The sequence below is a fragment of the Pseudothioclava arenosa genome, from assembly GCF_002358085.1.
Classification (GTDB): domain Bacteria; phylum Pseudomonadota; class Alphaproteobacteria; order Rhodobacterales; family Rhodobacteraceae; genus Pseudothioclava; species Pseudothioclava arenosa.
In genome coordinates this window covers 335,548-391,813 of the sequence record NZ_NTJD01000002.1, presented here as the reverse complement: position 1 = coordinate 391,813, position 56,266 = coordinate 335,548, and the positions used below count along the sequence as shown (strand labels likewise).

The window sequence follows — 56,266 nt, the reverse complement described above, 5'->3', positions numbered from 1 at the left end:
TCGGCACCGACTCGGCGCCGCATGCGGACCATCTGAAAGAACATGCCTGCGGCTGCGCGGGTTGCTTCACCGCGACCAACACGATGGCGCTCCTGGCGCATGTCTTCGAGGAAGAGGGCAAGCTCGACACCCTCGCGAATTTCGCCAGCCGGAACGGCCCGGCCTTCTACCGCCTGCCGGTGAATGCCGAAACCATGACCCTGGTGAAATCCGATAGCCCCACGCAATGGCCCGACAAGATCCTCTCGGGCGCGGGGCCCGTGACCGTGTTCAACCCGGGCTTCCCGGTCTATTGGAATGTGAAAGACTGACCCTTCTTCTTGGCGGAAATACGCATGCCCCGCCGACCGCGAGCGACCCGCTTCGGAATTTGCGTATTTGATCCAAGAAGAAACAGCTTAGGACGAGACAGATGATCCCCAGCACCTACCCCACCCGCGAGGAAATCGCCCGCCTGACCGCGCGCATGCTGCTTGAAATCGGCGCGGTGAATTTCAACACCGAGACGCCCTATACGCTGGCCTCGGGCCTGCCGTCGCCGAGCTATATCGACTGCCGCAAGCTGATCAGCTTCCCGCGCATCCGCTCCACGCTGATGGATTTCCTGACCATCACCGTGCTGCGCGACGCAGGCTTCGAGGCCTTCGACAATATCGCCGGCGGCGAGACTGCGGGCATTCCCTTTGCCGCGCTCGTGGCCGAGCGGATGGCGCTGCCGATGACCTATGTGCGTAAGAAGCCGAAGGGCTATGGGCGCAATGCGCGCATCGAGGGCGCGATGTCGGAAGGCCAGCGCGTGCTTCTGGTCGAGGATCTGACCACCGATGGCGGCTCGAAGCTGAGCTTTGTCGACGCGATCCGCGACACCGGCGCGAGCTGCGCGCATACGGCGGTGATCTTCTATTACGACATCTTCCCCGAGACCGAGAAGACGCTCGGCGATCACGGCGTCGCGCTGCATTACCTCTGCACCTGGTGGGATGTGCTGGCCGAGGCCCGCGCGCAGGGCGCCTTCAGCGCCGAGACGCTTGATGAGGTGGAGAATTTCCTCAAGGCGCCGCGCGCCTGGCAAGAGGCCCACAAAAAGGGCTGAGCCCCGGCGAAACCCGCCGTCAGGCCCCCGGAAAATTCCTGTGGATAAGTGCAGGGATGATTTGTGGGCGAATTTCGGCGGGAATCGCGATGCTTCGCGCAGCCTACCAAATGTGGTATGCTGCGCCCGCAGCAACCCGATAAATTCGGCAAACCGCGCCTCGGATGCGCGGTTTTCCACATTTTTATCCCGATAGCTTTCCGTCACTCCGGTCGGTTAGGAAGGCGCCACGGCACACAGGCAGGCATTCGAGGCAGAGATGAACGACGCAACCCTTCCGCAAGGCGCAGAGCCCGCGAATATCGACGCCCTGCCCCATAATATCGAGGCCGAGCAACAGCTCTTGGGCGCGATCCTGACGAATAACGACATCTTCGACCGCATCGCGGCGGTGGTGAAACCAGAGCATTTCTTTGAGCCCGTGCATCAGCGCATCTACGAGGTCGCGATCGCGCGCATCCAGAAGAACGCGCTGGCCTCGCCGGTGACGCTGAAGGCGTTCCTCGAAGAGGATGAGGGGCTGAAGGCGCTGGGTGGCCCGGCCTATCTGGCACGTCTGGCGGGCTCGGCGATCGCGGCCTATGCGGCGCGCGATTATGCGCAGATGATCTACGAGCTCGCGATCCGGCGCGAGCTGATCCGGCTGGGCGGCGATATTTCGGCGCGTGCGCAGACGATGGTGGTCGAGGACGACCCGAAAGAACAGATCACCGCCGCCGAGCAGAAGCTCTACAACCTCGCCGAGCAGGGTCAGGCCGACAAGGGGTTCGTGAGCTTTCTCAAGGCGGTCACCGAGGCGGTCAGCTCGGCAAACGCGGCCTATCAGCGCGACGGCGGGCTTGCGGGTGTCTCGACCGGGCTGCGCGATCTCGACAAGAAACTGGGCGGGCTGCACCCGTCGGATTTGCTGATCCTCGCCGGGCGGCCGTCGATGGGGAAAACCTCGCTCGCGACCAACATTGCCTTCAACATCGCCAAGGCCTACAAGCGCGGCATCCGCCATGACGGCTCCGAGGGCGCGGTCGAGGGTGGCGTCGTGGGGTTCTTTTCGCTCGAGATGTCAGCCGAGCAGCTGGCGGCGCGGGTGCTGTCGGAGGCGTCCGAAGTGCCTTCGGAACAGATCCGTCGCGGCGACATGACCGAGACCGAGTTCCGCCGCTTCGTCGAGGCGGCAAAGGCGCTTGAGACCTGCCCGCTTTACATCGACGACACCCCTGCCCTGCCAATCTCGCAGGTCGCCGCGCGCTGCCGGCGGCTGAAGCGCACGCATGGGCTTGACGTGGTGATGGTCGACTACCTGCAGCTGTTGCGCGGCACCGGCAAGGGCGAGAACCGCGTGCAGGAGATTGCCGAAATCTCGATGGGGCTAAAGGCGATCGCCAAGGAACTGAACATCCCGGTGGTGGCGCTGTCGCAGCTGAGCCGGACCGTGGAAAGCCGCGAAGACAAGCGTCCGCAGCTGTCGGACCTGCGCGAATCGGGCTCGATCGAGCAGGATGCCGACGTGGTGATGTTCGTCTATCGCGACGAATATTACCGCGAGCGCGAGAAGCCCTCGGATCACGAGCTGGACAAGATGGCCGAATGGCAGGCGGTGATGGAAAAGGTCCATGGCAAGGCCGAGGTGATCATCGGCAAGCAACGTCACGGGCCGATCGGCGCGGTCGAGCTGGCGTTTGAGGGTCGCTTCACCCGCTTCTCGGATCTGGCGCAACCCTGGCAGGGCGACGGCTCGGACGGGTTCTGAGTGCAGGAGGGGCGCGGCCCCTCTTTTGCCTTCGGCAAAATTCACCCCGGAGTATTTCGGGCTCGATGAAAGGGGCGGCGCGCCCCTGCCCGCGGCAACAAATCGCCCCCCAGCACGGGCGCGGCACCAATTCCGCTTGACCTTCGCCGGGGAGCACTCAAGAAATCGGCCATGGCTACTGGAACGCTTCATATTGATCTCGACGCAGTGCTCGCCAACTGGCGCGCGCTTGATGCATTGACCGGCCCGGCGACGGAAACCGGCGCTGTGGTGAAGGCCGACAGCTATGGGCTGGGGGCCGGGCGCGTTGCACGCCATCTGGCCCGGGCCGGGTGCCGGAAATTCTTTGTCGCCGCCGCCGAGGAAGGCGCGCAGGTGCGCGAGGCGCTTGGCGAGGGCGTGGCTATCCACGTGTTCTCGGGGCATATGGCGGGGGATACCGATATCATCGGCGATCTCGGGCTGATCCCGATGCTGAACTCGATCGAACAGGTGACGCGCCATTTCGAGGCACTGCCCGGCGCCCCCTTCGGGGTGCAGCTCGATACCGGGATGAACCGGCTCGGCATGGAGGCCGGCGAATGGGAGGCGGTGGCACCCCTGGTTCTGGGCGCGGGCCCGAAGCTGGTGATGAGCCACCTTGCCTGTGCCGACGAGCCCGACCACCCGATGAACCGCCAGCAGCTCGAGGCGTTCCACTATATGACCGACGGTCTGGACCTGCCGCGCTCGCTTTCGGCGACGGGGGGCATCCTGCTCGGGCCGGAGTATCACTTCGACGTCACCCGCCCCGGCATCGGGATGTATGGCGGCATGCCGTTCGAGGCGGCACGCCCGGTGGCGCGGCTGTCGCTGCCGGTGGTGCAGACGCGCGATGTGGCTGCGGGCGAGAGCGTGGGGTACTCGAACACCTGGGTGGCCGAGATCGACAGCGTGATCGCGACCGTCTCGGCGGGCTATGCCGACGGGCTGCATCGCACGCTGTCCAGCAAGGCGACGCTTTGGGCCGATGGCACGCCCTGCCCGGTCGTCGGACGCGTATCGATGGACCTGATCACGGTCGATGTCACCCATCTGACCCAAGTGCCGAAGGCGCTCGACATCCTCTGCCCCGAACAGGGCGTCGATGATCTGGCCGAGGTTGCGGGCACGATCGGCTATGAAATCCTGACCAGCCTCGGCGCGCGCTATACCCGGCGCTATTCGGGGGGCGCCTGATGGGCATCCTAGCCCCGCTGGGCGCGCTCGGGCGCGTGACGCTGGGCGGGTTGGCGGCAATCGGGCGGGTGGCGCTATTCGCCGCCGAGGCGGTGTCGCACCTGTTCCGACCCCCCTTCTACGGACGCGAATTCCTGATCGCCTGCCTGCAGATCGGCTGGCTGAGCCTGCCCGTCGTGGGGCTGACGGCGCTGTTCACCGGCGCGGCGCTGGCGCTTCAGATCTACGCGGGCGGCGCGCGGTTCTCGGCCGAGGCCGTGGTGCCCTCGATCACCGCGATCGGCATGGTGCGCGAGTTGGGGCCGGTGCTGGGCGGGCTGATGGTGGCCGCGCGCGTGGCCAGCTCCATCGCCGCCGAGATCGGCACGATGAAGGTGACCGAGCAGATCGACGCGCTGGTCACCCTGTCGACCAACCCGATGAAATACCTGACCGTGCCGCGGATTCTGGCGGCCACGGCGAGCGTGCCGCTGCTGGTGGGCGTGGGCGATATCATCGGCATCATGGGCGGTTGGATGGTCGGCACCGGGCGGCTCGGGTTCAACTCGGCCACCTACCTGAAAAACACCTGGGATTACCTTGAATTCTGGGATGTCGGCTCGGGCCTCGTGAAAGGCGCGGCCTTCGGCTTCATCGTGGCGATCATGGGCTGCTATTTCGGCATGAATTCGGGCCGTGGCGCGCAGGGCGTGGGGCGGGCGACGAAATCGGCGGTGGTGGCGGCCTCGGTGGCGATCCTCGCGGCGAACTACCTGCTGACGGAGGTCTTCTTCTCGGCATGATCGAACTCGCAGGCGTCACCAAATCCTTCGGCTCGAACCACGTGTTGCGCGGGGTCGATCTGGTCGTGCCCAAGTCCGAGAGCATGGTGATCATCGGCGGCTCGGGCACGGGCAAGTCGGTGCTGCTGAAATGCATCCTCGGCCTCGTCACGCCCGACAGCGGTACGATCACGCTTGACGGGCGCGACGTACGCGAGGGCGACCGCGATGCCTTCCTCGCCCGCTTCGGCATGCTGTTTCAGGGCGGCGCGCTGTTCGACTCCCTCAGCATCTGGCAAAACGTGGCCTTCCGGCTGATGCGCGGGCCGCTGAAACGCCCGAAATCCGAGGCGCGAGAGATCGCCATCGAAAAGCTGCGCCGTGTGGGGCTTGCCCCCGAGGTCGCCGACCTGTTCCCCGCCGAGCTGTCGGGCGGCATGCAAAAACGCGTGGGGCTTGCCCGCGCCATCGCCGCCGAGCCCGAGATCATCTTTTTCGACGAACCCACCACCGGCCTCGATCCGATCATGGCGGGCGTCATCAACGAGCTGATCCGCGAGATCGTGACCGAAATGGGCGCGACCGCGATGACGATCACCCATGACATGTCTTCGGTGCGCGCGATCGCCGACCGGGTTGCGATGATCCATGGCGGCAAGGTGCGCTGGACCGGGCCGATTGCAGAGATGGACGCAACACCAGACCCTTACGTGCAACAATTCATCCATGGCCGCGCCGAAGGCCCGATCGAGGCCGTGCGGTGAAACGCGCGCTGCGATACCTGAACCTCGCGCTTCTGGTGCTGTTCCCGCTGGCCTGGGTGGCGCCGCTTCTTCGCGCAGGGCTCCTGCCGTTTTTCGAGCTTGATGAAATCTCGGTACTCTCGGGGCTGCAGGCGCTTTGGCAAAAGGACGTGTTCCTCGCGCTGGTCGTCACCTTCTTCGCGCTCTTCGCGCCCTATCTGAAGACCATCGGCCTCGCGCTGGTGCAGTTCGGGCTGGCCTCGCGCAAGATCGTGCCGGCGCTGAGCATGCTGGGCAAGCTCGCCATGGCCGACATCTTCCTGATCGCGCTTTACATCGTGCTGGCCAAGGGCGTGGGGCTCGGCCGGATCGAGACCGGCTGGGGGCTTTACCTGTTCACCGGCTGCGTGCTGGCCTCGCTGGCAATCTCGATCCTGGAAAAGCGCCGCTAGGGGCTCCGCCCCCGGCCTGCGGCCTCCCCCGGAGTATTTCAGGCTCGATGAAAGGGCCTTCATTTTGCCGGAAATATCCCGGGGTGAATGGCCCGGAACGGGCCAGAGGGGCAGCGCCCCTTTTTTCTTGATGTTCACCTAAAGTTCTGCTTTCTGTGATCCATGGCCAAAGCACAGACTGCCTTTACCTGTTCCGCCTGCGGCGCCGTCCACAAGAAGTGGAACGGCAAATGCGAGGCGTGCGGCGAATGGAACACGATCGTCGAGGAGGCGCCCTTGTCGGCAGGGCCTGCCGGCAAGAGCCTTGGCGCCGCGAAGGGGCGGGTCATTCCGCTCTCGACACTGGCCGCGCATGAGGCGCCGCCCGCACGCACGGCTTCGGGGCTCGAGGAATTCGACCGGGTTCTGGGCGGCGGGCTGGTGCCGGCTTCGGCGATCCTGGTGGGGGGCGATCCGGGTATCGGCAAATCCACGCTGCTTCTGCAAGCCATCGCAAGTTTCGCCCGCAACGGTCTGAAATGCATCTATATTTCCGGCGAAGAGGCTTCGGCACAGGTGCGCATGCGGGCCGAGCGGCTGGGGCTGGAAAAGGCGCCGGTGCAATTGGCGACGGAAACCAACCTGCGCGACATCCTGACCACGATGGAGTCCGAGCGCCCCGACCTGGTGGTGATCGATTCGATCCAGACGATGTGGGCCGACATGGTCGAGAGCGCGCCGGGATCGGTGGCGCAGGTGCGTGCAGCCGCCCATGAGCTGGTCACCTTTGCCAAGCGGCGCGGCACGGCGGTGGTGATCGTGGGCCACGTCACGAAAGAGGGCCAGATCGCGGGCCCCCGCGTGGTCGAGCATATGGTCGATACGGTGCTCTATTTCGAGGGCGAACGCGGCCATCAGTTCCGCATCCTGCGCGCGGTGAAAAACCGCTTTGGCCCGGCGGGCGAGATCGGCGTTTTCGAGATGACCGGCGCGGGGCTGAGCCAGGTCGCGAACCCCTCGGCGCTGTTTCTGTCGGAACGCGGGCAATCCGCACCGGGCTCGGCGGTGTTCGCGGGGATCGAGGGCACGCGCCCCGTGCTGACCGAGGTGCAGGCGCTGGTCGCGCCCTCGTCGCTGGCCAGCCCGCGGCGCACGGTGGTGGGGCTCGATGCGGGGCGGGTCTCGACGATTCTCGCGGTGCTCGAAAGCCGCTGCGGCATCCCTTTCGCCGGGCTTGATGTGTTCCTGAATGTCGCGGGCGGGATGAAAGTGACCGAACCGGCCGCCGATCTGGCGGTAGCGGCCGCGCTTTTGTCCGCGCGTGAAGATGTCGCCCTGCCCGCCGATCAGGTGATTTTCGGCGAGATCAGCCTGTCCGGGGCGCTGCGCCCGGTGGGTCAGGCCGAAAACAGGTTGAAAGAGGCGCAAAAACTTGGTTTCACAACGGCCATCGCCCCGGAGCATACCAAGGCCGGGGTGAGTGGCGATTTCCGGATGCGCAAACTGCCCGATCTCGTCACCTTTGTCGGAGAAATGTTTGGCGCAGGTTGACGCGCCCACGGAAAACAGGGGGCGCGACCGTCCATGGAAGGCTTCACCATCATCGACGGCGTCGTGGCGGGGGTGATCGTGCTCTCGGCGATTCTGGCCTATTCGCGCGGTTTCGTGCGCGAGGGGCTGGCGATCATCGGCTGGGGCGCGGCGGCTGTCGTGGCCTATATGTTCGCCGAGCCTGCCCGCCCGCTGGTGGCGCAGATCCCGGTGCTCGACAAGTTCATCGGCGACAGCTGCGAGCTGGCGACGATCGCTGGCTTTGCCGGGGTGTTCGCGCTGGCGCTGGTGGTGTTTTCGCTGCTCACGCCGCTGTTTGCCTCGATGGTGCAGCATTCGGCGCTTGGCGGGCTGGATCAGGGGCTTGGGTTCCTCTTCGGCGTGGCACGCGGTGCGATCCTCGTCGCGGTCGCGCTGCTGATCTATCAGGAGATCGGCGTGGCCGGCACCGTGCCCATGGTCGATGAGTCGCGCTCGCTCAAGGTCTTCGGCCAGATGAGCGGCCAGATGAACGACACCATCCCCGACGATGCGCCCGCATGGATCGTGGCGCGCTATAACGACCTCGTGGCGGCCTGCCCGAAGCCCAGCAATTAAGCGAGACGGGGCGCAGATGCGCTTTCGTGACGCCGGAATGACAGATTTGGTCGCGCGAGGGCTTAACACCCCTCGCGTTTCGCTATAAACGGGCGCCAAATCCCCCAACGGAGCCCCACGCCATGACCCAGCCGTGCAAGCCGTTCCTTTCGCATCCGTTCGATGACGACAAGCTCAAGGAAGAATGCGGGGTCTTCGGCGTAATCGGCGTGGCGGATGCCGCGAATTTCGTGGCGCTCGGCCTGCATGCGCTGCAGCACCGCGGTCAGGAAGCGGGCGGCATCATCACCCATGACGGCGAGAAAGGGTTCAATTCGGCCCATCGCTTCGGCTATGTGCGCGACAACTTCACCAAGGCCTCGGTGATGGAAACCCTTCCCGGCGCGCTTGGCATCGGCCATGTGCGCTACTCGACCGCCGGCTCGAAGGCCGCCGCGATCCGCGACGTGCAGCCCTTCTTCGGCGAGTTCTCGATGGGCGGCGCCGCGATTGCCCACAACGGCAACCTGACCAATGCCGAGGCTCTGCGCCGCGAGCTGATCGACCATGGCGCGATCTTCCAGTCCAGCTCGGATTCGGAATGCATCATCCACCTGATGGCGCGCTCGATCCAGAAGACCCATGCCGACCGCATCGCCGATGCGCTGCGCCGCGTCGAGGGCGCGTTCTCGGTCGTCGCGATGACGCGCACCAAGCTGATCGGCGTGCGCGATCCACTGGGCGTGCGCCCGCTGGTGCTGGGCCGGATCGGCGACAACGGTTTCGTGCTCAGCTCCGAAACCTGCGCGCTCGACATCATCGGCGCCGAATTCGTGCGTGAAATCGCGCCCGGCGAGATGGTCGTGATCCAGGACGGCAAGATCGAGAGCACCCGGCCCTTCCAGCCCGCGCCCTCGCGGTTCTGCATCTTCGAGCATGTCTATTTCTCGCGCCCCGACAGCTTCATCGACGGGCGTTCGGTCTATGAAACCCGGCTGCAGATCGGTGTCGAACTGGCACGCGAAGCGCCGGTCGATGCCGACCTCGTCTGCCCGGTGCCGGATTCGGGCACGCCCGCCGCGATCGGCTTCTCGCAGGCCTCGGGCATTCCCTTCGCGCTCGGCATCGTGCGCAACCAGTACATGGGCCGCACCTTCATCGAGCCGACCGAGCACATCCGCAACATGGGCGTGCGCCTCAAGCTCAACGTCAACAAGACGCTGATCAAGGGCAAGCGGGTGATCCTCGTTGACGACTCGGTCGTGCGCGGCACCACCTCGCGCAAGATCAAGGAGATGATCCTTGATGCGGGCGCCGCCGAGGTGCATTTCCGCATCGCCTCCCCGCCGACCGCCTGGCCCTGCTTCTACGGCGTCGATACGCCCGATCGCGAAAAGCTCTTGGCCGCGCGGATGAGCGAGGACGAGATGCGCGACTGGATCGGCGTCGACAGCCTGAAATTCATCTCGCTCGACGGGCTTTACCGCGCGACCGGCGCGCAGGACGGGCGCAACGCCGCCTGCCCGCAATATTGCGACGCCTGTTTCTCGGGCGAATACCCGATCGCGCCCGCCGACCAGCTGGAAAAAGGCTTCAAGGTCAAGGCGCCCTGCGCGGGCTGAGGCCGGCATCAGACACAACAGAACGGGCCCCGCGGGGCCCGTTTTGCGTTTCAGGCTGTGGCAGCGATCAGCCGCGCTCTTCGATCTTGTCGGCCAGGCTTTCGGCACGCGCGGCGAGTTCGGCCAGCGTGTCGGTCACCTCTTGCGGCACCACCGGCACCTCAAGGTGGGGGCGGTTTTCGCGCGCATCGCGCAGCTGCGCCTCCAGCTCCAGGATCCGCGCCTCGGCGGCCCGGATCTGATCCTCGACGCCCGCCGTCTTGTCGGCCAGCATCAGCCCCGCCATCAGGAGCATCCGGCTCTCCGGGATCCGCCCGATCTGCGACAGGAGCGTCTGCGCCTCAGTGTCGAGCATACCGGCGGCGGCATGCAGGAAATGTTCCTCTCCGGCCTGACAGGCCACCGAGAAATTGCGCCCGCCAATGCTGATCGTGATCTCAGGCATCCTTCGTCTCCGTCTTGCTGCGGGCCTCGGCCTCGTCGAGCACCGGCTCAAGCGCCGAGATCAGGTCGGCGAGTTCGGCGGCCTCGGCGCCACGCGCTGCGCGCAGGGATTCCAGCTCGGCCTGCATCGCGCGATTGACCAGCGCCCCTGCCCCTTCGGGACCAGCCGCGACCAGCGACTGATTAGCCGCCGCAAGATCGGCATTCGCACGTTTGAGGCGGCTGGCCTCGGCCTTCAGCGCTTCGAGCGCGCGGGTCGTCGCCGCAAGCCGCTTTTCCAGCGCCGACAGCGTGTTTTCCTGCTTTTCGCGGATCGCACGGACGCGCTCGGAAAGCTGCGCATTGGCCATGCGTTCGGCATCGAGAGCCTCGCGCAACTGCGCCAGTTCAGCCTCTTGCGCGGGATCGGGCGTGGTCACGGGAGCCTCCGCAGGCGCCACTACCGGCGCGGCAGATTGCCCCATCTCTTGGGTTTCCGCCAAGGCAGCCTCGACCTGCGCTGCAGCCGCAGCAAAATCAGCGGCTTCGGCCGCGCGGATCGCCTCGGCACGCGCCATCGCCGCCTCGAACCCGCGCTCGACCCGCTCCAGCGCAAAGCTGATCCGGCGTTCGAATTCGGCTATTTCACTCATGCCCCGCTCCGGTCCCAGATCCGTTGGTCTTCCAATGCTGCAAGAGCGCGGCACGGGAAGCAAATAATTCATGCGGCGCAGCGAATCGCGCGCCAAAGGATGGCTCGATCTTAGCGAATGCCCCCTGCCGATCCCACCCTTTTGCATCAAGCACTTGGGCGTCGCGCTTGATCTTACGTATCAGCCTGCTATCAGGACCAAGTTATCGCCAACAGCCCCGAGTTCGAGAGGATTGCCATGGATATCGCCGCGCTGCGTGAGAAGAACCCCGAGCACTGGAAGCTCGCCACCGCCATTCGCGCGCTCGCGATGGATGCGGTTCAGGCCGCCAATTCGGGGCATCCCGGCATGCCGATGGGCATGGCCGACGTGGCGACCGTGCTGTTCCAAAACCACCTGAAATTCGACGCCTCGGCGCCGAAATGGGCCGACCGTGACCGTTTCGTGCTGTCGGCGGGCCATGGCTCGATGCTGATCTACGCGCTGCTGTACCTCTGCGGCGACAAGCAGGTCACGCTCGAAGAGATCAAGAACTTCCGCCAGATGGGCGCGAAGACCGCCGGTCACCCGGAAAACTTCCTGCTCGACGCGGTAGAAACCACCACCGGCCCGCTGGGTCAGGGCATCTCGACTGCGGTCGGCATGGCGATGGCCGAGCAGTCGCTGCAGGCGCGCTATGGCCAGAAGATCCAGAACCACCGCACCTGGGTGATCGCGGGCGATGGCTGCCTGATGGAAGGCATCTCGCAAGAGGCGATCGGCCTGGCCGGCATGCAGGAACTGTCGAACCTGATCGTGCTGTGGGACAACAATGACATCACCATCGACGGGCGCGTCTCGATCTCGGACAAGACCGACCAGCGCGCGCGTTTCGAGGCCTCGGGCTGGACGGTTCTGGCCTGCGACGGGCACGATCCGGTCGATATCGACCGTGCGCTGACCGCGGCCAAGAAAGCCAAGGGCCCGGTGCTGGTCGATTGCAAGACGATCATCGGGTTTGGCTCGCCGAACAAGGCCGACAGCTACTCGGCCCATGGCGCGCCCTTGGGCGATGCCGAGATCGCCGCGACCAAGGAAATCTACGGCTGGCCCTATGGCCCGTTCGAAATCCCGGCCGAGATCAAGGCGCAATGGGAGGCGATCGGCGCGCGTGGCGCGACCGAGCGCGCCGCCTGGGAAGAGCGTTTCGCCAAGCTTTCGGCGGGCAAGCAGGCCGAGTTCGCCCGGATCATGGACATGGGCGTCTCGCCGAAGCTCGCTGGCGCGATCCGCAAGTTCAAGAAAGAGCAATCCGAGGCCGCACCCAAGGTCGCAACCCGGAAGGCGTCGGAAATGGTGCTGGGCGCGATCAACCCGGCCGTGGCCGAAACCATCGGCGGCTCGGCCGACCTGACCGGCTCGAACCTCACCAAATCCAAGGAAATGACCGTCTTCAACGCGCAGAACCGCGCGGGCCGCTACGTGCATTACGGCATCCGTGAGCACGCGATGGCGGCGGCGATGAACGGCATGGCGCTGCATGGCGGCGTGCGCCCCTATGGCGGCACGTTCTTCTGCTTCACCGATTACGCGCGCGGCGCGATGCGGCTCTCGGCGCTGATGCGCCAGCCGGTGGTCTATGTCATGACCCATGACTCGATCGGCCTTGGCGAAGACGGCCCGACCCACCAGCCGGTCGAGCATCTGGCGATCTGCCGCGCCACGCCCAACACGCTGACCTTCCGCCCGGCGGATGTGATCGAGACCGCCGAGGCTTGGGAAATCGCGATGAGCCAGACCGGCACCCCTTCGGTGCTCGCGCTCTCGCGTCAGAACCTGCCGACGCTGCGCACCGAGCACAAGACGCAGAACCTCACCCAGCGCGGCGCCTATGTGATCCGCGAGGCCGAGGGCAAGCGTCAGGCGATCCTCATGGCGACCGGCTCCGAAGTGGAAATCGCGCTGAAGGCGCGCGACATCCTGCAGGCGCAGGCGATCGGTACGCGCGTGGTCTCCGTCCCCTGCATGGAGCTTTTCGCCCAGCAGGACGAAAACTATCGCCGCAAGATCCTGCCCGCGGGCGCGGTGCGCGTGGCCGTCGAGGCCGCCGTGCGCCAGCCCTGGGACCGCTGGCTCCTGGGCGAGCGTGGGCGTGACGGCAAGGCGGGCTTTGTCGGCATGGACCGCTTCGGCGCCTCGGCCCCCGCCGACGAGCTTTACGCGAAATTCGGCATCACCCCCGAGAACGTGGCCGAAACCGTCAAGTCGCTGCTGTGAGCAAGGCGGACGATCTGAAACCGGAAGGGGGGGCCATCGTGCCCCCACTTTTTACTCGGTTCCTTCCGGGGTCCGGGTTCGGCCGGGGCATTGCGCTTCTGGCAGCGGCGCTTTTGATCTTCACGCTGATGGACGCTTTCGCCAAGGAGTTGACCCAGCGCTATCACCCCGGCCAGATCGTCTGGGCGCGGTTTGCCGTGAATTTCGTGGTGATCGTCGCGATTTTTCGCGCGCGTGCGCCGCGCGTGTTCCGCTCGCGCCGACCGGGGCTGCAATTCCTGCGCGCGCTGACGCAGATCGCCACGGTGACCCTTTATTTCCTCGCGATCCAGCAGATCGGGCTGGCCGAGGCGGCGGCGCTCTTCGACATCAACCCGATGCTGATCACGCTCGGCGCGGCGCTGTTCCTGGGCGAGAGCCTCGGGCCACGGCGTCTGGTCGGGATCGCCATCGCCTTTGTCGGCGCGCTGATCATCCTGCGCCCCGGGATGGGCGCCTTCGAACCGGCGGGGCTTTACGCGATCTGCGGGGCTTTTGTCTATGCGGCTGGGGCGCTGCTGACGCGGGCCGTGCGCACCGAGTCGACGGGCACCTCGATGCTCTGGTCGGCGGTGGTGGGGCTGACGATCACCTCGCTCGCCGTGCCGCTGTTCTGGGCGCCGGTCGCGACAGGCGATCTGTGGCTTTTCGCGCTGGTGGGCGTGCTGGGGGCGGCTGGTCAGGCGTTCCTGATCATGGCCTTCGCCGAGACCGAAGCCGGGCTGCTCGCGCCCTTCGGCTATCTCGGGCTGGTGTTCTCGGCCTTCTGGGGGGCGCTGTTCTTCGGACAATGGCCGGATGGCTACACCATCCTTGGCGCGGCGATCATCACAGCGGCGGGCGTCTATGTCTGGTGGCGCGAACGGCAGGCGACGCGACGCGCGGCCTGATCAGCGATCCAGCCGGGCCGCCGCAAGGATCGGGCCCGGCAGCGGCGCCTTGCGCCCGGGCAGCGCGCTTTGCACGATCACCACGGCAGGCTCCTCGCCTTCGAGCGTCGCGGTCAGCCGCGTCGGCGCCTTGCCATCCCATTGCGCCACCGCATGCCAGCTGGTGACGACATTGGCATAATCCATCTCGATCCCGGCATTCTCTCCACGCAGGATCTTGACCCGCGCCTCGGGGGCATAGCGGACGATCTGCACGACGGTGGGCTGGTCGAGCGGGTTATCCGACCAGATCTCGATCTCGTACTTCCCCGCCGCGCCCGAAACCGCGATGCCGACCGGGTCGGCCGCGTCCTTGCCCTTGCGAATCAAGGCCTCCAGCGTGTCGGCCTGCGGACCGACCAGCGCCTCGCCACCCTCGACGATCATCTGCGGCGTGTAGATCGTGCGCTCTCCGGCGGCATAGGCATAGGCCTTCTGGCGCGCGGTGAAGGACGGCTGGGCAAAGGGGTCCTCCCAGCCGAGGTAATCCCAATAGTCGACATGCAGCGCCAGCGGGATCACGTCGTCACGTTGCGCGAGCTCGGCCAGCAGCGCATCGGCGGGCGGGCAGGACGAGCAACCCTGCGAGGTAAAAAGTTCGATGACGACAGGGCTTTGCGTGATCGGGCGCAGCGAGAGCGCGCTTTTGCCAAGCGCGGCGGCCACGTCTTCGACCAGGCCACGCGTCTGCGCCTCGTCGGAGGCGGCAGGCGACGGCGCAGATTGCATCGCGGCGGCAGCCCCCGGGGCCGCGCCGACCGCCGCAGGCAGGTCATCGGCCCGCGCCGGCCCCAGCGAGGCCAGAACCGCAAATCCGAGTCCCGCGGCCATTCCGAAAGTCGCACGTGTTATGAAAGCCAGTCCTGTCATGGCTTCACTCCTAAGCCGAGGGGGGGGGCTTTGCCAATCAAGGTTTTGCGATTTCCCGCGAGTCGTGAGCGATCACAGCCCCGAAAAACGCCCATTTCGGGCCGCTGCCGCGCAGCAATCCAGCGCCGCACCGCCGCATCCTTCGGCCGCCGGGGTGAATTGGGTGGAAATTCTGTATGCAATGGTATACATTTTATCCATGCCCTCTTGAACGACTCTATGCGATGGGGCAAACACACGCTAGCAATAGCCATATATTCAACGGGAGGCCTTCTCATGACCGTCGTCACCGGCAAGGATACCGCCAAGACCCGCCGCCAACTCAGCGTCGGCGACAAGACCTATGCCTATTACTCGATCCCGGCCGCGCAAGCCGCGGGGCTCGGCGATTTCTCGAAGCTGCCCGCTTCGCTGAAAGTCGTTCTCGAAAACCTGCTGCGGTTTGAGGACGGCGGCTTCTCGGTGTCGGTTGACGACATCAAGGCCTTCGGCGAATGGGCCGAAAAAGGCGGCAAGAACCCGCGTGAAATCGCCTATCGTCCGGCCCGCGTGCTGATGCAGGACTTCACCGGCGTCCCGGCCGTTGTCGACCTTGCGGCGATGCGCGACGGCATCAAGGCACTCGGCGGCGACGCGAAAAAGATTAACCCGCTGGTGCCCGTCGACCTCGTGATCGACCACTCGGTGATGATCGACGAATTCGGCAACCCGCGCGCTTTCCAGCGCAACGTCGACCTGGAATACGAGCGCAACATGGAGCGCTACCAGTTCCTGAAATGGGGCCAGAGCGCATTTGAGAATTTCCGCGTGGTGCCGCCCGGCACCGGCATCTGCCACCAGGTGAACCTGGAATACCTCGCGCAGACCGTCTGGACCGACACCGACCAGAACGGCGATCTGCTCGCCTACCCCGACACGCTGGTCGGCACCGACAGCCACACCACCATGGTGAACGGCGCGGCGGTTCTGGGCTGGGGCGTTGGCGGGATCGAGGCCGAGGCCGCGATGCTCGGCCAGCCGGTCTCGATGCTGATCCCGGAAGTGGTCGGCTTCAAGCTGACCGGCGAGATGGTCGAAGGCACCACCGGCACCGACCTCGTGCTCAAGGTCGTCCAGATGCTGCGCAAACACGGCGTGGTCGGCAAATTCGTCGAATTCTACGGCCCCGGCCTCGACAACCTGCCGCTGGCGCAACGCGCCACCATCGCCAACATGGCCCCCGAATACGGCGCGACCTGTGGCTTCTTCCCGATCGACGCGGAAACCCTGCGCTACCTCGCGCAGACCGGCCGCGACGAGGACCGCATCGCGCTGGTCGAAGCCTATGCCAAGGAAAACGGTTTCTGGCGCGGCGACGATTACGCCCCGATCTACTCCTCGACGCTGGAACTCGACATGGGCACCATCGTGCCGGCGATCTCGGGCCCGAAACGCCCGCAGGACTACCTGCCGCTGACCGACTCCAAGCGCAGCTTCCAGAAGGTCGTCGCCGACTACCGCGGCATCGACATCTCGGCCGCGGCCTCGGACATGGCCGAGGAAGGGAACCTCACCACGAAGTCGGTCGAAACCTGCAAGACTGTCCCGGTCGACGGCAAGGACTACACCATCGGCGACGGCTCGGTGGTGATCGCCTCGATCACGTCGTGCACCAACACCTCGAACCCCTACGTGCTGATCGGCGCCGGTCTCGTCGCCCGCAAGGCACGTGAGCTGGGCCTGAGCGCGAAGCCCTGGGTGAAAACCTCGCTCGCGCCCGGCTCGCAGGTCGTGCAGGAATACCTTGAGGCGGCTGGCCTGCAGGACGATCTTGATGCGCTCGGCTTCAACATCGTCGGCTTCGGCTGCACCACCTGCATCGGCAACTCGGGGCCGCTGGGCGATCCGGCGATCTCGAAGGCGATCAACGACAATGACCTCGTGGCCGCGGCCGTGCTCTCGGGCAACCGCAACTTCGAAGGCCGGATCTCGCCGGATGTCCGCGCGAACTTCCTCGCCTCGCCGCCGCTCGTCGTGGCCTATGCGATCGCGGGCGACATGAACATCGACCTGTCGTCGGAGCCGATCGGCACCTCGAAAGACGGCCAGCCGGTCTACCTCAAGGACATCTGGCCGTCGGATGCCGAAATCGCGGAACTGGTCGAAAAGACCGTGACCCGCGAGGCCTTCATTCGCAAATATGCCGACGTGTTCAAAGGCGATGCGAAATGGCAGGCGGTCGAGACCACCGAGGGCGAAACCTATGACTGGCCGGCCTCGTCGACCTACATCCAGAACCCGCCCTATTTCCGCGACATGTCGCCGGAGCCGGGGGTCATCTCGAACATCCGCTCGGCCCGCGTGCTGGCCGTGCTGGGCGACATGATCACCACCGACCACATCTCACCCGCGGGTTCGTTCAAGCCGACCACTCCGGCGGGCAAATACCTGACCGAGCGCCAGGTTCAGCCGAAGGACTTCAACAGCTACGGCTCGCGCCGCGGCAACCACGAAGTCATGATGCGCGGCACCTTCGCCAATATCCGCATCAAAAACGAGATGCTGGACGGCGTCGAGGGCGGCTATACCAAGGGCCCGAACGGCGAGCAGACGACGATCTTCGACGCCTCCATGGAATATCAGGACGCCGGCACCCCGCTGGTGATCTTCGGCGGCATCGAATACGGCGCGGGCTCGTCGCGCGACTGGGCGGCCAAGGGCACCAACCTGCTAGGCGTCAAGGGCGTGATCGCCGAGAGCTTCGAGCGGATCCACCGCTCGAACCTGATCGGCATGGGCGTGATCCCGTTCGAGTTCACCGGCGGCGACACCCGCAAGACGCTGGGGCTGACTGGCGACGAGGTGGTGACGATCGAAGGGCTTGAGGGCGACATCAAGCCGCTCAGCCTCGTGCCCTGCACCATCGCGTACAAGGACGGCTCGACGAAGACGATCCAGCTCAAATCGCGCATCGATACCGAGGTGGAGATCGAGTACCTCAAGAACGGCGGCGTGCTGCATTACGTGCTGCGCAACCTGTCGAAGTCGTAAAGCCTTCTGATACCGGAAAGGGCCCTGCTTCGGCGGGGCCTTTTTCGTGGCGGGCCGGGCCGATCCGGCTGTTTCAAGTGCGGTGACCCGATGTCTGCGCCCCCTGCCCCCTCATCTCGCCTTGCCGGGCTTGATCTGCTGAAGCTCTGCCTGGCGCTGCTGGTGGTGACGATCCACGCCAACCCGTTCAAGGGGGTCTCGGTCGAGGCGACCTGGCTCTTGGGCAACGGGCTTGCGCGGGTGGCGGTGCCGGGGTTCTTCGTGGTGGCGGGGTTCCTGTTTCGCCCCGAACTGCCCGGGCGCAGCGGGCGGATGGTCTGGCGCTATCTCAAGCTGCATCTGATCTGGCTGACGCTTTACACGCCGCTGTGGTGGAAGCTCTTGCTGGTCGACAACCCGCTCTGGGCCTATGCCAAGCTCTGGATCTATGGCTGGTGGCATCTGTGGTTCCTGACCGGGCTGGCGATGGCGATCGCGGCGGCGAGCCTGGTCTGGCGCTGGCGCAACGGGCCTTTGCTGGCGTTGGCGCTGGCGTTGTTTGCCTTGGGCTACGGGCTGCAATCGGGGCATCTGTTGCAACTGATCCCGAAGGGGATCTGGCCGGCCGAAGTGCGCAACGGGCTGCTGGTGGGGCTGCCGTTCTTCCTGTTCGGGCATCTGTTGCGGCGCAGCGGGCTGTCCGCACGGATGGGCTTTGGCCCGGCGCTGGGGCTGGGGCTGGCCGGGCTGGTGCTGGCGGTCGGCGAAAGCTGGGGGCTGCGACTGCTGGCCCATCCCGATCACCCGCTCGCCCCCGAGACTCTGATCGCCGCCGTGCTCGCCTGCCCCGCGCTGGTCGCGGCTGCGGCCTCCGCACCCGCCCTGCCCGGCTGGCTTGCGCGCCTGCCGCTGGGGACGGCGGCGACGGGGATCTATTTCCTCCATGTCGCCTTTGTCATCGTGCTGAGCCGCACCTTCACCCTGCCCCGCGCCGAGGTCTACCTGATCTCGGTTCTGGGCGCACTGGCGGTCACTGCCCTGCTGATCCGCACCCGGCTCGACAAGCGCCTGTTCTGAGGGCCCGCCCTTGAACGCGGGCCGATCCTCCCCATATCAAGCGCATGTTAAGGAGGCTCACATGACCGACGCTCGTGCCCTTTATATCGAACAGCGGGTCGCCAACGAGGCGCCCTCGCCGCTTGCCGCCTATCTGCTGTGGTTCTTCCTCGGCATGCTCGGTGCGCATCGCTTCTACCTCGGGCGCTGGGGCTCGGGGCTTTTGATGCTGATGCTCTTCGGCATCGGCTCGGCGCTGTCGATCATCCTGATCGGCTACCTGCCGCTGGCGGTGGTGGGGCTGTGGTGGCTGATTGATGCGCTGCTGATCCCCGGCATGATCGCCGAGGACCGCGCGATCCTGCGCTGGCAGTTCTCGCGGCAGACGGCTTAAACCGTCACCGGGATCATCGTACCCTGCAGGGCGGCGACCAGCTTGCGCGCGCCGCTCTCATCGACGCCCCAGACATCGGCGGCGACCACGACCAGACGACGGCCGGGCTTGAGCACCCGGCCCTCGGCCACCAGCCGGCCGAGCCCCGGCGAAAGCAGGTTGATCTTGAGCTCGACCGAAAGCACCTCGGAGCCCGGCGGCATCACGCTCAGCGCCGCATAGCCCGCCGCATTGTCGCCCAGCGTGAAGATCAGACCGGCATGGGCAAAGCCCTGTTGCTGACGCAACCCTTCGCGGATCGGGGCCTCGATCACGATGCGACCGGGCGCGATCTCGACGATCTCACCGCCGACAGTTTCCATCATCGGCTGTTTCGCAAAGCTTTCGCGGATGCGGGCCTCGATCTCGGGGGCGAGTTGGTCGGTCATGCGTGTCTCCCTTTGCGCCGATGTTCTGCGCTGCGGCAGGCGCGGTCAACTGCAGCCATGGCCGGGCGGCCCGCAACGCATAGTTACGCTGCGTCATCCCGGCGATAGTCGGTAATCATGACGTAATCCTTGCGTGGCCCGCTCACCTCCCACTCGGCGCGCCAGAGCGGCCAGCGCGTGAAATCATAGCGCACGCGGTAATCATCGGGGTCGCACCAATGCGCGGCCCTTGGCCGGGCCGGGTCAAACTCGTGAAACGGGCGGCCATCGGCGTAATCGACCACGATCCCCGCCCCGCCTTCGCGCCACAGATAGCTGCGCTCGGCCCGGATCGGCGGCTGGCCGGGCAGGATCAACTCGCCCTCCTCGTGGTAAAGCAGCCCCGCACCCTCGGGGCGGAACCGCGCCCGCCCTTCGAGCCGCGCCTCGGGCGCACCGCGTGGCACGATCACCCGCGAAATCCGCCAATCGCCCTTAAAATCCGCCAATCCCGGAACCATTGCCCCTGCCTTTGCCTTGCCCCGCCGCCCTACGCAGTCTAGAAGCCCGGCAAAACCCATACAATCGAAAGGCCGCTGCCGATGATCCCGCGTTATGCCCGCAAAGAGATGGTCGATATCTGGGAACCCGCGACCAAGTTCAAGATCTGGTATGAGATCGAAGCCCATGCCTGCGACGCGCAGGCGGCGCTGGGGGTGATCCCGAAGGAAAACGCCGAGGCCGTCTGGAAGGCCAAGGACGTGGAATTCGACGTCGATCGCATCGACGAGATCGAAGCGGTGACCAAGCATGACGTGATCGCCTTCCTGACCCATCTGGCCGAGCATGTCGGCTCGGAAGAGGCGCGCTTCGTGCATCAGGGCATGACCTCGTCGGATGTGCTTGATACCTGCCTGAACGTGCAGCTGGTGCGCGCCGCCGACATCCTCCTGGCCGATATGGACAAGGTCCTGGCCGCGCTGAAGAAACGCGCCTACGAGCATAAAAACACCGTCCGCGTCGGCCGCTCGCACGGCATCCACGCCGAGCCCACCACCATGGGCCTGACCTTCGCGCGCTTCTACGCCGAGATGGACCGTAACAAGAACCGCCTCGAAAAAGCCCGCTGGGAAGTTGCCACCGGCGCGATCTCGGGCGCGGTCGGCACCTTTGCCAATATCGACCCGGCGGTCGAGGAGCATGTCTGCGAGAAGCTGGGCCTGCGCCCCGAGCCGATCTCGACGCAGGTGATCCCGCGCGACCGCCACGCGATGTTCTTTGCCACTCTCGGCGTCATCGCCTCCTCGATCGAGAACGTCGCGATCGAGATCCGCCACATGCAGCGTACCGAAGTTCTGGAAGGCGCGGAATTCTTCTCGATGGGCCAGAAAGGCTCGTCGGCGATGCCGCACAAGAAGAACCCGGTGCTGACCGAGAACCTCACCGGTCTGGCCCGCCTGGTGCGGATGACGGTGATCCCGGCGATGGAGAACGTGGCGCTCTGGCACGAGCGTGACATCTCGCACAGCTCGGTCGAGCGCGGCATCGGCCCGGACGCGACGATCACCCTCGATTTCGCGCTGAACCGGCTGGCCGGCGTCGTCGAGAAGATGCTGATCTTCCCGCAGAACATGCTCGACAATATGAACAAGTTCCCCGGCCTCGTGATGAGCCAGCGCGTGCTGCTGGCGCTGACCCAGGCGGGCGTGTCGCGCGAGGATGCCTATGCGATGGTGCAGCGCAACGCCCTGAAGGTCTGGGAAGAGCGCGTCGATTTCCGCGAGCAACTGCTGGCCGACAAGGACGTGGTCGCGGCGCTTGGCGTCGATGCGATCAACGCGAAATTCGACATGGATTACCACACCAAACATGTCGACACGATCTTCCGCCGGGTGTTCGGCGAATAAGCGGATCACGCGAATACGACAGCGCCCGGGCCTCGTCCCGGGCGTTTTTCTTAGGAGAGGGCCACTGATTCGTGGTTTCCTGATCGGATCATCAGGGAGAACGACGATGACACGCAGTTTGATTGTAGCGCTCGTACTCGGCCTTTCGCCTCTCGCCGCCTTTGCGGAATGTGGCCGCGAGCATGCCGCCTCGATGTCCTGCCCCGAGGGGCACAGCTGGAACACGCAGACCAAGACCTGCGAGCCGATGAGCAGCTGAGGCATTCCTCGCCGTCGGTAAGCTCGCCTTAACCGCCCCTGTGGCAAGGTCGCCTGTGACGCCTCGGACTCGGAGGATGACAGGTGAACGCGCTCACGCCGCTGGCGAAACTCGACAAACCGCTCGGCCCCTTTGGCGGCGCCGATCCGGTGGGGTCCGCCCTGCCACCCCTTGCGCCGGGCGCGCCCCGCCCCGGCCTGACCCGCAAGCAAAAGGCCGCGATCGTGGTGCGGATGCTCGCGGCGGAGGGAGTGAAACTGCCGCTGGCAGAACTCAGCGACGATCAGCAAGCCGACCTCACGCAGGCCATCGCGAACCTGCGGCTGGTCGATCGCGACACGCTCGACGAAGTGCTGCGCGAATTCCTGACCACGCTCGAAGCCGCCGGCATCGCCTTTCCGGGCGGCATCGACCGAGCGCTGAGCCTCTTGGACGGGCAACTGAGCCCCGGCGCCACAACGCGGCTGCGCAGGCTCGCCTCGGGCAGTTCGCGCGCCGACCCGTGGGAGCGGATCGCGGGCCTCGCGCCCGAGGTTCTGGCCCCGGTTCTGGAGCTGGAAAGCACCGAGGTGGGCGCCGTCGTCCTGTCGAAACTCTCGGTCGCCAAGGCCGCCGATCTGCTCGGGCGCCTGCCCGGCGACAAGGCCCGCCGCGTGGCTTATGCGGTGTCGCTCACCGGGAATGTCTCGCCCGATACGGTGCACCGGATCGGCATGGCGCTGTCGCAGCAACTCGAGGCGCAACCGGTCAAGGCGTTCGACACCGGCCCGGTCGAGCGCGTCGGCGCGATCCTCAACTATTCGGCCGCCGCCACGCGTGACTCGGTGTTGCAGGGCCTAGAGGAAGAAGACGAGGCTTTTGCCGAACAGGTCCGGCGCGCGATCTTTACCTTTACCAACATTCCCGCCCGCATCGACCCGCGCGACATCCCCAAAATCCTGCGCAAACTCGATCAGGCGCGCGTGGTCGTGGCACTGGCGGGCGCGCGCGGCGCCGACGAAAAAACCGTGGCCTTCATCCTCGACAATATTTCGCAGCGCATGGCCGCAAGCCTGCGCGACGAGATCGAGGCGCTCGGCAAGGTCAAGGACAAGGATGCCGAAGAGGCGGCGGGCGAGCTGGTCGCGGCGATCCGCGAAATGGAGGCCGAGGGCGAGATCTACCTGCTCGCAGAAGACGAGGACTAGGCACACAGGTCCGAATTTGCTGCGCGCGCAGCGGATTCGTTCCCGCCCGCAGCATCGCGGGTGCGGCGTGACCCCGGCGGCCACCCCGCCGCGGCTCCCGGGCAGGGCCTCGCGAAGCTGCGCGGTTCTGACGCGGAACGTCACCGCTAACGTTACCGCAACCATTCATTGTTTGCGGTATCAGCCCCATTCCACGGCTTTCCCGCGCCCCCCTCGCCGTGCTATCGCCTCGACAATTCAGGGATTCACCTCAGGAGAGCGCCTATGACCGTCACCATCGGCATCAACGGGTTTGGCCGGATCGGCCGCTGCACGCTGGCCCATATCGCGGAAGCCGCGCGCAACGACGTGCAGGTCGTGAAGATCAACGCGACCGGCCCGATCGAAACCAACGCCCACCTGCTGAAATATGACTCGGTCCACGGCCGCTTCGCCGGTCAGGTCAAGGTCGAAGGCAAGACGCTCGATCTCGGTCAGGGCCCGATCGACGTGATGTCGACCTACAATCCCGACGAGCTGAACTGGGACGGCGTCGATGTCGTGCTGGAATGCACCGGCAAGTTCAACGACCGCGCCAAGGCGGCGGTGCACCTCGGCCGCGGCGCCAAGCGCGTTCTGGTCTCGGCCCCGGCGAAAAACGCTGACAAGACCATCGTCTTCGGCGTGAACGACAACGAACTGCTGAGCGAGCATCTGGTCGTTTCGAACGGCTCGTGCACCACCAACTGCCTCGCGCCGCTGGCCAAGGTGCTGAACGATGCGATCGGCATCGAGTCGGGCATCATGACCACGATCCACTCCTACACCGGCGACCAGCCGACGCTGGACCGTCGCCACAAGGATCTCTATCGCGCCCGCGCCGCCGCGATGTCGATGGTTCCGACCTCGACCGGTGCCGCGAAAGCGATCGGTGAGGTGCTGCCCGCGCTGGTCGGCAAGCTCGACGGCACCGCGATGCGCGTGCCGACCCCGAACGTCTCGGCCGTCGACCTGACCTTCATCGCCAACAAGTCGGTCACCGTGGACGAGGTCAACGAGATCGTGCGCGAAGCCGCGATGGGACACATGGCGCGCGTTCTGGGCTACGATCCGGAGCCGAAAGTCTCGATCGACTTCAACCACACCGAGCAATCCTCGATCTTCGCCCCGGACCAGACCAAGGTCACCGGCGGCAAGCTCGTGCGCGTGCTGGCCTGGTATGACAACGAATGGGGCTTCTCGTGCCGCATGGCCGACGTGGCCAATGCCATCGGCCGCCTGATCTGACCGAAACGGACTGCGCCCCTTCGGGGGCGCACTCACGGATGACCAACCGGATCGCCCTCTGGCTCGCAGCCATCATCCTTCTCGCTATCCTGGTCGACGCCTCCGCGTTCGACTGGCGCGGCATCCTGTTCCTGGCGGGAAAGTTCCTGGAACTGGTGCAATACGTCGCCTTCTGGCGCTAGCGCCAGCTACCGTCCAGCATGACGGCTTCCAATCTATCCGATTGAATTAGCGGAACTTCTCGTCGAGGCGGATCTTGACCTCGGGGGTGACGAATTTCGACACATCCCCGCCGAGGCGGCAGATTTCCTTGACCAGCTTCGAGGCGATCGCCTGCCGACGGGCATCGGCCATCAGGAACACGGTCTCGACCGAGCTGTCGAGCGCGCGGTTCATTCCGACCATCTGGAATTCATATTCGAAATCCGCCACCGCGCGCAGGCCGCGCACGATCACCTGGGCGCCGACGTCATGGGCGCAGTTGATCAGCAGGTTCTCGAACGGGTGCACGACGATCTCGCCACCGCAGCGCGCGGTGATGCGGGCGCATTCCGCTTCCAGCATCTCGACGCGCTCTTCCAGCGAGAACAGCGGCCCCTTGTCGCGGTTGATCGCAACGCCGACCACGAGCCGGTCGACCAGCGCCAGCCCCCGCTCGATGATGTCGATATGGCCAAGGGTGACCGGGTCAAAGGTGCCGGGATAAAGGCCAATGCGCATGAGCGTCTCTCCTGCTGCGCCGAAGTTCGTGGGGCTCAGGGCCACGCAACAATATTGCGCCCCGAAATGCAAGCCCCACGATGCCGCATTGCAGCGTCAGTTGCCCATGATCATCCCGGTGAGGGCCTCTTTCTCCATCGCCAGCATGGCGACCTGGGCCTTGATCACGTCGCGGATCGAGATCACCCCGACCAATTCGCCGCCCTCGACCACCGGCATGTGACGGAAGCCGCCGCGGCTCATGCGGTTCATCACGCTTTCGACGCCTTCATTGAGGGTGCAGGCCTCGGGATTGGCGGTCATCACGTTTTCGACCTTCTCGGCGAGGCAGGCCGCGCCCTGGCGCCCGAGCACGCGCACCACGTCCCGCTCCGAGACGATCCCGGCAACCGTTTTCCCATCCGTCGAGACAAGCACCGCACCGATCCGATGAACCGAGAGCTTCTCGGCAACCTCGGAAAGGGCGCTCCCCGGCGCGACCGTGATCACCGCGTTCTCGCCCTTTTCCTTCAGAATGTGCTGTACCTGCATGCAAACCTCCCCAATGCTATCGCTAACACAACCATCATACGGGGTGCGACAATCTGTCAAGTCGCCTCATGCGCAAGAGTTTCCAAACGGTTCACCTCATCGCGCAAACCGATGCGCAGCGCCTCGGCCAGCCGGTTCAGCCGCTCGGAGCGGCGGTCATCGGCGTGGCGGATCAGCCAGAAGGCGCGCGTCAGGCGAAACGCTTCAGGCAGGATGCGACACACACCGGGGCAGAAGGGAATCGCGAAGTCATGCACGATCGCCATCCCCGCGCCCGCGCGCACCATCTGCGTCTGCACCGAGACCGAGTTCGACCCCAGCGTCACCGTCTCGCAGCCGGTCTCGGCGAAATAGTCCAACTCCTTGTCGAAAATCATGTCGGGGATATAGCCGATCATCCGATGCCCGCGCAGCTCGGCCAACGAGGTCACCGGGGGATGGGTGGCAAGGTAGTCGCGATGCGCGGCGAGGCTCAGGTGATAGTCGGTCAGCTTCTGCACCGTCAGCCGCCCGGCCGACGGCGGCGACACGGCAATCGCCATATCGGCCTCGCGTTTCGACAGGTTGAACACCCGCGGCAGCGCGACGACCTGAATTTCCAGCCCCGGATTGGCATCAGCGATCGCCTTGCAGACCTGCGGCAAAAGATAATTCGCACAGCCATCCGGCGCACCAATCCGCACCGAGCCGGTCAGGTGCCCCGCCCGCCCCGAAAGCTCTTCGGAGGCGCCCGCCATCGCCTGCTCGGCGCGCTCGGCATGGGGCAAGAGCCGGGCGCCGGCCTCGGTCAGCGCATAGCCCTGCGGCGACTTCACGAAAAGCTGCGCGCCCATCGCCTCTTCCAGCCGCGCCACACGCCGCCCGACCGTGGCAGCGTCGCATTTCAGCCCGCGCCCCGCCCCCGACAGGCTCTCGGCGCGCGCCACCGCCAGAAAGATGCGCAGATCGTCCCAATCCATGACCCAACCTTTGCGAAAATGCAAAACACCTTTGCCAGACTTCCTCTTTCACAGGCATTTTCGCAAGCCTAAACTGCACCCAGCAGATCTCGGGAGGACCTCATGCAAGAACTCGGACATTGGATCAACGGCAAGCGCGTGGCTGGCACTTCGGGCCGCTTCGCCGATGTCTACAACCCCGCCACCGGCGAAGTGCAGGCGCGCGTGGCGCTGGCCTCGAAGGCCGAACTCGACGCCGCCGTCGCCGATGCCGCCAAGGCGCAGGTCGCCTGGGGCGCCACCAACCCGCAAAAGCGCGCCCGCGTGATGATGGAGCTGGTGCGCCTGATCAACCGCGACATGGACAAGCTGGCCGAGGCGCTCTCGCGCGAGCACGGCAAGACCTTCCCCGACGCCAAGGGCGATGTGCAGCGCGGGCTTGAAGTGATCGAATTCTCCTGCGGCGCGCCGCATTTCATGAAGGGCGAGTTCACCGACAGTGCCGGCCCCGGCATCGACATGTATTCGATGCGTCAGCCGCTGGGCGTCGTCGCGGGGATCACCCCGTTCAACTTCCCCGCCATGATCCCGCTGTGGAAGATGGGTCCGGCGCTTGCCTCGGGCAACGCGATGATCCTGAAGCCGTCGGAGCGTGACCCCTCGGTGCCGCTGATGCTGGCGGAGCTGTGCCAGGAAGCGGGCCTGCCCGACGGCATTCTGCAGGTCGTCAACGGCGACAAGGAATCGGTCGACGCGATCCTCGACAGCCCGGTCATTCAGGCCGTGGGCTTCGTCGGCTCGACCCCGATCGCGCAATACATCTATGAGCGCGCCGCCGCGACCGGCAAACGCGCGCAATGCTTCGGCGGTGCCAAGAACCACATGATCATCATGCCCGACGCCGACATGGAGCAGGCCGCCGATGCGCTGGTGGGCGCGGGCTTTGGCGCGGCGGGCGAACGCTGCATGGCGATCTCGGTCGCGGTGCCGGTGGGCGACGAAACCGCCGACCGCCTGATCGAGGCGTTGGTGCCGCGGATCGAAAAGCTCAAGGTCGGCCCCTACACCGCGGGCGATGACGTGGATTACGGCCCGCTGGTCACCTCGGCCGCGATGGAGCGCGTGAAGGGCCTGATCACCTCGGGCGTCGAGCAAGGCGCGACGCTGGTCTGCGACGGGCGCGATTTCAAGCTGCAAGGCTATGAAAACGGCTTCTTCGTAGGCCCGACCCTGTTCGACAACGTCACCACCGACATGAATATCTATCGCCAGGAAATCTTTGGCCCGGTGCTCTCGACGGTGCGCGCCAGGACCTACGAAGAGGCGATCGGCTACGCGATCGACCACGAGTATGGCAACGGCACGGCGATCTTCACCCGTGACGGCGACACCGCGCGCGACTTCGCCAACCGCATCAACATCGGCATGGTCGGGATCAACGTTCCGATCCCAGTGCCGCTGGCCTATCACACCTTCGGCGGCTGGAAGAAATCGGGCTTTGGCGACCTGAACCAGCACGGCCCCGACGGGTTCCGCTTCTACACGCGCACGAAAACCGTCACCGCGCGCTGGCCCTCGGGCATCAAGGAAGGCTCGGCCTTCAACTTCAAGGCCATGGACTGATCCGTCCCGGCGGGCTGCCTCGCGGCGGCCCGCCAGCCTCCGGCACGCGTATTTTTTCCAAGAAGAAACCCGGCCCTCTTCTTCTTGGGAAAAATACGCCGGGGTGTGGGGGCAGCGCCCCCACCCTCCACCTTGCAAAACTCTTGCAAGGATTGAAAAATAAACACGTGTTCAATTCATAGCGATTTGGGAGGATGCGATGGATTTTGCGCTCAGCGAGGAACAGCAGGCCATTTTCGATATGGCCTATGCCTTCGGTCAGGACGAGATCGCGCCCAACGCGGTGATCTGGGAAGAGGCCGGCACGATCCCGAAGGAGCTTTGGCAAAAGATCGCGGCGCTTGGCCTCGGCGGGATTTACGTCTCCGAGGAGTACGGCGGCTCGGGGCTGTCGCGGCTCGATGCGACGCTCATTTTCGAGGCACTGGCGATGGCCTGCCCGGCGGTGGGCTCGTTCCTGTCGATCCACAACATGTGCGGCGGCATGATCGACAAGTTCGGCACCGACGAAGACAAGGCGCGCTGGTTGCCGCAGCTCTGCACGATGGAAAAGGTGTTTTCCTATTGCCTGACCGAGCCCGGCTCGGGCTCGGACGCGGCAGCGCTGCGCACCCGCGCCGAAGCGGTCGAGGGCGGCTGGAAGCTCAATGGCACCAAGGCCTTCATCTCGGGCGGCGGCTATTCCGATGTCTACGTGACGATGGTGCGCACTGGCGATGACGGGCCCAAGGGCATCTCGACGGTGGTCGTGGAAGACGGCACGCCCGGCCTCTCGTTCGGCGCGCTGGAGAAAAAGATGGGCTGGAAGGCGCAGCCCACGGCGCAGGTGCAGTTCGACGATTGCGTCATTCCGGCCGAGAACCTCTTGGGCGAGGAGGGCAAGGGCTTTGTCTATGCGATGGCGGGGCTTGATGGCGGGCGTCTGAACATCGCGGCCTCGGCGCTTGGCGGCGCGCAGGCGGCGCTGGATGCGACGCTGCGCTACATGGGCGAACGCAAGGCCTTCGGGCGCACGCTCGACCAGTTCCAAGCGCTGCAATTCCGTCTGGCGGAACAGGAGGTCAAGCTGCAATCGGCCCGCACCTTCCTGCGCCAGGCCGCCTGGAAGCTCGACAACAAGGCGCCAGACGCGACGAAATTCTGTGCCATGGCAAAGCTTTACGTGACGGACGCGGCCTTTGACGTGGCCAACCAATGCCTGCAGCTGCATGGCGGCTACGGCTATCTGGCCGATTACGGGATCGAGAAGATCGTGCGCGACCTGCGCGTGCACCAGATCCTTGAGGGCACCAATGAAATCATGCGGCTGATCGTCGGCCGCGCGATGCTGGCGGAGCGTGGCTGATGGATGAACCGACCCTGATCGCCCGCAAGCAAGGCCGCGCTGGCTGGATCACCCTCAATCGCCAGAAGGCGCTGAACGCGCTGGATTACGACATGTCGATGGGGATCGAAGAGGCGCTGAACGCCTGGCGCGACGACCCCGAGGTGGCGCTGGTCATCATCGACGCGGTGGGCGATCGGGCGTTCTGCGCCGGCGGCGACATCGCCAAGATCTACCATATGGGGCGGCAGGGGGATTTCACCACCGGCCCGACCTTCTGGCGCGAAGAATACCGGATGAACGCGGTGGTGGCGGAATATTCCAAGCCCGTCGTCGCCTTCATGCAGGGCTTCGTGATGGGCGGCGGAGTAGGGGTCGGCGGGCATGCCAGCCACCGTATCGTCGGTGACACCACGCAGATCGCCATGCCCGAAACCGGCATCGGGCTGATCCCCGATGTGGGCGGCACGTTGATCCTTGCGACGGCGCCGGGGCGCACGGGCGAATACCTCGGCGCGACCGGCACCCGGATCGGCGCGGCGGATGCGATCTATGCGGGCTTTGCCGATCGCTACATCCCCGAGGCCGAGTGGGAGGCGCTCAAGGCTAAGCTGGCCGAGACCGGCGATCCCGGCGTCTTGCCCGAGGGCGGCACCCCCGCGAAACCGGGCTATCTGGCCGAGCGCCGCCCCGAGATCGACGCGGCCTTCGACGGTGCGGATATCCATGAAGTGATGGCGAAGCTCGCCGCGATGCCGGGCGCGTTTGCCGCCGAGGCGCTGGCCACCCTGCGCCGCAACTCGGCGCTGTCGGAAGAGGCGACACTGCGGCTGATCCGCATGACCCGCGCCACGCCCGAAATCCGCACCGCGCTGGAAAACGAGTTTCGCTTTACGCTGCGCGCGGCCGAGCACGGCGATTTTCTGGAAGGCATCCGCGCCCAGATCATCGACAAGGATCGCAACCCGTCGTGGAAATATTCGCATGAAACGCTGCCGATGGAGGAAGTGGCAGCGCTTCTGAAACCCTTGCCGGAAGAGTGGCGTATCCCCTTCGTCGGCTAGAAAACGGCGCATGACGCCATGGGAGGAAACATGAAAATCGGATTTATCGGACTGGGCAACATGGGTGGCCCGATGGCGACCAACCTGATCGGCGCGGGCCATGAGGTCACCGGGTTTGACCTCGTGGCGCCCTGCCCCGAGGGTGTCGCCAAGGCGGCCAGCGCCGCCGAGGCGGCGGCGGGTGCGGATGTGGTCATCACCATGCTGCCCAATGGCGCGATCCTGCGCACGGTCGCGGCCGAGGTGATCCCGGCGATGCGCGCGGGCGCGGTGCTGTGCGATTGCTCGACGGTCGATGTCGACAGCGCGCGCGCGGTGGCCGAGATGGCGGCAGAGGCCGGGCTCGGCGCGCTGGATGCGCCGGTTTCGGGCGGCGTCGGCGGCGCCACCAACGGCACGCTCACCTTCATGGCGGGCGGCACCGACGCGGCCTTTGCCACCGTGAAGCCGCTCTTTGACATCATGGGCCAGAAGGCCGTGCATTGCGGCGCGGCCGGTGCGGGCCAGGCCGCCAAGATCTGCAACAACATGATCCTTGGCGTCACCATGATCGCCACCTGCGAAGCCTTTGCGCTGGCCGACAAGCTCGGCCTCGACCGGCAGAAGATGTTCGACGTGGTCTCGACCAGCTCGGGCTACAGCTGGACGATGAACGCCTATTGCCCGGCGCCGGGCGTCGGCCCGACGAGCCCCGCCGACAACGACTACAAGCCCGGCTTCGCGGCCGAGCTGATGCTCAAGGATCTGCGGCTGTCGCAGCAGGCGGCGGAATCGGCCAATGCCGACACGCCGATGGGGCATCTGGCGGCCGCGCTTTACGCGCAGTTTGTCGAATTCGAAGACGGCAAGGGCATGGATTTCTCGGCGATGCTGCCGCGGTTCGAAAAACGCGGGCGCGGCTAAGCGCCCCGCTCCGGGGCCGGGGAAACCCGGCCCCTCCCCTTGCCTCGCCCCCTTGCCTCGCCTCCGGTGGCGCATTAGATCGGACCCATGTCCGATTGGCTTTCCGACCTCCCCACGCTTGACCCGACCGCCCAGCGGCGACTTGGCGCGCTGACCCCGTTCGATGTGCCCAAAGGGCATGTCGTGTTTCGCCCCGGCGACCGGGCCGAGGCCTTCTCGATCGTTCTGACGGGGCGGGTCGAGGTGTTCCTGACCGGACCGAGCGGGCGCGAGGTGCTGCTTTACGCGGTCGAGCCGGGGCAAAGCTGCGTGCAGACAACGCTGGGGCTTCTGGGCGATGCGCCCTATTCCGCCGAAGCGATCGCGGCCAGCGAATTGCGCGTGGTGATGGTGCCGCGCGCACTGTTTGCCAGCCTGATGTCCGAGTCCGAGGCTTTCCGCGCGCTGGTGTTTCGCGCCTTTGCCACGCGGATGACCGATGTCGTCACCCTTCTCGAACGCGTCGCCTTTCAGAGCGTCGAATGCCGGCTCGCCGCGCTGCTGCTGGAGCGCGCCGAAGGAGGCCGCGTCGAGGCCACCCAGGGGCAGATCGCTGTCCTGATCGGCACCGCACGCGAGGTCATCAGCCGTCGCCTCGACGCGATGGCGCGCGCAGGCCTGATCGAGACCGCCCGCGGCACGGTCATCATCCGTGACGTCGCGGGACTTGAGCGCCTCGCCAGCCTTTCGTGACCTCGTCACAGACGCTTCCCCCGCTTTGAGCTATATTTCAGGTGAGTCGTGGGGCAGTCCCCACGCCCTAACGCGCTGAAAGGACCATTTTCATGCTCAAGAACAACGTCGGCGGCATCGACCGCATCCTCCGCATCGTCGTCGGGCTCGCCCTTCTCGTCGGTTTCTTCCTTAACGCCGATGCGGCCTATCGCTGGGCCTATCTGATCGGCATCGTGCCGCTGCTGACCGGGCTGCTGGGCACCTGCCCGCTCTACTCGATCATCGGCCTCAGCACCTGCCCGATGAAGAAATAAGCCTGAGCGCTTGCGTGAAAGCCCGCCCGGCCCCGGCCTGGCGGGCTTTTGCATGGGCGCGTGGCGGCATTTGGCCCAAGATGCAGCGTCACACAGGGGCGTGATTGGCCCTTTCCCGCGGAAAGCGTAATAATTTCCGGGAAATGGATGGGAGAGACCCGATGAAAATCCTGACCTCTGGCCTTGTCGCCATGATGCTTTTGCAACCCGCGCTGGCCCATGCGCAGGGCAATGGCCCCAAGATGAAAGCCGCCGCCCCGCCGCAGGGCACGCTGTTCTGCCCGCCGGGCCTCGCCAAGAAGGGCAATGGCTGCGTGCCGCCCGGTCAGTTGAAACATCGCTATGAGCGCGGCGAACGGATCCGCGGCGATTACGTCGTGATCCGCGACCCCTCGCGTTACCGGCTGGAGCCCGGTTATGAATACTGGAGCTCGGAAGGCTACGTCTACCGGGTCGACCGCGAGACGGGCAAGGTGCTGAACTTCATCGGAGCCGCCGCCGCCCTGCTGGAGTAAGGAGAGCGCGATGCATCGCCGATACGCCCCGCCGCCGCTGCGTCTCTGGCTCGCCGGGGCGCTGGTTTGCGGGGCAACGGCGGCCTTGGCGCAGGACAGTCCGGGCGCCGCGCCCGAGCCCGAACGCGAGTGCCGGACGCTGAAATCCGGCGATACGTTCTGCGCGGTCAGCGTGAACGGTCACACGCGCTGGGTGCTGCAGGGCAAGCTGCGCGAGCGGTTCGAGCCCGGCGACCCGTTCCCGATCTACGAACAGTCGATGATCATGGACCTGAACCGCTACGACCTGCCCCCGGTGGACGGGCCGTGGCGCTATTACATCTTCGAGAACGTGATCTACAAGGTCTCGTCCGAGACCGGGACCGTGATCGAAAAGGTCAAACGCCACTACCGGCGTTAACCCTATTCCGCCGCCACCTTGATCCCGAGCATCGGCGCGAGGTAGCGCCCGGTGTGGCTCGCGGGATTTGCGGCGACCTCTTCGGGCGTGCCCTCGGCCACGATCTGCCCGCCGCCATCGCCGCCCTCGGGGCCGATGTCGATGATCCAGTCGGCAGTCTTGATGACATCGAGGTTATGCTCGATCACCACCACGGTATTGCCCTGCTCGACCAGAGAATGCAGCACTTCCAAGAGCTTGCGCACATCTTCGAAATGCAGGCCCGTGGTCGGTTCATCGAGGATATAGAGCGTGCGGCCGGTGGCGCGGCGGCTCAGTTCCTTCGACAGTTTGACGCGCTGCGCCTCACCACCCGAAAGCGTCGTCGCCTGCTGGCCGACCTTCACATAGCCCAGACCGACCTCGTTCAGCGCGTCCATCTTCTCGCGGATCGAGGGCACGGCCTTGAAGAATTCCTGCGCGTCCTCGGCCGTCATTTCAAGGACGTCTGCAATTGATTTACCCTTAAACTTTACCTCCAGCGTCTCGCGGTTGTAGCGATGCCCCTTGCAGGTTTCGCAGGTCACATAGACATCGGGGAGGAAGTGCATCTCGATCTTGATGACGCCGTCGCCCTGACAGGCCTCGCAACGGCCACCCTTGACGTTGAAGCTGAACCGCCCCGGCTTGTAGCCGCGCGCCTGCGCCTCGGGCAGGCCCGCGAACCAGTCGCGGATGGGGGTAAAGGCACCCGTGTAGGTCGCCGGGTTTGACCGCGGCGTGCGCCCGATCGGGCGCTGGTCGATGTCGATCACCTTGTCCAGATGTTCGAGCCCGCGAATGGTTTCGCACGGCGCGGGCGTCTGGCGCGCGCCGTTCAGCCGCAGGCTCGCCGTCTTGAACAGGGTCTCGATCGTCAGCGTCGACTTGCCCCCGCCCGAAACGCCCGTAACGCAGACAAATTTGCCCAGCGGAAACTCGGCGGTGACGTTTTTCAGGTTGTTGCCGGTCGCGCCCTCGACGCGCAGCACCTTACCATTGCCGGGGCGGCGGGTGGCGGGCACGGCAATCTCGCGCGTGCCCGAGAGGTATTGCCCAGTGAGGCTCGCGGGGTCGGCGGCAATCTCGCCGGGCGTGCCGCGCGCGACGATCTGCCCGCCATGCACGCCCGCGCCCGGGCCGATGTCGAACACGTAATCGGCATGGCGGATCGCATCCTCGTCATGCTCGACCACGATCACGGTATTGCCCTGATCGCGCAGGTTTTTCAGCGTCTGCAACAGCCGGTCATTGTCACGCTGATGCAGCCCGATCGAGGGTTCATCGAGCACGTAAAGCACCCCCGTCAGCCCCGAGCCGATCTGCGAGGCCAACCGGATGCGCTGGCTTTCGCCGCCCGACAACGTGCCCGCCGCGCGGCTGAGCGTCAGGTAATCGAGCCCGACATTCACAAGGAATCCAAGGCGTTCGCGGATTTCCTTGACGATAGCCTGGGCGATCTCGGCCTTTTGCTTGGTCAGATGCGCGGGCACCTCCGAGATCCAGGCATAGGCCTCCTTAATCGACATCTCGACGACCTGCCCCACATGCAGCCCGCCGATCTTGACCGCCAGCGCCTCGGGCTTCAGACGGTAGCCCGAACAGGCGCCGCAGGGGCGGTTGTTCTGATAGCGCTCCATCTCTTCGCGCGACCAAGCGCTGTCGGTTTCGCGATAGCGCCGCTCCATGTTCGGGATCACGCCCTCGAAGGTGCGGCTGACCTCGTAGACGCGGCCACCCTCGTCGAAACGGAACTTGATTTCCTCTTCGCCAGAGCCTTGCAGGAACAGCTGTTGGACCGCTTCGGGCAGCTTTTTCCAGGGCGTCTTGGGGTCGAACCCATAATGCTTGGCCAGCGCCTGGATGGTCTGAGTGATATAGGGCGATTTCGAGCGCGCCCAGGGCGCCAGCGCGCCCGCGGTCAGCGACAGGGAGGTGTCGGGCACCACCAGCCGCTCGTCAAAGAACAGCTCAACGCCCAACCCGTCGCAGACCGGACAGGCGCCAAACGGCGCGTTGAAGGAAAACAGCCGCGGCTCGATCTCGGGGATGGTGAAGCCCGAGACGGGACAGGCGAAATTCTCGGAAAACGTGATGCGCTCGGGCTCGCCTTCGGAGGGCGCCGTCTCGAAAATCGCGATGCCGTCGGCAAGGTCGAGCGCAGTGCGGAAACTGTCGGCCAGCCGCGTCTCCATCCCCTCGCGCACCACGATACGGTCGACGACCACGTCGATGTTGTGGCGGAATTTCTTGTCGAGGACGGGCGGTTCCTCCAGCTCGTAGAAACTGCCGTTGACCTTCACGCGCTGGAAGCCCTGCTTGCGCAGCTCATTGAATTCCTTGCGGTATTCACCCTTGCGATCACGCACGATCGGGGCCAGCAGATAGCCGCGCGTGCCCTCCGGCATGGCGCTCACCCGGTCGACCATGTCCTGCACCTGCTGCGCCTCGATCGGCAGGCCGGTGGCGGGGCTGAAGGGGGTGCCGGCGCGGGCAAACAACAGCCGCAGGTAGTCGTAAATCTCGGTCACCGTGCCCACGGTCGAGCGCGGGTTCTTCGAGGTGGTCTTCTGCTCGATGGAAATCGCGGGGCTGAGCCCCGAGATATGGTCGACATCGGGCTTGCCCATCTGGTCGAGGAACTGGCGCGCATAGGCCGAGAGGCTCTCGACATAACGGCGCTGGCCCTCGGCATAGATCGTGTCGAAGGCGAGGCTCGATTTGCCCGAGCCGGAAAGCCCGGTGATCACCACGAACTGATCGCGCGGAATATCGAGGTCCACGTTCTTCAGATTATGCTCGCGCGCGCCGCGCACTTCGATGAACTTCTGTTCCGCCATGCCAACCCCCGTTCGACAGGTTCTAGATAGGGGAAGGGCGGCGAGTCTCCAATCGAAATGTGCGAACGAAGCGGGAACTTTCGTCACTTCCGCGCCCTGCCCGCCCAAGGTGCAGGCAAAAAGCCGCGCAAGGCATCAGTCATTCGCTTTTCTGAATGTATTTCCAAACGCGCCTCTTGATTTAAATGCTGCATCTGCCACATGAGGGGAAAGCGCCCGCGACGATTGGGCGCAATGAACGCGAAAGGGCTAAGCGATGTTCAACTTCCTGCGGGCGGCCGGCCCGGGTGGTGCGGGTGTGCAGCGGATCTCGGCAAAGGATGCGGTCGCGCGTCACGCGGCGGGCGAGCTGGTCGTGATCGACGTGCGCGACGGGATGGAGCTGCGTCAGGGCAAGGCGGCGGGCGCGCTGCATGTGCCGCTGATGGCGCTCAAGATGAAATGCGATCCGGCGAGCCCGGAATGCCTCAAGGAGCTGTCGCCGGAGACGCCGGTTGCGCTCTATTGCGCATCGGGCGCGCGCAGCCAGGGGGCGGCGCAGATGCTGGCGCAGATGGGCTACAAAGAGGTCTATAACCTCGGCGGGCTTTACGACTGGTATCAGGCGGGCGGCGCCGTCGAGCGCGGCTGAGGCCGGAAAAACGGGGGCGCTGCCCCCATGAAAAAGGGGCCTGAGCGGCCCCTTTTTGCATTCCCCCGGCGTATTTTCGCCAAGAAGAAATCAGATGTGCAGCGCGCGCCCATAGGCGTTCAGCACCGATTCATGCATCATTTCCGAGAGCGTCGGATGCGGGAAGACGGTGTTCATCAGGTCTTCCTCGACGGTTTCCAGCGTGCGGCCGATCACATAGCCCTGGATCATCTCGGTCACCTCAGCGCCGACCATATGCGCGCCCAGAAGCTCACCGGTTTTCGCATCGAACACGGTTTTCACCAAGCCTTCGGGCTCGCCAAGCGCGATCGCCTTGCCGTTGCCAATGAAGGGGAAGCGGCCGACCTTGACCTGATAGCCCGCCTCTTTCGCCTTGGCTTCGGTCATGCCAACCGAGGCGACCTGCGGGTGGCAATAGGTGCAGCCCGCGATCGAGCCGGGTTTGATCGGGTGGGCGTGCTTGCCCGCGATCACTTCGGCCACCATCACGCCTTCATGGCTGGCCTTGTGGGCAAGCCAAGGCGCGCCGGCGATGTCGCCGATGGCATAAAGCCCATCGACGCCGGTGCGGCAGAATTCATCGACAACGACATGGGTGCGGTCGATTTTCACGCCGAGCGCCTCGAGGCCCAGCCCCTCGACATTGCCGACGATGCCCACCGCCGAGATCACCGTGTCGAACTCTTCGGTGACGGTCTTGCCGCCGGCTTCGAGATGCGCGGTGACCTTGCCCTTGGCGCGGTCGAGCTTGGTGACCGTGGTCTTTTCGCGGATCTTCATGCCCTGCTTTTCGAACTGCTTCTTGGCGAAGGCCGATATCTCGGCGTCTTCGACGGGCAGGACGCGGTCCATCACCTCGACGACCGTGGTGTCGGCGCCCAAGGTATTGAAGAAGCTGGCGAATTCGATACCGATCGCGCCCGAACCGATAACCAGCAGTTTTTTGGGCATGCGGCTCGGCACCAGCGCGTGCTTGTAGGTCCAGACCAGATCGCCATCGGCCTCAAGGCCCGGCAGTTCACGCGCCCGCGCGCCGGTTGCCAGCACGATGGCCTTCGCGCTCAGCTCCTCGGTGCCCTTGTCGGTCTTGACCGAAACCTTGCCCTTGGCCGGGATCGTCGCGGCGCCCATGAAGACGGTGATCTTGTTCTTTTTCATCAGGTGACCGATGCCGCCGGAAAGCTGCTTGGCCACGCCGCGCGAACGCTGCACGACCGCGTCGAGGTCATAGCCGATCTTGTCCGCCGAGAGGCCGAAATCCTTGGCGCGCTCCATCAGGTGGAACACCTCGGCCGAGCGCAGGAGCGCCTTGGTCGGGATACAGCCCCAGTTCAGGCAGATACCGCCCAGATGCTCGCGCTCGACGATGGCGACATTCAGCCCAAGCTGCGCGCCCCGGATCGCGGCCACATAGCCCCCCGGGCCTGCGCCAATAACGATCATATCGAAGCTTTTCTCGGTCATGGGATCCTCCGCCTAAAAACTAGTTTGGCATTAAACTATTTTTTTCAGCACTTCAATCAGAAACCTCCTGCAGCGCTTTTCCATAGCCGCCCTCGGCAAGAAACCGCTCTTCGTCGCGGCCCGTCTCGCGGCCGAGCGCGCGGTTGCGCCAGGGGAAATGACCGAACCGCGCGATCACCGCGCGATGGGCGCGGGCGTGGCGCAGGTTGTCGCCGGGCAGGCGCGTCGAGAACAGCGCGATGGCATAATCCTGATCGGCCAGCTCCTCGGAATGCATGAAGGGCAGGTAGAAGAACTGCTTGAGCGGCGGTGCGATGCTTGCGTCCTGCCCTGCCTCGATCGCGGATCGCGCGACCTCGCGCGCCTGCGCATCGGTGGCGAAGCTTTCGGCGCCATCGCGGAACATGTTGCGGGGGAACTGATCGAGCAGGATCACCAGCGCGAGCGCGCCCTCTGGTGTCGCGCGCCAATCCTCAAGCGCCCCGCCCCGCGCCTCTTGCCAGAGCGCCAGAAAGCGATCGCGGATTGCGGCGTCCAGCACCCCGTCCGAGGCATACCAGCGCTTGGCACCGACCTCATGTTCCCAATAGTCCAGCAGCGTCTGTGGCGTTTCCATGCGATCCTCCCTCAAAGCTCCATGCTGCGCTTCGAGGGATCAGATTGCAACCTCAGGGCGCGGAAGGCTCGGGCGTGTCCTCTTGCGCGGCCTCCAGCGCGAGCTCGACGGCAAGCGTTGTCGCCGCTGGCGAAAGCACCGCAAAGGCCCCGGTCTCTTCGGGCGGCACCGACGGGCGGCGCGTCATCCGCCAGCCTGCATAGCCCGCCAGCCCCGCGCTCAGCACGCCGAGGAACAGGAAGAACCCGTTCGACCCGGTCGCGCCCATCAGCCAGCCGGTCAGGATCGGGCCGGTCACCGCCCCCACCCCGTTGATGAACATCAACCCCGCCGAGGCCGCCGGCATGTCCGAGAGCTCAAGGAAGTCGTTGGTATAGGCCAGGAGCAGCGAATAGAGCGGGTTCGCGACGCCGCCCATCAGCGCGCCGGCAAAGAGGATCACGCCAAAGGGCGGGTCCAGCGCCACCACTGCGAACATCGCCACCGCACCGAGGGCCGAAAGCGCGAGGATCAGGACGCGCCGGTCCATCCGGTCCGACAGCCAGCCGATCGGATATTGCGCGACCAGCCCGCCGATATAGATCGCGGCGACGAAGGACGAAATCTCGCGCACGCCGAGGCCGACGCTCGTGCCCCAGACCGAGGCCATGGCGAAAAGCGCCGAAAATATCCCGCCCATCAGGAAGATGCCGACACAGCCCAGCGGCGAGGCGCGAAACAGCCGCGCGAAGCTCATCCGCTCGATCGTATCAAAGCGCGGCGCGGGGCTCGCCGACAGCAGGATCGGCGTGAAGGCGATCGACACCAGCACCGAGGGGATCACGAACAGGAACCACCCCGCCGGATCGCCCACGTTCAGCAGGAATTGCGCGGCGGTGATGCCGACCATCTGCATGATCATATAGGCCGAGAGCGCGCGCCCACGCGTCGCATTGGTCGAGGAGGCGTTCAGCCAGCTCTCGGCGGTGATATAGACCCCCGAGAAACAGAACCCGATCAACAGCCGCAGCGCCGTCCACGCATACCAGTTCGGCGCGGCGGCATAGAGGATCAGCACCGCCGAGATCAGTGATCCGAGCGCCGCGAAGACCCGCACATGGCCCACCCGCGCGATCATCCCCGGCACCATGCGCGAGCCGAACAGGAAGCCTGCGAAATAGGCCGACATCACCAGCGACATGTGGAAGGTGTCGATGCCCTCGATCTCGCCCCGAATCCCCAGGAGCGTGCCCTGCATCCCATTGCCGACCATCAGCAAAAGGATGCCCAGCAACAGCGCCCAGGATTGTTTGAGAACGTCGATCATAACCGCGAGCCTTACAGGTCAAAGAGGCCACGTCTACCCCCGCCGCGACGGCAGGAACAGGCTGATACCGACATCACGGGATCAGAAGCGACGCGTCACCATAGGAAAAGAACCGATAGCCGTTGGCCACGGCATGGGAATAGATGCGGCGGATGCGGTCCTGCCCCATCAGCGCCGAAACCAGCATCAAGAGCGTCGATTTCGGCAGATGGAAATTGGTCATCAGCGCGTCGGCCACGTGGAAGGTGAAGCCCGGGTAGATGAAGATATCGGTCGTGCCCTCGAAAGGCGCGATCTGCCCGCTGCGCGCGGCCGTCTCGATCAGCCGCAGCGCCGTGGTGCCGACCGGAATGACCCGCCCTCCGGCGGCCTTGGTGGCGGCGATCTCGGCGGCGGCAGCGGCGCTGACCTCGCCCCATTCGGCATGCATATTATGGGTGGTCACGTCCTCGACCTTGACCGGCAGGAAGGTGCCCGCGCCGACATGCAGCGTGACCTCGGTGAAGGTGACGCCTTTTTCATGCAGTTTTTCCAGAAGTTCCGGCGTGAAATGCAGGCTCGCGGTGGGGGCCGCCACGGCGCCCGAATGGCGCGCGAAAACGGTCTGGTAATCGGATTTGTCGGCCTCGTCGGGGGCGCGCAGCGCGGCGATATAGGGCGGCAAGGGCATCGCGCCCGCCTCGGCCAGCGCCACGTCGAAATCCTCGCCCGCGAGGTTGAAGGCGATGCGCATCTGGCCTGCCTCGATCGCGCGCACCTCAGCCGAGAGCGCCGGCGAGAACACGATCTCCTCCCCTTCGCGGAGCTTGCGCAGGGGCTTTGCCAGCGCGCTCCATTCGCCCCCCGGCGCGGGCTCCAGCAGCGTCACCTCGACCTTGGCCACCACCTCGCCCTGCGCGCTCTGGCGCGTGCGCGTGCCCGCCAGCCGCGCCGGGATCACCTTGGTGTTGTTCAACACCAGCCGGTCGCCCGGACGCAGGATATCGACCAGGTCGTGCACATGGCGATCGGTGATCGCATCGCCCTCGGCCAGCAACAGCCGCGCCGCGTCGCGCGGGCGCGCCGGGCGCGTCGCAATCAGCCCTTCGGGCAGGTGAAAATCGAAATCGTCCAGTTTCATTCTTGGGCCAGTGGCGGAGGGTCGCGGCGGAAAATCTCGCGGAACATGCCCGGCGTGAACAGCGAGAACGGGTTCACAGTGACGACCGGGGCAAGCTGCGTGCCGGTCAGCGTGTAGTTGAAGCCGAACAGCCCCTCGCCGCGCCGGGTCAGCACCTGCCCGATGCCATTGACCAGATAGAATGGCGACACCACGCCCTGCATGTCGATCTTTCCACTCGCGGGATAGAAATTGCCGGTCATCGTGACCCCCATCGAGGCCCCGACCGCGTCGCCCCTTCTGATCTGAACCCCCTGATCGGTCAAGAGGAACCGCCCCGAGACCTCGGAGAACAGGATGCCGTCGCCATTCAACTGCTCGACCAGCCCGATCACCGAGGCCGCCCCCAGCATCGTCGCCAGCACCGGCGCATCCTTGACGCGGAAATCGGTCATCTTGAGCTTGCCGTCGTAATCGTTTGCCCCGACCGGCAGCAAGGTCAGGTCGAGCGTGCCGCCGCGACCCCGGTCGAACACCCCGGCCGAGCGCAACACCCGCCCGGCATCGTCCGACAGCACCCGCACCGCCGCCCGGCCGTTTTCGGCAGGCGCCACCGTGCCACGGAGCGGACCGCGCCCGTTCACCTCGCCCGTGAACTTGCCATTCATGCCGCCGCGCGTGCTGAACGTGCCCTGCACATCGGTCAGCTGGATCGAGTCGCTCACCCGCAGCCCGTCGAGCGAAACCGTGATCTGCCCCGCGTCGCCCTGCCCGCTGGCCGCACCACCACCGGGGAAATTGCGCAGATCGAACTGCCCACCGGTCACGACGACATCCGGGGCCGCATTGCCGCGCCCGATCAGCTCCGCGCTGCCCGAGAACCAGCTGCCGATATCGAGCTCCGAGAAGCGCGCGCGCTCCAGCCCGCCTTCGGGCAACAGGCTCAGCGCGCCTTCGGCCTTCAGCCCGGGCCCAGCAAAGGACAGCCGCTCGACGCTGGCGGGCGCCCCCAGCGCGCCGTCAAGTTCGAGCCGCGCGGTTGTGCCCTTGCCAAGCGCCCAGCCGATCTGCGGCAGCGCAAGGCCGATCCCCTCCAGCCGGCTCGTCAGGCGGTAGCGCGTCGGCGCCTCGCTGGACAGATCGAGATGCAGATCGGCCCAGCCCTCGCCCGACACCATCCCCTGCGGCATGCGGATCTCGAAAGCATCCAGCGCCGCCTGGCTCAGCAAAAGCCGCCCATCGACCTGCGAGCGCCCCTTGGCCTCGGCGGCAAGCGGTTGGCGCCATTCGGCCTCGAAGGGCACCTCCGAGAGCGTCCCCGCCCCCGCAATCGACAGCGTCTCGCGATCCGCGCGCAGGTCGAGCTGCGACGCGCGCAGCTCCCGCCCCGGCACGACCTGATCCGAGGTGACATCGGTCAGCCGCGCCGCCACCTCGAAGACGACATCCTCGGGCGCGAGATGTTCCGCCAGCGGCAGGTGCAGAATGGTCAGCGCCTCGGCCCAGCCCTGTGCCAGATCGGTCGGTCGGCCCGCCTTGGTCAGAAACTCGAAGGGTGGCTGATCAAGCAGCGACAGCGCCGCCGGGATCGGCGAGCGGGTGCGCAGGTTGACCACCGCCGGGGCGGGCTTGATGCGCAGGTCGGGCACGACCAGCACCGTGTCGGCCACCTCGACCTTGCCCCCCGAGGGCGGCACGACATGTCCCTCCTCGACCATCAGCCCGTGGCGATGCCCGAAAATCGCGGCGAAGCCGCGGCCCTCCTGCACCTTGGGCAGGGTGCGCAGCACCTGCACCTCGGCACCGCGAAACTCGTAGTTCAGCGCCAGTTCCGGGTCCTGCTTCGGCCGCGTGCGCAGCGCCGCGCGCACATTGCGCAGCTCGCCCGTCGAGACGTTCTGCGCGACCCAGTCGCGGGTCTTGGGCACGACGAAGGTCGGCCAGAGCTGAATCAGGCGCTCGGAGCTGACCTGGTTGATGCGGCTGTCGACGGCAACCTGCCAGCCCTCGGGCAGAACCCGTGCGGTGCCGGTCGCGGTCAGCCGCGTGTCGCCATCCAGAAGCTGCATCTGCCCGATTTCCAGCGCGAAAGGATCGAAGCTCAGCCGCAGATCCACCGCGCCGCCGGTAAAGATCGCGGGCGCCTCGAACAACCCCTCGGGGTCAAGCTGCAGATCGGCGATCTCGACCTGCCCGATCACCTGCCGCGGCAGCCCGCCTTGCAGATCACGCAGCAACGTCTGCCCCGAGGCCCGCAGCCGCAGCGCGCGACTGTCGAAGCTCAGGTCGGTAAAGCGCATCTGCCCGGCCTGCGGATCGTATTCGAGATAGACCTTGGCGCCGCGCATCGGCACCTGTTCGACGCGCGGGTCGGGGCGGATCGCGCCCGGGCCGATCTCCAGCACCGCGTTCATCCGCGACAGCCGCCCCTGCCCGTCGATCCCCGAACGCAGCGAGCCCGAGATCGGCGCATCGACCACCTGCAGCGGCGCCAGCGCGGGCGTCTGCACCGCAAGATCGCGCGCATTCACATTGGTCACATTGGCCGAGAAATTCGCCTCAAGCCCGGCTTTCGAGGTGCTGCCGGTGATCGCCACGCGCGCAGGCACCTCGCCCTCGCCGCCGATGCCAAAGGCCAGCAGGATCGAGATTTCGCGCGCATCCTGCGTCAGCGTGACGGCGCCGTCGCGCACGTTCCAGACCCGATCAAGGCGCTGATCGGTCAGCCGGATGCGCAGATCCTCACCCTCGATCCGCTCCAGATCGCGCAGCCCCGGCAGACCGAACAGCCCTTCGAACGCCGCCAGCACCTGCGTCAGCGAGACGCCTTCCATCTCGGCGAAATCGCCACCCGGCCCCAGCTCAAGGTCAAGCCGCCCGTCGGGCAGGCGCGCCAGCGCGACCTCCGCGCCGCGCACCCGGAACGAGCGCGGCACCACCTTGCCGCGCAACAGCGGCTGGGCAAAAAGCGTGGTGCGCAGCTCGGGCAGATGCGCCAGCGGGCGACCATCCGGGCGCATCAAGGTCACCCCGTGAAAGCGGATGCGCGGGCGCACGCCCTCATCGACGATGACATCCGCGCCTTCGACGATCCGAACCCGCATCTGCCCTGCCAACGCCGCGTTCGCGCGGGTCTCGACCTGCGTCACCACCCAGCCCGGCAAGGCGAGCGCGCGATGCGTGACCGCGAGGCCGACAAAAAGCAGAAAGACCAGAATGAACGGCAGGCTGAGCAACATCAGCGGCCCAAAGCGCCCACCCTTGCGGCGCCGTTCCGCCGGACCACCCGGAGCCACCGGGGGCAGGTCCGGGCCAGCCGATGCCTTCGCCCGAACGGGCGCCGCACCGTCGGGTGCGGGCGGTGGCTGTTGCGTGTCGGTCATCCTACCTCGCGGCGCGGGGGTTTTTTCCCTCGTCCCCTTTATTCCCGCCAATGGTGAATTAGTTCTGGTATCGGAGCAAGAGCCAAGGAGACCACGATGATCGCGATCGGCGAAACCGCGCCCGATTTCACCCTGCCCGCAACCGGCCCCGATGGCGAGGCGCCGCTGACGCTCTCGGCGCTGCGCCCCGCCAAGGTAGTGCTCTATTTCTACCCCAAGGACGACACGCCGGGCTGCACCACCGAGGCGCTCGATTTCACCCGCCTCGCCGCCGAGTTCGAGGCCGCGGGCGCCGTGGTCGTGGGGATCTCGAAGGACAGCCTCGCGCGGCATTGCAAGTTCACCGCGAAGCACGGGCTGACGATCCGCCTGGCCTCGGACGAAGAGGGCGATACCTGCGAACGCTATGGCGTGTGGCGCGAGAAATCCATGTACGGCAAGACCTTCATGGGGATCGAGCGTTCGACCGTGGTGATCGACGGCACCGGCAAGGTCGCCGCGCATTGGACCAAGGTCAAGGTGGCGGGCCATGCCGAAGAGGTTCTGGAGAAGGTGCGACAGATCGTCTGACCCATTGCTCAGCCCTTTGGAAACTCGGCGGAAAATCGCTGATTTTGCGGCCCCGAACCCTGTCGTTTTGGACGGTTCGGGGCATTTTCGGTTGCACGGTAGCGCGCCCGGTTGCTAAGTCCTGACACGCGCCGCCTTCGGGTGCCTTCGGGCCTGGGCGCGTCACGCGCGGGGAGGAGGCCTCGTGCCCTCGTAACCGACACAGGACCCAGCCCGTGCCCAAGCGCCTTGTGAATCGCGTCAACTCCAGCCTCGAACGTTGGCTGCCCGAGCAGCGCCTGTTCATCAAATCCGACGATGCCACGCGGTTCATCCGGCTGCGGCCCCTGACCCAGGCCGGGTTGCTGGCGGCGGGGGTCATGCTGTTCACCTGGTCGGCGGTGGCCTCGTCGCTGCTGTTCATTTCGGGGCTTTCGGCGGGCTCAGGCGACCAGTCCGTGGTTGCAACCGCCGCCTTCGAAGATCGCCTCGTGACGCTTTCGCAAGAACGCGACCAGCGCGCGCAAGAAGCGCAGAAGGCGCAGGAGCGTTTCCAGATCGCACTTGGCGAGGTGTCCAAGATGCAATCGCAGCTGCTGGCCTCGGAAGAGCGCCGCCGCGAGCTGGAAACCGGCATCCGCGTCATCCAGACGACACTGAAACGCACCATGACCGAACGCGACGGCGCGCGCGAGCAGGTTGCGGCGCTGTCGGAAGGCAAGGCCAGGACCCCAGGCGCCGCCCCTGCCGCATCGGTGGAAATGGAACGCACGCTCGCGCTTCTGTCCGAAACGCTGGGCGCCACTGCGAAGGAACGCGACGCCGCCAGCGCCGAAGCACAAGACGCGCGCAACATGGCCGAGGAGATCGCGCTGGAGAAACGCCTGCTCGAAGAGCGCAACGACGAGATTTTCTCGACGCTCGAAGGCGCGGTTCAGGTCTCGATGGAGCCGCTCGACAAGATGTTCCGCAATGTCGGCATGAGCCCCGACAAGATCATCGGCCAGATCCGCCGCGGCTATTCGGGCACCGGCGGGCCGCTCGCGGCGATCTCGCTGTCGTCGAAGGGCGCGATCGACGCCGCGGGCGATCTTGATCGCGCCAGCGGTATCCTTGGCCGTCTCGACGAAATGAACATGTACCGCATGGCCGTCGACAAGATGCCCTTCGCCCTGCCCGTCCATCGGGGCCAGTTCCGCTTTACCTCGCCCTTCGGGCAACGCTGGGGGCGGCTGCATGCGGGCGTCGATCTTGCCGGCCCCGTGGGCACCCCGATCTATGCGCCCGCCGATGGCGTCGTGATCAAGGCCGGGCGGGAATCCGGCTATGGCAACATGATCCGCATTCAGCACGAATTCGGCATCAAAACCATCTATGGCCACCTTTCGCGCATCCGCGTGAAGCCCGGTCAAAAAGTCTCGCGCGGGCAGCGGATCGGTGATATGGGAAACACCGGCCGCTCCACCGGTCCGCATCTGCACTATGAGATCCGGATGGGCGATAAACCAATCAACCCGATGAAATTCATCAAGGCTGGACAAGATGTTTTCTAAGAGCAAAATCCACGAGCCCGGCCCGAAGGCCACCACCGAAAACAAAGACGCCGCCGCCGAAGCTAAACCGGTTCCGGCGCGCACGGGCGCTGACTTCATGCCCTCGACGCCGCGCGCGAAACCCGCCGCCTCGGTGCTGTCGTCCGACCTGACGGTCGTCGGCAACATCAAGACCACCGGCGACGTGCAGATCGAAGGCACGCTCGAAGGCGATATCCGCGCCCATCTGCTGACCGTCGGCGAAGGCGCGACCATCCGCGGCGAGATCGTCGCCGATGACGTCGTCGTCAATGGCCGCGTCGTGGGCCGCGTGCGCGGCCTCAAGGTGCGCCTGACCTCGACCGCCAAGGTCGAAGGCGACATCATCCACAAGACCATCGCGATTGAATCGGGCGCCCATTTCGAGGGCTCGGTGCAGCGTCAGGACGACCCGCTGGGCAACGGCGGCGCACCGCGTGCGCTGACCCCGCCGCCGGCCACCGACGACAAGGCCGGCGCCTGAGGCAAGGCTTCGCGAGAATAATCAAAGGGCGGCCCTCGGGCCGCCCTTTCGCATTCCGGCGCGCGTGTCGGCGCTATTTGGTGAGCTGGCGATACATGTGCCAACTGGCATGGCCGAGCACCGGCAGCACGATGAACAGCCCCAGGAAGCCCGGCAGCATCCCGAGGAACAGCAGCCCCGAGATCACCGCCGCCCAGATCGCCATCGAGGCCGGGTTCGCCGCCACCGCCTTGAACGAGGTGATGATCGCGGTGATGAAATCGATATCGCGTTCGAGCAGCAAAGGCAGCCCGACCACGGTAAACGAGAACAGGACCGCCGCGAAAGCCCCGCCGACCGCCGAACCAAAGGCCAGCATCGCCAGCCCGTTCGCGCTCAGCAGCACATCGACGGGCGAGGTATTTCCGCTAAACGCCTTGGTTCCCAGAAACAACGCGAAGCTGGTATGGGCGATGAAGATCCAGAACATGAAAAGCAGCAAGATCACCACCGCGATCGACGGGATCTGCCGGTCCTTTTGCGCGATGCAGCAGCCGATGATCTCGCGCCAGACGAGGCTCTCGCCCGCCTCGAGCCGGCGGCTGACCTCATAGAGCCCGATCGCCGCGAAGGGTGCCAGCAGCGGGAAGCCGAGGATGAAGGGCATCAGCCACCATTCCTCGCCACGCGCGGCGAACACCCCCCAGAGCACCAGACCGCCCAACACATAAAACCCTGAAAAAAAGAGGCCAAAGGCCGGGGCGCGGCGAAAATCCTGCCAACCCGCTTCCAGCACCGCGCGAATGGTGCCGACCTTCATATCCTTGACTTCGGGGATTGCCGAGGGCTCCGACGGCCGCTCGATCACATCATCCATGATACCCTCCCAAGTATCCTAACGCGTTCGGGGGCCCGTCATGATGCGCGCCAGCCCTCCCAAGCCGCGACGCGATGAACCGCCCGGACGCAGCATGGGCGGCGCGGGCTGGGCTTGGCAAGAATTTCCCTCGCCGCAGCGCAGCAGGGCGCGCGCAGCATAAACCGGGGACAGGAACCGAAGGGGGAGGAGGCGCGCTCAGAGTCGCGCGGTGATTTCGGCCAGCAGGTCTTCGACGGGGGCGGTGCCGCTCTGCACCAGAACCGGCACCGGCTGTGCATCGAGCCAGGCCCGATGCCGGATCAGCGAGCGACCGCGGGAATAGGCGTCTTCATAGCTCGCCGCCCAGTCGAGGAATTGCTTGTGCACCAGCGCCATATCGCCGCCGGGCTTGATCCGGTCGCCAAAGCGCTCCGCCTCGCGGCGGCGGATACGCGCGAGCCGCACGGGCATCGGGGCGCGCAGAAACACGATCAGCGACGCCTCGGCCAGCACCGCATCGCCCCAGCCGTCGGCCGAACCCGAAATCACCCAGCCGTCGCCCGGATGCGCAGCCAGATCGGTTTCGAGCAAGGCCAGCCGCTCGGCCTTGGGGCGTTTTTCCGTGAAGGGTGGCTCGCTCGGCAGCCAGTCGTAATCGTCGGTGTCGAAATGAGGAACGCCCAGCCGTTCAGCCAGCGCCCGCCCCAGCGACGAGCACCCCGTTCCAGCGGCGCCGGTAATGTAGACCCGCGCCGCCATCCGATCAGTCCCCCGCCTGTGCGTCGGCGCGTGACTTGCCCGCGACATCCATCGCGAGCGTCGCCGCCATCAGCCCGTCAAGGTCGCCATCAAGCACCCCTTGCGTGTCCGAGGTTTCAAACCCGGTGCGCAGATCCTTCACCATCTGGTAGGGCTGCAGCACGTAAGACCGGATCTGGTTGCCCCAGCCTGCCTCGCCCTTGGCCTCGTGGGCCTCGTTGATCGCGGCGTTGCGACGGTCGAGCTCCATCTGGTAGAGGCGCGATTTCAGCGCGTTCATCGCGATCTCGCGGTTCTGGTGCTGCGACTTCATCGAGGAGGTCACGACGATATTGGTCGGGATGTGGGTGATCCGCACCGCCGAGTCGGTGGTGTTCACGTGCTGGCCGCCCGCGCCCGAAGACCGGTAGGTGTCGATGCGGATTTCCGAGGGGTTGATGACGATGTCGATATTGTCGTCGACCACCGGATAGACCCAGACCGAACAGAACGAAGTATGCCGGCGCGCCGCCGAATCGTAGGGCGAGATCCGCACCAGCCGGTGCACGCCCGATTCCGATTTCAGCCAGCCATAGGCATTGGGGCCCGAAATCTTGTAGGTCGCCGATTTGATGCCCGCCTCTTCGCCGGGGGTCTCGGCCTCAAGCTCCACGTCATAGCCCTTTTTCTCGGCCCAGCGGACATACATCCGCGCGAGAATCGAGGCCCAGTCGCAGCTTTCCGTGCCGCCCGCGCCCGAGTGGATCTCAAGGTAGGTGTCGTTGCCATCGGCCTCGCCATCAAGCAGTGCCTCAAGCTCCTTGGCGGCGGCCTCCTCGCGCAGCGCCTTCAGCGCGGCCTCGGCCTCCTTGACGATATCGGCATCGTCTTCCATCTCGCCCAGCTCGATCAGGTCGACATTGTCGGTCAGCTCGCGCGAGATGCGCTGATAGGTTTCGTATTTGTCCATCAGCGTCTGACGCTCGCGCATCAGCTTTTGCGCGCGGGCCGGATCGTCCCACAGCGTGGGGTCCTCGATCATCGCGTTGAATTCCTCGATCCGGTGCGGCGCGGTCTCCACGTCGAGGCGCTGGCCCAAGAGGCTCAGCGACTTGCGAATCTGTTCAACGATGCTCTGCGTCTCGGCGCGCATGGGATGTCCTTGTCTGGCTTTGGCCGGGTGATACGAAAAACCGCCCGCCCCCGCAAGCGGGCAGGCGCGACCGGGGCGCCTGCGCTAGTAAAGCCCGCCCGATGACATGGAGCCAAAGTCGGCTTTTTTCGGGATCACCTTCTTCTGACCCGTCGAGGTGGTGATCGAGGTGGTCTCGTCGCTCTCGCCCTGCCCGAACAGCGGCAGGTTCGCCCCCATCGCAAAACCACCGTCGATGATCATGCCGAGGCCCACCAGATCCTGACCGTCCTTGAGATACTCGGCCACGACATGCTCGCCCACGGCGTCGCCGGGCAGATGCTCGCCGGTGTAGCGGTTGATCTTGACCCAGTGCCCGCCCGGCGGCACGCGGAACTCGGAGCCGCCGAATTTCTTCACCGCCTCTTTCATGAAGGCGTTGAAGACGGGCACGCAGAGCGTGCCGCCATAGGCGCCGCGCCCCAGCGAGCGGGGATTGTCGAAGCCCATGTAGCAGCCCGCGACGATATTCGAGGTGAAGCCGATGAACCACACGTCCTTGGCGTCATTGGTGGTGCCGGTCTTGCCGGCGACGGGCACCGGCAGGTCGACCCGCGAGCCCGAGCCGCGCTTGACCACGCCTTCCATCATCGAGGTCAGCTGATAGGCGGTGATCGCATCCATCACGCGCTCGCGGTTGGTCTGGATGCGCGGGCCCTGCCCCTCGGGCAGGTTCGGCTCGGCGCAATCGAGGCAGCTACGCTGATCGTGGCGATAGATGGTGCGGCCAAAACGGTCCTGCACGCGGTCGACGAGCGTCGGTTCGACCCGCTCGCCGCCATTGGCGAACATCGCATAGGCCGCGACCATGCGGAACATCGTGGTTTCCTGCGCGCCCAGCGAGTTGGCGAGGAAGGTCTTCATCGGGCTGTAGACGCCGAAACGCTCGGCATAACCCGCGACCGTGTCCATGCCGATTTCCTGCGCGATACGGATCGTCATCAGGTTCCGCGACTGCTCGATGCCGGTGCGCACGGGCGTCGGCCCGTAGAACTTGTTCGAGGCGTTCTTGGGCCGCCACAGGCCCTGCGGCGTGTCGATCTCGATCGGCGCGTCAACGACGATAGTGGCGGGGCTGAAGCCCGAATCCATCGCGGCGGCATAGACGAAGGGCTTGAAGGACGACCCCGGCTGGCGCATCGCCTGCGTCGTGCGGTTGAACACCGAGGCCTGATAGCTGAAGCCACCTTGCATCGCGATCACACGGCCGGTGTTGACGTCCATCGCCATGAAGGCGCCCTGCACTTCGGGCACCTGGCGCAGGCTCCAGCGCTGGAAGGCCCCCTCCTTGTCGGTCAGGGCGCGCACCAGCACCACCTCGCCACGGGCGAGCAGATCTGCGGGGGTCTTGGCCTTGGGGCCGAGCTTGCCGTCGTCCTGCAGCTTGCGCGCCCAGGTCACGTCGGCGGCGGATACCCAATGGCCGTCATTGTCTTCCTCGATGCCTTCGATCCCGATCCGAGCGCCCTGCTCGCCGAGTTGCAGCACGACAGCCGGATACCAGCCCGGAATGTCGCGCGGCGCCTTGTCGACCGGGACTTCCGCCAGGGCCCCGCGCCAGCTTGCCTCGTCACTGAGCTTGTCGGCCTCGATCATGGCTCCGGTGCCGCGCCAGACGCCCTGGTTGCGGTCGTAATCCTCAAGCGCCTCGCGCAGCGCCATGCCCGCCTCGTCCTGCATCGCCGGATCGACGGTGGCGCGAATGGTCAGGCCGCCACCAAAGAATTCCTCTTCACCGAAGCTGCGCGAGAGCTGGCGGCGGATTTCGTCGGTGAAATAGTCGCGCGGCGGCAGCTGATCGCGGAAAGGCGCGTAATCGCCACGCTGCACGGTTTTCAGCGGCGCGGCCTGCTCGGCCTCCATCGTGGCTTGGTCGATGCGCTCATCCTCGAACATCCGGCGCAGCACGTAGTTGCGGCGCGACACGGCGGTGTCGTAGTCGCGCACCGGATGCAGCGCGGCGGGCTTCTTCGGCAGCGCCGCCAGATAGGCCGCCTCGCCCACGCTCAGCTCGGCCAGCGTCTTGTTGAAATAGGTCTGCGCCGCCGCCGCGACGCCGTAAGAATTCTGCCCGAGGTAGATCTCGTTGAGGTAGAGCTCGAGGATGCGATCCTTCGACAGCGCCTCTTCGACGCGGCTCGCCAGCACCAGCTCCTTGATCTTGCGCTCGACCGAGCGGTCCGAGCTGAGCAGGAAGTTCTTCATCACCTGCTGCGTGATCGTCGAGGCCCCGCGCACATTCTCGCCGCGCGATTTCACCGCGTCGATCAGCGCCGAGAGCATACCGCGCGCGTCATAGCCCTTGTGGTGATAGAAGTTCTGATCCTCGGCCGAAACGAAAGCGCCGGTGACGATTTCGGGCATATCCGCGATCGGCACGAAGAGGCGCCGCTCGGTGGCAAACTCGTCGATCAGCCGCCCCTCGCCGCTATAGATCCGCGAGATCGTCTTGGGCATGTATTGCGCAAGCTGCTCGTGGCTGGGCAGGTTGTTGGAATACATGAAGAAAACCGCCCCGATCACCAGCGCGCCAAAAAAGGCGGCGGTCACCAGCCAGGAAAACAGGCCGCCGATCGAAGAGGTGAAGAAACGGATCAAGACGCACTCCCGAGAGGGCCCGCTGCCCCCGATTGCGGATGCGTATACCGCGCGCGTGCGCGAGGGTCAAAACAACTCGCCTCACGTTGGCGAGAAGTTGCGGGGGAAAATTCGGCTTACTGACGCAGAAGCCGCGCTTCCGCAGCGTCACCTTCGGCCCAACCCGAAATCCCCGTGGCGATCGCCCGCACCATCCGCGCGCGCCATTGCGGATCGCGCAGCCGCTCGCGGTCAACCTCGGAGGAGACAAAGCCAAGCTCCAGCAGCACCGAGGGAATATCGGGCGATTTCAGCACCGAGAAATCCGCGCCCTGCACCGGGCGGCGGTGCATCTTGAGCCCCTCGGCCTTGATCGCCCCCGCCAGCACCTGCGCCAGCCGACGCGAACGCGGCTGGGTCTCGGTGCGCGCGAGGTCCATCAGCACATGCGCGACCTCGTCGTCATGGCCCTCAAGGTCGACGCCGGCCAGCAGGTCGGCGCGGTCATGGCGCTCGGCCAGCTTCTGCGAGGCCTCGTCGCTGGCCTCCTCGTCGAGCAGGTACACCGTCGCGCCCGCGACATTCGCCTCGGGCACGATATCCGCATGGAGCGAGAGGAACAGGTCCGCCCCCGCCGCACGCGCCACCGTGACCCGGGTTTCAAGCGGGATGAACACGTCTTCCTCGCGGGTCAGGATCACGCGCAACCCGCCCCGGCGCAGCGCCTCTTTCAACTCGCGCGCAAAGCCCAACACCAGATCCGCCTCGGAGCCGTCGCCCGCATCGGCGCCCGGGTCGATGCCGCCATGGCCCGGATCGAGCACCACCAGAAGCGGCTCGGACCCATCCTGACGCGGGTGCGGAGTATCGACCGGGGCGGGCTGCGGCAGATCCCAGAGCGCGGAATCGGGGGCGCCGATGCGCGGCGCAAACGCACCCGCCGGAACGCCCTCAAGATGCGCCCGGATCACCGCGCCATCCTCGCCTTCGGTCTCTTGCGTGACCGAGACCAGCCGCATCGGCCCGGGCAGCTCCGCCACCAGCCGCGACCAGCCGGGCCGGAACTTGCCCCAGCGCAACCCGCTCAGCCCCTTACCCGAGAGCAACGCCTCGGGCTTTGCCGCGCCGAAATCGACCTCGCGGAAATCCATCACCAGACGCGGCGGCTGATCGAGCAGAAAGGCGCGGTAGGGCACGGGCTGGGTCAGCCCGAGCGTGAGCCAGGTTTCATCGCCCGAGGCCTCGACGCGGCTTTCTTCGGGGCGCAGATAGGCCAGCGCGGACAGATCCTGCGCCGCCACACCGCCCAGCGACGCCCAGCCCGTGACCACAAGGGCCGCAATCCTCGATAACCAGCGTGTCATGCCCGATCCCGCCTGTTGTTTTCGCCACTATAGCGGGGCGCGGGGCTTAGCGAAAGCCGCGGCTCAGTGCCCGCGCGCGGCCATGAAGGCCTGCAACCGCCGCAGCCCCTCTTCGATCCGCTCGGTCGATTGCGCATAGGAAAAGCGCAAGGTCTGCGCGCCCCGGATCGGGTCGAAATCGAGCCCCGGCGTCACCGCCACCCCGGCCTCTTCGAGGATCTCGCGCGCCAGCTCGCGGCTGTCCCCGGTCAGATCCGAGACATCGGCATAGACGTAGAACGCCCCATCGGGCGGCGCGATCTTGTCAAAGCCGATGCGCGGCAGGGTTTCGAGCATCAGCGTGCGGTTCTTCGCATAAACGGCGCGGTTCGCCTCCAGCTCGTCGATCGCCTCCAGCGCGCCAAGCGCGGCGATCTGGCTGGCGTGCGGGGGGCAGATGAACATGTTCTGCGCCAGCCGCTCGACGGTGCGCAGATGCGCCTCGGGCACGACCATCCAGCCGATCCGCCAGCCCGTCATCGAGAAATATTTCGAGAAGGAGTTGATCACATAGACGTCGTCGCTGACCTCCAGCGCCGTCACCGCGCGCTTGCCATAATCGAGCCCGTGGTAAATCTCATCCGAGATTACCGCGATGCCGCGCGCCTGCGCCGCCGCGATCAGCGCGGCCAGTTCGTCACGCCCCAGCATCGTGCTCGAGGGGTTGCCCGGCGAGGCCAGCATCAGGCCCTTCACGCCTTCGGGGATTTCTTCGGGCAGCGGCTGATAGCGGTTTTCGGGGCGGGTCTGGATGCCCACAGGCTCGACCGACATCGCGCGCAGGATCTGGCGATAGCTCGGATAGCCCGGCTCGCCGAGCGCGACCTTGTCGCCCGCGTCGAACAGCGCCGAGAAGGCCAGCAGGAACGCCCCCGACGAACCCGAGGTGATCACCACGCGCCTCGGATCGAGATCGACGCCGTAAACCCTCCGATAATACTCCGCGACGCCCGCGCGCAGCTCGGGCCGGCCCAAGGCCACCGTGTAACCCATCGCATCACGCGCCAGCGCCGCGATCAGCTTCGCACGCGCGGCGGCCGGTGCCGGGGTCGAGGGCTGCCCCACCTCCATATGGACGATATCGCGCCCCGCGGCCTCGGCGGCGCGCGCGGTCTCAACCACGTCCATCACAATGAAGGGATCAACCTGCCCACGGCTTGAGAAACGCATGTCACTGCTCCATTCTGCGCGCGACATCCATGCGCGATGGCCCCGCGGGGTGCAAGCCGAAAGCCCGAGGCGCGACGTCGCAGGGCCCGCACTTGCCCTTGCTCCGCCGCGCCCGAACCGCCATCAAGGCCCGAGCCGCCCCGCACCCGCCGGGGCCACAGAACAGGACCCACGAATGACCCGTAAACTTCTTGCCGCCCTTTCGCTCAGCTCCGCCATGGCGCTTCCCGCCGCCGCCTTCGATATCTCGGCGATGAGCGAGGGCGAGAAAGCCGCTTTCGGCGAGGCCGTGCGCGAATATCTGATGGCCAATCCCGAAGTACTGATCGAGTCGATCAATGTCCTCGAAGAGCGCCAGCAGGCGATGGAGGCGCAGAACGATCAGGTGCTGGTCGAGACCAACGCCAAGGACCTGTTCGAGGACGGTTATTCCTGGGTCGGTGGCAACCCCGACGGCGACGTGACCATCGTCGAGTTTCTCGACTACAAGTGCGGCTACTGCAAGAAGGCCTATCAAGAGGTTGAAAAGCTTCTGGAATCCGATGGCAATATCCGCTTCATCGTCAAGGAATTCCCGATCCTGGGCGAGCAATCCGACCTGTCGTCGCGCTTCGCCGTCGCGGTGCTGCAACTCGCCGGCCCCGAAGCCTATGAAAAGACGCATAACGCGATGATGGCCTTCCGCGGCGACTTCACCCTCGAAAGCCTGTCGCGGCTTGCCAAGGATCAGGGGCTGGATGCTGACGCGCTCCTCAAGCGGATGAACGAAGAAGAGGTCACCGCCGTGCTGCGCGCCAACCACCAGCTGGCCGAGCGGATGCGGATATCGGGCACCCCGGCTTTCGTCATCGGCGGCGAGCTGATGCGCGGTTATGCGCCGGTGAACGTGATGGAAAAGATCGTCGCCGACCAGCGCGGCTGAG

The 56,266-nt window shown here is 65.7% G+C and carries 53 protein-coding genes (1 of these 53 cut by a window edge); 33 read left to right on the top strand and 20 right to left on the bottom strand.

Features of this window, described 5'->3' with window-relative positions; all coding sequences use genetic code 11:
* From pyrC to purF, 10 genes are all read left to right on the top strand, one after another.
* Positions 1-311 carry the final stretch of a dihydroorotase gene (gene pyrC, locus CLN94_RS04160; RefSeq protein ID WP_096431409.1) on the top strand. 730 nt of this gene lie to the left of the window's left edge, so 311 of the gene's 1,041 nt are visible here — the last part of the coding sequence; the start codon falls outside the window, past its left edge; the stop codon is at positions 309-311.
* A 101-nt stretch (positions 312-412) separates the two neighbouring features.
* A complete protein-coding gene (locus CLN94_RS04155; protein ID WP_096431407.1) occupies positions 413-1,093 on the top strand; it encodes an orotate phosphoribosyltransferase in 681 nt (226 codons plus the stop codon).
* A gap of 259 nt (positions 1,094-1,352) precedes the next feature.
* Positions 1,353-2,840, top strand: coding sequence for a replicative DNA helicase (locus CLN94_RS04150; protein WP_096431405.1), 1,488 nt, complete (start codon positions 1,353-1,355; stop codon positions 2,838-2,840).
* 171 nt (positions 2,841-3,011) lie between these two features.
* On the top strand, positions 3,012-4,058 hold the full coding sequence (alr, locus tag CLN94_RS04145; RefSeq protein WP_096431403.1) for an alanine racemase: 1,047 nt from the start codon (positions 3,012-3,014) through the stop codon (positions 4,056-4,058).
* The gene (locus CLN94_RS04140) at positions 4,058-4,840 is read left to right on the top strand and encodes an MlaE family ABC transporter permease (RefSeq protein ID WP_096431401.1); all 783 of its coding nucleotides are present in this window, start codon (positions 4,058-4,060) and stop codon (positions 4,838-4,840) included. The genes alr and CLN94_RS04140 overlap by 1 nt, the downstream gene beginning before the upstream one ends.
* Entirely contained in the window at positions 4,837-5,583 is a 747-nt protein-coding gene (locus CLN94_RS04135) for an ABC transporter ATP-binding protein (RefSeq protein WP_096431399.1), read from the top strand. Before CLN94_RS04140 ends, CLN94_RS04135 begins: the two co-directional genes overlap by 4 nt.
* Positions 5,580-6,014, top strand: a complete 435-nt coding sequence (locus CLN94_RS04130) for a paraquat-inducible protein A (RefSeq protein ID WP_096431397.1) — start codon at positions 5,580-5,582, stop codon at positions 6,012-6,014. The genes CLN94_RS04135 and CLN94_RS04130 overlap by 4 nt, the downstream gene beginning before the upstream one ends.
* Positions 6,015-6,176: 162 nt before the next feature.
* Positions 6,177-7,544, top strand: coding sequence for a DNA repair protein RadA (radA, locus tag CLN94_RS04125; RefSeq protein WP_096431395.1), 1,368 nt, complete (start codon positions 6,177-6,179; stop codon positions 7,542-7,544).
* Between the two features lie 33 nt (positions 7,545-7,577).
* Entirely contained in the window at positions 7,578-8,141 is a 564-nt protein-coding gene (locus CLN94_RS04120) for a CvpA family protein (RefSeq protein ID WP_096431393.1), read from the top strand.
* A gap of 122 nt (positions 8,142-8,263) precedes the next feature.
* Positions 8,264-9,742: an amidophosphoribosyltransferase gene (gene purF, locus CLN94_RS04115; protein WP_096431391.1), complete on the top strand. Its 1,479-nt coding sequence runs from the start codon at positions 8,264-8,266 to the stop codon at positions 9,740-9,742.
* Positions 9,743-9,809: 67 nt separating this feature from the next.
* Here the strand turns inward: purF and CLN94_RS04110 are convergent, their stop codons facing one another.
* Positions 9,810-10,187 (bottom strand): cell division protein ZapA, encoded by a 378-nt coding sequence (locus tag CLN94_RS04110; protein WP_096431389.1) that lies wholly within the window; start codon positions 10,185-10,187, stop codon positions 9,810-9,812.
* Positions 10,180-10,818 (bottom strand): hypothetical protein, encoded by a 639-nt coding sequence (locus CLN94_RS04105; protein WP_096431387.1) that lies wholly within the window; start codon positions 10,816-10,818, stop codon positions 10,180-10,182. Before CLN94_RS04105 ends, CLN94_RS04110 begins: the two co-directional genes overlap by 8 nt.
* Before the next feature lie 237 nt (positions 10,819-11,055).
* Here CLN94_RS04105 and tkt point away from each other — a divergent pair, with 237 nt between their 5' ends.
* Together tkt and CLN94_RS04095 are read left to right on the top strand one after the other, a co-directional pair.
* Entirely contained in the window at positions 11,056-13,074 is a 2,019-nt protein-coding gene (gene tkt, locus CLN94_RS04100; RefSeq protein WP_096431385.1) for a transketolase, read from the top strand.
* Between the two features lie 38 nt (positions 13,075-13,112).
* Positions 13,113-14,003, top strand: a complete 891-nt coding sequence (locus CLN94_RS04095; RefSeq protein WP_143598875.1) for a DMT family transporter — start codon at positions 13,113-13,115, stop codon at positions 14,001-14,003.
* On the opposite strand, the gene CLN94_RS04090 is transcribed toward CLN94_RS04095, so the two are convergent.
* The gene (locus CLN94_RS04090; protein WP_179300222.1) at positions 14,004-14,912 is read right to left on the bottom strand and encodes a DUF1223 domain-containing protein; all 909 of its coding nucleotides are present in this window, start codon (positions 14,910-14,912) and stop codon (positions 14,004-14,006) included.
* A 276-nt stretch (positions 14,913-15,188) separates the two neighbouring features.
* Between CLN94_RS04090 and acnA the strand changes: the two genes are divergently transcribed.
* From acnA to CLN94_RS04075, 3 genes are all read left to right on the top strand, one after another.
* Positions 15,189-17,942, top strand: coding sequence for an aconitate hydratase AcnA (gene acnA, locus CLN94_RS04085; protein ID WP_096431381.1), 2,754 nt, complete (start codon positions 15,189-15,191; stop codon positions 17,940-17,942).
* 90 nt (positions 17,943-18,032) lie between these two features.
* Positions 18,033-18,998: an acyltransferase family protein gene (locus tag CLN94_RS04080; RefSeq protein ID WP_096431379.1), complete on the top strand. Its 966-nt coding sequence runs from the start codon at positions 18,033-18,035 to the stop codon at positions 18,996-18,998.
* A 61-nt stretch (positions 18,999-19,059) separates the two neighbouring features.
* Positions 19,060-19,371: a TM2 domain-containing protein gene (locus tag CLN94_RS04075; RefSeq protein ID WP_096431377.1), complete on the top strand. Its 312-nt coding sequence runs from the start codon at positions 19,060-19,062 to the stop codon at positions 19,369-19,371.
* Here CLN94_RS04075 and CLN94_RS04070 read toward each other — a convergent pair.
* Both CLN94_RS04070 and CLN94_RS04065 read right to left on the bottom strand, forming a co-directional pair.
* Positions 19,368-19,799 (bottom strand): PaaI family thioesterase, encoded by a 432-nt coding sequence (locus tag CLN94_RS04070; RefSeq protein WP_096431375.1) that lies wholly within the window; start codon positions 19,797-19,799, stop codon positions 19,368-19,370. The genes CLN94_RS04075 and CLN94_RS04070 overlap by 4 nt on opposite strands.
* Before the next feature lie 83 nt (positions 19,800-19,882).
* A complete protein-coding gene (locus CLN94_RS04065) occupies positions 19,883-20,299 on the bottom strand; it encodes a DUF6314 family protein (protein ID WP_096431373.1) in 417 nt (138 codons plus the stop codon).
* Positions 20,300-20,380: 81 nt separating this feature from the next.
* Here CLN94_RS04065 and purB point away from each other — a divergent pair, with 81 nt between their 5' ends.
* From purB to CLN94_RS13910, 5 genes are all read left to right on the top strand, one after another.
* Positions 20,381-21,685, top strand: coding sequence for an adenylosuccinate lyase (gene purB, locus CLN94_RS04060; RefSeq protein ID WP_096431371.1), 1,305 nt, complete (start codon positions 20,381-20,383; stop codon positions 21,683-21,685).
* Between the two features lie 106 nt (positions 21,686-21,791).
* Entirely contained in the window at positions 21,792-21,944 is a 153-nt protein-coding gene (locus CLN94_RS13915; RefSeq protein ID WP_179300221.1) for a chitin-binding domain-containing protein, read from the top strand.
* Positions 21,945-22,027: 83 nt separating this feature from the next.
* Complete coding sequence (locus CLN94_RS04055) at positions 22,028-23,131, top strand: flagellar motor switch protein FliG (protein ID WP_245845073.1); 1,104 nt, start codon at positions 22,028-22,030, stop codon at positions 23,129-23,131.
* Positions 23,132-23,395: 264 nt separating this feature from the next.
* Entirely contained in the window at positions 23,396-24,397 is a 1,002-nt protein-coding gene (gene gap / locus CLN94_RS04050; protein ID WP_096431369.1) for a type I glyceraldehyde-3-phosphate dehydrogenase, read from the top strand.
* A gap of 38 nt (positions 24,398-24,435) precedes the next feature.
* Entirely contained in the window at positions 24,436-24,579 is a 144-nt protein-coding gene (locus tag CLN94_RS13910) for a hypothetical protein (protein ID WP_179300220.1), read from the top strand.
* 46 nt (positions 24,580-24,625) lie between these two features.
* Here CLN94_RS13910 and coaD read toward each other — a convergent pair whose 3' ends face one another.
* The 3 genes from coaD to CLN94_RS04035 all read right to left on the bottom strand — a co-directional run bounded on the left by coaD (position 24,626) and on the right by CLN94_RS04035 (position 26,607).
* Positions 24,626-25,117, bottom strand: coding sequence for a pantetheine-phosphate adenylyltransferase (coaD, locus tag CLN94_RS04045; protein ID WP_096431367.1), 492 nt, complete (start codon positions 25,115-25,117; stop codon positions 24,626-24,628).
* A gap of 96 nt (positions 25,118-25,213) precedes the next feature.
* Entirely contained in the window at positions 25,214-25,648 is a 435-nt protein-coding gene (locus CLN94_RS04040; RefSeq protein WP_096431365.1) for a CBS domain-containing protein, read from the bottom strand.
* A 56-nt stretch (positions 25,649-25,704) separates the two neighbouring features.
* Complete coding sequence (locus CLN94_RS04035; RefSeq protein ID WP_096431363.1) at positions 25,705-26,607, bottom strand: LysR family transcriptional regulator; 903 nt, start codon at positions 26,605-26,607, stop codon at positions 25,705-25,707.
* A gap of 102 nt (positions 26,608-26,709) precedes the next feature.
* Between CLN94_RS04035 and CLN94_RS04030 the strand changes: the two genes are divergently transcribed.
* From CLN94_RS04030 to CLN94_RS03995, 8 genes are all read left to right on the top strand, one after another.
* Positions 26,710-28,209: a CoA-acylating methylmalonate-semialdehyde dehydrogenase gene (locus CLN94_RS04030; protein WP_096431361.1), complete on the top strand. Its 1,500-nt coding sequence runs from the start codon at positions 26,710-26,712 to the stop codon at positions 28,207-28,209.
* Positions 28,210-28,408: 199 nt separating this feature from the next.
* Positions 28,409-29,554: an acyl-CoA dehydrogenase family protein gene (locus CLN94_RS04025; protein ID WP_096431359.1), complete on the top strand. Its 1,146-nt coding sequence runs from the start codon at positions 28,409-28,411 to the stop codon at positions 29,552-29,554.
* On the top strand, positions 29,554-30,597 hold the full coding sequence (locus CLN94_RS04020; RefSeq protein ID WP_096431357.1) for an enoyl-CoA hydratase/isomerase family protein: 1,044 nt from the start codon (positions 29,554-29,556) through the stop codon (positions 30,595-30,597). Before CLN94_RS04025 ends, CLN94_RS04020 begins: the two co-directional genes overlap by 1 nt.
* Positions 30,598-30,627: 30 nt before the next feature.
* The gene (mmsB, locus tag CLN94_RS04015; protein WP_096431355.1) at positions 30,628-31,500 is read left to right on the top strand and encodes a 3-hydroxyisobutyrate dehydrogenase; all 873 of its coding nucleotides are present in this window, start codon (positions 30,628-30,630) and stop codon (positions 31,498-31,500) included.
* A gap of 87 nt (positions 31,501-31,587) precedes the next feature.
* Entirely contained in the window at positions 31,588-32,232 is a 645-nt protein-coding gene (locus tag CLN94_RS04010; protein ID WP_096431353.1) for a Crp/Fnr family transcriptional regulator, read from the top strand.
* Between the two features lie 92 nt (positions 32,233-32,324).
* Complete coding sequence (locus tag CLN94_RS04005; RefSeq protein ID WP_096431351.1) at positions 32,325-32,528, top strand: YgaP family membrane protein; 204 nt, start codon at positions 32,325-32,327, stop codon at positions 32,526-32,528.
* 161 nt (positions 32,529-32,689) lie between these two features.
* The gene (locus CLN94_RS04000; RefSeq protein WP_245845071.1) at positions 32,690-33,043 is read left to right on the top strand and encodes an excinuclease ABC subunit A; all 354 of its coding nucleotides are present in this window, start codon (positions 32,690-32,692) and stop codon (positions 33,041-33,043) included.
* A gap of 10 nt (positions 33,044-33,053) precedes the next feature.
* Entirely contained in the window at positions 33,054-33,443 is a 390-nt protein-coding gene (locus tag CLN94_RS03995) for a hypothetical protein (protein WP_096431349.1), read from the top strand.
* 2 nt (positions 33,444-33,445) lie between these two features.
* Here the strand turns inward: CLN94_RS03995 and uvrA are convergent, their stop codons facing one another.
* Positions 33,446-36,301 (bottom strand): excinuclease ABC subunit UvrA, encoded by a 2,856-nt coding sequence (gene uvrA, locus CLN94_RS03990; protein ID WP_096431347.1) that lies wholly within the window; start codon positions 36,299-36,301, stop codon positions 33,446-33,448.
* Between the two features lie 256 nt (positions 36,302-36,557).
* Between uvrA and CLN94_RS03985 the strand changes: the two genes are divergently transcribed.
* Entirely contained in the window at positions 36,558-36,932 is a 375-nt protein-coding gene (locus CLN94_RS03985) for a rhodanese-like domain-containing protein (RefSeq protein ID WP_096431345.1), read from the top strand.
* Positions 36,933-37,022: 90 nt separating this feature from the next.
* Here CLN94_RS03985 and lpdA read toward each other — a convergent pair whose 3' ends face one another.
* From lpdA to CLN94_RS03960, 5 genes are all read right to left on the bottom strand, one after another.
* Entirely contained in the window at positions 37,023-38,417 is a 1,395-nt protein-coding gene (gene lpdA, locus CLN94_RS03980) for a dihydrolipoyl dehydrogenase (RefSeq protein WP_096431343.1), read from the bottom strand.
* Between the two features lie 52 nt (positions 38,418-38,469).
* Complete coding sequence (locus CLN94_RS03975) at positions 38,470-39,033, bottom strand: DUF924 family protein (RefSeq protein ID WP_096431341.1); 564 nt, start codon at positions 39,031-39,033, stop codon at positions 38,470-38,472.
* A gap of 52 nt (positions 39,034-39,085) precedes the next feature.
* Positions 39,086-40,339 (bottom strand): MFS transporter, encoded by a 1,254-nt coding sequence (locus tag CLN94_RS03970; RefSeq protein ID WP_096431339.1) that lies wholly within the window; start codon positions 40,337-40,339, stop codon positions 39,086-39,088.
* Positions 40,340-40,412: 73 nt separating this feature from the next.
* Positions 40,413-41,459 (bottom strand): tRNA preQ1(34) S-adenosylmethionine ribosyltransferase-isomerase QueA, encoded by a 1,047-nt coding sequence (queA, locus tag CLN94_RS03965; RefSeq protein ID WP_096431337.1) that lies wholly within the window; start codon positions 41,457-41,459, stop codon positions 40,413-40,415.
* The gene (locus tag CLN94_RS03960; RefSeq protein WP_096431335.1) at positions 41,456-44,821 is read right to left on the bottom strand and encodes an AsmA-like C-terminal region-containing protein; all 3,366 of its coding nucleotides are present in this window, start codon (positions 44,819-44,821) and stop codon (positions 41,456-41,458) included. Before CLN94_RS03960 ends, queA begins: the two co-directional genes overlap by 4 nt.
* A gap of 96 nt (positions 44,822-44,917) precedes the next feature.
* Between CLN94_RS03960 and CLN94_RS03955 the strand changes: the two genes are divergently transcribed.
* The 3 genes from CLN94_RS03955 (at position 44,918) to CLN94_RS03945 (ending at position 47,425) form a co-directional block, all read left to right on the top strand.
* Entirely contained in the window at positions 44,918-45,391 is a 474-nt protein-coding gene (locus tag CLN94_RS03955; protein ID WP_096431333.1) for a peroxiredoxin, read from the top strand.
* Between the two features lie 215 nt (positions 45,392-45,606).
* Positions 45,607-46,923 (top strand): M23 family metallopeptidase, encoded by a 1,317-nt coding sequence (locus tag CLN94_RS03950; RefSeq protein WP_096431331.1) that lies wholly within the window; start codon positions 45,607-45,609, stop codon positions 46,921-46,923.
* Positions 46,913-47,425, top strand: a complete 513-nt coding sequence (locus CLN94_RS03945) for a bactofilin family protein (RefSeq protein ID WP_096431329.1) — start codon at positions 46,913-46,915, stop codon at positions 47,423-47,425. Before CLN94_RS03950 ends, CLN94_RS03945 begins: the two co-directional genes overlap by 11 nt.
* Positions 47,426-47,498: 73 nt before the next feature.
* Here CLN94_RS03945 and CLN94_RS03940 read toward each other — a convergent pair whose 3' ends face one another.
* The 6 genes from CLN94_RS03940 to CLN94_RS03915 all read right to left on the bottom strand — a co-directional run bounded on the left by CLN94_RS03940 (position 47,499) and on the right by CLN94_RS03915 (position 55,343).
* On the bottom strand, positions 47,499-48,281 hold the full coding sequence (locus CLN94_RS03940) for a DUF2189 domain-containing protein (protein ID WP_096431327.1): 783 nt from the start codon (positions 48,279-48,281) through the stop codon (positions 47,499-47,501).
* A gap of 198 nt (positions 48,282-48,479) precedes the next feature.
* Positions 48,480-49,022 (bottom strand): AAA family ATPase, encoded by a 543-nt coding sequence (locus tag CLN94_RS03935; protein ID WP_096431325.1) that lies wholly within the window; start codon positions 49,020-49,022, stop codon positions 48,480-48,482.
* 4 nt (positions 49,023-49,026) lie between these two features.
* Positions 49,027-50,154, bottom strand: coding sequence for a peptide chain release factor 2 (gene prfB / locus CLN94_RS03930; RefSeq protein ID WP_096431323.1), 1,128 nt, complete (start codon positions 50,152-50,154; stop codon positions 49,027-49,029).
* An 84-nt stretch (positions 50,155-50,238) separates the two neighbouring features.
* Positions 50,239-52,791, bottom strand: a complete 2,553-nt coding sequence (locus CLN94_RS03925; RefSeq protein ID WP_096431321.1) for a penicillin-binding protein 1A — start codon at positions 52,789-52,791, stop codon at positions 50,239-50,241.
* 116 nt (positions 52,792-52,907) lie between these two features.
* Entirely contained in the window at positions 52,908-54,134 is a 1,227-nt protein-coding gene (locus CLN94_RS03920; protein WP_096431319.1) for an N-acetylmuramoyl-L-alanine amidase, read from the bottom strand.
* A gap of 63 nt (positions 54,135-54,197) precedes the next feature.
* Positions 54,198-55,343, bottom strand: coding sequence for a pyridoxal phosphate-dependent aminotransferase (locus tag CLN94_RS03915; protein ID WP_096431488.1), 1,146 nt, complete (start codon positions 55,341-55,343; stop codon positions 54,198-54,200).
* A gap of 175 nt (positions 55,344-55,518) precedes the next feature.
* Between CLN94_RS03915 and CLN94_RS03910 the strand changes: the two genes are divergently transcribed.
* Complete coding sequence (locus CLN94_RS03910) at positions 55,519-56,265, top strand: DsbA family protein (RefSeq protein ID WP_096431317.1); 747 nt, start codon at positions 55,519-55,521, stop codon at positions 56,263-56,265.
* Position 56,266 lies beyond the last annotated feature (1 nt).

Excerpts from the sequence above, each read along its gene's own strand:
- CLN94_RS03920 (WP_096431319.1), bottom strand. The coding sequence starts at position 54,134 with ATGACACGCTGGTTATCGAGGATTGCGGCCCTTGTGGTCACGGGCTGG.
- lpdA (WP_096431343.1), bottom strand. The coding sequence starts at position 38,417 with ATGACCGAGAAAAGCTTCGATATGATCGTTATTGGCGCAGGCCCGGGG.
- CLN94_RS04120 (WP_096431393.1), top strand. The coding sequence starts at position 7,578 with ATGGAAGGCTTCACCATCATCGACGGCGTCGTGGCGGGGGTGATCGTG.
- mmsB (WP_096431355.1), top strand. The coding sequence starts at position 30,628 with ATGAAAATCGGATTTATCGGACTGGGCAACATGGGTGGCCCGATGGCG.
- CLN94_RS04080 (WP_096431379.1), top strand. The coding sequence starts at position 18,033 with ATGTCTGCGCCCCCTGCCCCCTCATCTCGCCTTGCCGGGCTTGATCTG.
- CLN94_RS04040 (WP_096431365.1), bottom strand. The coding sequence starts at position 25,648 with ATGCAGGTACAGCACATTCTGAAGGAAAAGGGCGAGAACGCGGTGATC.
- CLN94_RS04025 (WP_096431359.1), top strand. The coding sequence starts at position 28,409 with ATGGATTTTGCGCTCAGCGAGGAACAGCAGGCCATTTTCGATATGGCC.
- purB (WP_096431371.1), top strand. The coding sequence starts at position 20,381 with ATGATCCCGCGTTATGCCCGCAAAGAGATGGTCGATATCTGGGAACCC.
- CLN94_RS13910 (WP_179300220.1), top strand. The coding sequence starts at position 24,436 with ATGACCAACCGGATCGCCCTCTGGCTCGCAGCCATCATCCTTCTCGCT.
- CLN94_RS04035 (WP_096431363.1), bottom strand. The coding sequence starts at position 26,607 with ATGGATTGGGACGATCTGCGCATCTTTCTGGCGGTGGCGCGCGCCGAG.
- CLN94_RS04105 (WP_096431387.1), bottom strand. The coding sequence starts at position 10,818 with ATGAGTGAAATAGCCGAATTCGAACGCCGGATCAGCTTTGCGCTGGAG.
- tkt (WP_096431385.1), top strand. The coding sequence starts at position 11,056 with ATGGATATCGCCGCGCTGCGTGAGAAGAACCCCGAGCACTGGAAGCTC.
- prfB (WP_096431323.1), bottom strand. The coding sequence starts at position 50,154 with ATGCGCGCCGAGACGCAGAGCATCGTTGAACAGATTCGCAAGTCGCTG.
- CLN94_RS13915 (WP_179300221.1), top strand. The coding sequence starts at position 21,792 with ATGACACGCAGTTTGATTGTAGCGCTCGTACTCGGCCTTTCGCCTCTC.
- CLN94_RS04110 (WP_096431389.1), bottom strand. The coding sequence starts at position 10,187 with ATGCCTGAGATCACGATCAGCATTGGCGGGCGCAATTTCTCGGTGGCC.
- CLN94_RS04090 (WP_179300222.1), bottom strand. The coding sequence starts at position 14,912 with ATGACAGGACTGGCTTTCATAACACGTGCGACTTTCGGAATGGCCGCG.
- CLN94_RS03940 (WP_096431327.1), bottom strand. The coding sequence starts at position 48,281 with ATGGATGATGTGATCGAGCGGCCGTCGGAGCCCTCGGCAATCCCCGAA.
- CLN94_RS03960 (WP_096431335.1), bottom strand. The coding sequence starts at position 44,821 with ATGACCGACACGCAACAGCCACCGCCCGCACCCGACGGTGCGGCGCCC.
- CLN94_RS04150 (WP_096431405.1), top strand. The coding sequence starts at position 1,353 with ATGAACGACGCAACCCTTCCGCAAGGCGCAGAGCCCGCGAATATCGAC.
- CLN94_RS03985 (WP_096431345.1), top strand. The coding sequence starts at position 36,558 with ATGTTCAACTTCCTGCGGGCGGCCGGCCCGGGTGGTGCGGGTGTGCAG.
- CLN94_RS04135 (WP_096431399.1), top strand. The coding sequence starts at position 4,837 with ATGATCGAACTCGCAGGCGTCACCAAATCCTTCGGCTCGAACCACGTG.
- CLN94_RS04140 (WP_096431401.1), top strand. The coding sequence starts at position 4,058 with ATGGGCATCCTAGCCCCGCTGGGCGCGCTCGGGCGCGTGACGCTGGGC.
- CLN94_RS03955 (WP_096431333.1), top strand. The coding sequence starts at position 44,918 with ATGATCGCGATCGGCGAAACCGCGCCCGATTTCACCCTGCCCGCAACC.
- uvrA (WP_096431347.1), bottom strand. The coding sequence starts at position 36,301 with ATGGCGGAACAGAAGTTCATCGAAGTGCGCGGCGCGCGCGAGCATAAT.
- CLN94_RS04075 (WP_096431377.1), top strand. The coding sequence starts at position 19,060 with ATGACCGACGCTCGTGCCCTTTATATCGAACAGCGGGTCGCCAACGAG.
- CLN94_RS04070 (WP_096431375.1), bottom strand. The coding sequence starts at position 19,799 with ATGACCGACCAACTCGCCCCCGAGATCGAGGCCCGCATCCGCGAAAGC.
- CLN94_RS03935 (WP_096431325.1), bottom strand. The coding sequence starts at position 49,022 with ATGGCGGCGCGGGTCTACATTACCGGCGCCGCTGGAACGGGGTGCTCG.
- radA (WP_096431395.1), top strand. The coding sequence starts at position 6,177 with ATGGCCAAAGCACAGACTGCCTTTACCTGTTCCGCCTGCGGCGCCGTC.
- CLN94_RS03910 (WP_096431317.1), top strand. The coding sequence starts at position 55,519 with ATGACCCGTAAACTTCTTGCCGCCCTTTCGCTCAGCTCCGCCATGGCG.
- CLN94_RS03995 (WP_096431349.1), top strand. The coding sequence starts at position 33,054 with ATGCATCGCCGATACGCCCCGCCGCCGCTGCGTCTCTGGCTCGCCGGG.
- CLN94_RS03975 (WP_096431341.1), bottom strand. The coding sequence starts at position 39,033 with ATGGAAACGCCACAGACGCTGCTGGACTATTGGGAACATGAGGTCGGT.
- CLN94_RS04000 (WP_245845071.1), top strand. The coding sequence starts at position 32,690 with ATGAAAATCCTGACCTCTGGCCTTGTCGCCATGATGCTTTTGCAACCC.
- acnA (WP_096431381.1), top strand. The coding sequence starts at position 15,189 with ATGACCGTCGTCACCGGCAAGGATACCGCCAAGACCCGCCGCCAACTC.
- CLN94_RS03915 (WP_096431488.1), bottom strand. The coding sequence starts at position 55,343 with ATGCGTTTCTCAAGCCGTGGGCAGGTTGATCCCTTCATTGTGATGGAC.
- CLN94_RS04030 (WP_096431361.1), top strand. The coding sequence starts at position 26,710 with ATGCAAGAACTCGGACATTGGATCAACGGCAAGCGCGTGGCTGGCACT.
- CLN94_RS03945 (WP_096431329.1), top strand. The coding sequence starts at position 46,913 with ATGTTTTCTAAGAGCAAAATCCACGAGCCCGGCCCGAAGGCCACCACC.
- CLN94_RS04020 (WP_096431357.1), top strand. The coding sequence starts at position 29,554 with ATGGATGAACCGACCCTGATCGCCCGCAAGCAAGGCCGCGCTGGCTGG.
- queA (WP_096431337.1), bottom strand. The coding sequence starts at position 41,459 with ATGAAACTGGACGATTTCGATTTTCACCTGCCCGAAGGGCTGATTGCG.
- CLN94_RS04155 (WP_096431407.1), top strand. The coding sequence starts at position 413 with ATGATCCCCAGCACCTACCCCACCCGCGAGGAAATCGCCCGCCTGACC.
- CLN94_RS04065 (WP_096431373.1), bottom strand. The coding sequence starts at position 20,299 with ATGGTTCCGGGATTGGCGGATTTTAAGGGCGATTGGCGGATTTCGCGG.
- gap (WP_096431369.1), top strand. The coding sequence starts at position 23,396 with ATGACCGTCACCATCGGCATCAACGGGTTTGGCCGGATCGGCCGCTGC.
- coaD (WP_096431367.1), bottom strand. The coding sequence starts at position 25,117 with ATGCGCATTGGCCTTTATCCCGGCACCTTTGACCCGGTCACCCTTGGC.
- CLN94_RS04005 (WP_096431351.1), top strand. The coding sequence starts at position 32,325 with ATGCTCAAGAACAACGTCGGCGGCATCGACCGCATCCTCCGCATCGTC.
- alr (WP_096431403.1), top strand. The coding sequence starts at position 3,012 with ATGGCTACTGGAACGCTTCATATTGATCTCGACGCAGTGCTCGCCAAC.
- CLN94_RS04010 (WP_096431353.1), top strand. The coding sequence starts at position 31,588 with ATGTCCGATTGGCTTTCCGACCTCCCCACGCTTGACCCGACCGCCCAG.
- CLN94_RS03970 (WP_096431339.1), bottom strand. The coding sequence starts at position 40,339 with ATGATCGACGTTCTCAAACAATCCTGGGCGCTGTTGCTGGGCATCCTT.
- purF (WP_096431391.1), top strand. The coding sequence starts at position 8,264 with ATGACCCAGCCGTGCAAGCCGTTCCTTTCGCATCCGTTCGATGACGAC.